Source organism: Aerococcaceae bacterium DSM 111021, assembly GCA_020112395.1.
Classification (GTDB): Bacteria; Bacillota; Bacilli; order Lactobacillales; family Aerococcaceae; genus Ruoffia.
The window spans coordinates 634,388-692,058 of the sequence record JACCEK010000002.1 but is presented as its reverse complement, the minus strand read 5'-3'; the positions used below and the strand labels follow the sequence as shown (position 1 = coordinate 692,058).

Sequence of the window (57,671 nt, the reverse complement as noted above, 5' to 3'; positions counted from 1 at the left end):
TACGTTCATCGATTAAAGCTTGAATTGTTTGGTCAACTAATTCATCTTTTTCAAGAACTAAACCAAAAATACTTAATAATCCATTTAATTTATCTTTCATCTCAATTAGAACTGCTTTTTCAACGGTTTCTTCTTCAAGATAGTGATTTATCACTTTAACCAGTTCAAACACAGCGGTCATACCATTAGCAGCGTTGAAATCATCATCCATTGCTACTTTAAATGCTTCTTCAATCTTGTTTACACGCTCTATCCAGCTAGTGTCTATACTATCCACTGTTTCTTCCAATTGATTAATACGGTAGCTTGTACGTCGTAGTACTTCGCGCAAACGAGCAATGTTGTTCTTCGCATCTTCTAATGCCGCATCATCATACTTTAAAGGTCTACGGTAGTGGACCGTACCTAATAGGTAACGCACTACCATTGGATCAACCGCATTGATTAAATCTCTAAGTAATACGAAGTTACCTAAGGATTTACTCATCTTCTCTTCATCTTGACCAAAAGTTACAAATCCATTATGTAACCAATAATTCGCAAATTTCTGATCATAATGACTTTCTGATTGAGCTATCTCATTCTCGTGATGAGGGAATTCTAAGTCTTGCCCCCCTGCATGAATATCCAATGTCTCACCTAAGTGCTTTGTTGCCATAACTGAACATTCAATATGCCAACCCGGACGTCCTTCTCCCCATGGAGATGACCAGCTAATTTCGCCATCTTTCGCTTTCTTCCATAGAGCAAAGTCGATTGGGTTCTCTTTACGATCTAGCTCTTCTTGATTCGTACGGTCACTTGCACCAACACGCAATTCATCTAAAGACATGTGCGAAAGCTCTCCGTATTTTTCAAAAGAATCAGTACGGAAATATACGTCTCCGTCCGCTTCATAAGCATGCCCTTTTTCAATTAAACGCTTGTTGAAATCAACTATCTCTTGAATATGGTCCATTACACGGGGATATTTATTGGCAGGTTTAATATTAATTGCGCCTGTATCTTCCATAAATGCTTCAATATATTTGTCTGCCACCTCTTTAGGTGTCATGCCTTCTTCTTTTGCTGCTTTAATAATTTTATCATCGACGTCGGTAAAGTTTGATACATAGTTGACCGTATATCCACGGTACTCAAGATAACGACGAATGGTATCGAATGCAACACTACTTCGTGCATTCCCAATATGAATATAATTATATACAGTAGGTCCACAAACATAAAAAGTCACTTCATTCTCTTGTTGTGGTGTAAATATTTCTTTCTGTCTAGTTAATGTATTATATAATTGGATACTCATTGTTATTGACTCCTTTATTTAATGTATTCATATCTTATCATAATTGCCGACGTTTACCTATGGAGAGTATAATGAAGTTTCTTGATGTTTAAACATTTTACTTATGCAAAAACCACCACATAAACAGGTTCGTTTAGTGGTGGTTAAGCAATCATATTTCTATCTTATTTATTAGGTATTAAAGCAAATACACGAACACTAAAACCGGGTGAATCGACCACATTAACGGGCGCAACAATAATCACTCCACCTTGTGTAGGTAATGCATGTAAATTATTCATCACTTCAACTTGATACTTATCTTGGGCTAGCCAATAGTATTCAGCAGCAAGTGCATTCGTTCGAGCATAATCAACGCCACTATCTGTATCTAAGGTTTCATGACCAACCGCTGTCACTTTACATTCTTTATGTAGATACTCCAAAGCTTCAACCGACCAACCCGGTGTATGACTTACCCCTGCATCGTCCTTATTATAGAATGCATCATGGTCATCCCAACGTTTTGACCATCCACTAGAAAAGGCTACGAAGCTTCCTTCTGGAATTGATCCATGAACACGTTCATACTCTTTAATATCCGACGTACTCACTGTAAAATCATGATTCTTTTCTACTTTATCTTCAAAGTGTAAGACATACAAAGGTAGAATTAGTTCATCCATCGTTAATTCATCTAACGTTCTCTTACCAGTAGCAAAGTGAATGGGCGCATCGATATGTGTGCCATATTGAGTGGGGATCGTATATTCTTTTGCATAAAATCCATCAGGGTCAATATTAAATAAGATATTCTCACTTAATATCTCAAATGATGAGAATCTTGGAATCAGATTCGTCACTTGATGGCTTAAATCAACACGTGTTGCGTTCAATAACAAATGAGCTAAATCATTTTGAGTCATATACTTACCCCCATACTTCCTCTGCAACAGATTGGACTAACTTAATCTTCTCCCATTGCTCTTCTTCTGTTAAGATATTCCCTTCTTCAGTTGAAGCAAAACCACACTGTGGACTTAGACATAGTCGATCTAACGGAACATATTCTGCTGCTTCATGAATACGATCAATTAGTGTCTGACGGTCTTCTAACACCCCGTCTTTTGATGTAACTAATCCTAAAACTACCACTTTATCGTCTGAGATATGCGCTAATGGTTCAAACCCTCCAGCACGATCTGTATCATACTCTAAGAAATAAGCTTGATAGTTCCCTCGATCGAATAAAGGAGTTGCTACTTCATTATATGCTCCTTCAGTTGCCCAATCTGAATGATAGTTTCCTCTACATACATGAGTATTAATAACTAAGTCTTCGGGTGCTCCCTCGAGAGCCAAATTGTTTACTGTAATATATAATTCTTTTAATTTTTCACGTGTTTGAGCTTTTTCAGCTTCTTCTTTATTTTCACTGTTTAACTGATCTTTTGTTGCGATTCCTTCAGGATTCTCTGACACTATCGTTCCCCAAGTACAATCATCTAATTGAATTGTCCGAGCTCCCGCTTCATATAATTCTTGGATTACTTGTTGGTATGCTTTAGCAATAGCCTCAACTAAAGCATCATTCGTTGGGTAAAATTCACGGGTTGAAGCTAAGTTTTCTGGTCGGTGCAATTCTGCAATAAATTGTGCGGGTGCTGGGAATGTTTGTTTAACTTCAATTCCTTCAGATACATGATCACGAACAAACTTAAATTCTTCAACAAAGGGATGATTCTCTCCTGAGATAGGCCCCGATAAACGTGCTGTCTCTGCTCGAGTATACTCTCCATGGAATTGGTAACCACCATCTTCAACTTTCTCAACACCATTTAATCCCCAAAAGAAATCTAGATGCCACCAACTGCGACGAAACTCCCCATCTGTAACGGCTTTAAGTCCGACTGCTTCTTGTTTTTGAATCAGTTCTAAAATTACTTTATCCTCAACTGCCTTTAAATCTTCTTTCGTAATTTCTCCATCTGAAAACTGTGCTCTTGCATCCTTTAGTTCTGCTGGTCTCAAGTAACTTCCTACCACATCATAGCGAAATGGTGAACGTGTGCGTTTTGTTAATGTTGTCATGTTAATTCCTCCTAGTATTTTAAAGTATTTAATCAAAGAACTTAGGGTAACAAAAAAAATCCGCCCCTCTGCTTTTAAAAGCAAAGGGACGGATTATCCGTGTTACCACCCTAATTCACAATTGCTTTACAACAATTGCCTCAACAATGCCAGATTCTGATTTAGAATCTGAGATTCGGCAATATAACGGTTGCACCCGTCTAGATAGCGTTAACCATCTAACCACTTAGAGCTCATCTTCTTTATCTTTAACTAGACCCTTTCTCACCTACCGGGCTCTCTTTACTAGTCATTAACAAGTACTCTTCTCTTCATTGTGTTTAATTCGTGATGTCTTGATTAATATTTGATTATAATTTACACCTTAAATAAGAATGTGTCAAGTTAATTCTTTTTATTATCTCATAATTGCGTTAGAAAGAGTGTTCTTAATATTTCCGTGACGGCAGTAAATTTATTGTTGTCACTGGAACACCTTCAGCTACTTATAAAAATAATACTGCATTTATGTAAGGGAGATTACATATTGAATCTGTAACTCGCTACCGCTTGTGCAAATTCTAATGCGGTAAATCGTCCTTCTTAATGGCACATGAAATCACCTTAGAAGCGAATAGTGACGTACGGAATAAGCAGATAAACTACTTTCATTATTCAAAATTTCTATATTAAAAAAGACCCGAAAAATCGGGCCTCCCATTTAAAAATCTTATTAATTCATTTGAGCTTTAACTTGTTTGATATGGTTTAATGCTTTTTCTTTACCTAAAACTTCAATAACACTTGGTAAATCTGGTCCATGCATTTGTCCACTTACCGCAATACGGATAGGCATAAATAATTTACGGCCTTTAATACCCGTTTCTTTTTGAATTTCTTTCGTTAATGGTTTAATGTTTTCTGACACAAACTCAGTGTCTGATAAACCTTCTAATTTCTCAGCCATCGCATCAATCACAACAGTCGCTGTATCTTGGCTTAACTCTTCTTTAGACGCATCATCAATATGTAAGTCTTCATTGAAGAATAAGTTAGATAAGTCAACGATTTGTGCTCCATATGACATTTCATCGTGGTATAGGCTTACTAATTTACGAGCCCATTCAATTTCTTTCTTGTCAGGCTCACCATCAATTAATCCTGCTTCTTGCAAGTGAGGTAATGATAAATCAACAATTTCGTCTAAGCTTGCAGCTTTAACATATGTGTTGTTGATCCACTCTAATTTCTTAGCATCAAAAGCAGCAGGTGACGTTGATAAACGATCAACATCAAAAATATTAATAAATTCTTCTTTAGAGAAGATTTCATCTTCGCCTTTTGGTGACCAACCTAACAATGTAATAAAGTTAAACATTGCTTCTGGTAAGTAACCTAAACGACGATATTGTTCGATGAATTGTAAGATTCCACCGTCACGTTTACTTAATTTTTTGTTTGTTTCACTATTAACAATTAAAGTCATGTGACCAAACTCTGGGTAGTTCCAACCAAATGCATCATAAATCATCATTTGTTTTGGTGTATTAGCAATATGATCATCTCCACGTAAAACGTGTGAAATTTCCATAAAATGATCATCGACGGCTACAGCAAAGTTATACGTTGGCATACCATCTTTCTTTTGAATAACCCAGTCACCTGAGATGTTCTTCGACTCAAAGCTTACTTTCCCTTTAACCATATCTTCAAATTCATAGACTTGATTTGCTGGGACACGGAAGCGTATTGCTGGAACGCGTCCTTCTGCTTCAAACGCTTCGCGTTCTTCTTGAGTTAAGTGAGCATGTTGTCCACCATAATGTGGCATCTCTCCTCGTGCTCGTTGTGCTTCACGTTCAACTTCCAATTCTTCTTCTGACATATAGCATTTATAGGCTTTGTCTTCTTCAAGTAATTGGTCAATGAGTGGTTGGTAAATATCTAGTCGTTCAGACTGACGGTACGGTCCATATTCTCCAGGATTCATCGGTGACTCATCCCAATCAATACCTAACCAACTTAAGTTATCTAATTGGCTAGCTTCTCCATATTCTAAGTTACGGCGAGTATCCGTATCTTCCGTTCTAATTATAAACTCTCCCCCATTGTGGCGAGCAAATAAATAATTGAATAACGCAGTACGCGCATTCCCAATATGTAATTCCCCTGTAGGGCTTGGTGCATATCTTACACGAATTTTAGAACTCATTCGATTCTATCTCCTTTTATATTTAAATTTAGTTGTTTTCAATTCTTCCACTTGAATGTGTTGGTTTTGCAAAAATCATACGACCAGCTGCTGTTTGAATCGTACTTGTTACAACAACAGGTATACGGTCATTCATAAAGTGTTGTCCTTCTTCAACGACAATCATTGTACCATCTTCTAAGTAGGCTACCCCTTGTTTCCGTTCAGTACCAGCTTTAATAACTAATACCTCAAGCTCTTCTCCTGGGATCAATACAGGCTTCACTGCATTCGCTAATTCATTGATATTAAATATCGGAATGGCTTGGAATTCAGCAACTTTATTCAAGTTAAAATCATTCGTCACAATCGCCGCATCAATTAATTTAGCTAAACGAACTAGTTTACTATCTACTTCATCAATATCTTCAAAGTCACCTTCGTAATATTCAATCGGTACAACATCGTTTTTCTGCAATTCATTCAATATATCAAGTCCACGACGACCTTTAGCTCGTTTTAGTGAATCAGCAGAATCCGCAATATATTGTAATTCTTGAAGAACAAAGTTAGGTATCACTAACGTTCCTTCTAAGAAATTCGTATGAACGATATCTGCAATTCGCCCATCAATAATTACACTAGTATCAAGTAACTTATACTTTCTAAACGTCTCATCTGCCTTACGATCTAACACTTGATTATCAGAGTCTTCTTCTTGTTCGACTGTTGGCTTCCCAAATTGTCCAATAAAATTACGCCATTCTTCTTTTCGACTTGTTGCCGTATTGTAACCTACCAACGCTAGTGTCACTGATAATACTACCGGTAAAACTTGCGAAACAAATGGTATGTTTAAAGATGCAAATGGTAATGCGATTAAATACCCTAGAATTAAACCGATTAAAATACCAATTAAACCTAAAACTAGATTTGAAATCGACAATTGATTAATTTTTTCCATAAGTCGTTTAACAGCTTTTTCTATTAGAGGGGCTATCAATGTACCTAGTAAAATGAATAATAGTCCGAAAATAATAGCGTTAATATAAGGATTACTTAAGTAGCTTAATCGTATGTTTAAATTAGCCCAAAGATGCGGGCCAATGGATACCCCAAAACTTAATCCAATAATAATGGATAAGAATATAATGATTCTTTTATACATTATTTCACCTCCTATTTATTTTTAACATAACGTTTAAATGAAGCTGAATCCACGCTAATTAGCGTGGAAAAACTTTCCTAACAGCTTCTTGAATAGTTTTAACAGGAATAATTTCAATATCAAAGACATCCTTTAAATCTTGATAATTATTCATCGGAATAAATACACGTTTGAAGCCAAGTTTAGCTGTTTCTTTCAAGCGTTCTTTAATTTGACTAACACGACGGATTTCTCCTGTTAGGCCAATCTCACCAATATAACAGTCATCAACTTGGGTTGGTTTATTCCAGTAGCTTGAAGCAATACTCATCGCAATCGCTAAATCAATTGCCGGCTCATCAAGCTTAATACCACCCGTTATCTTAAAGAAAGCATCTTGGTTTTGAACAAGTAAACCGCAGTGCTTTTCCATCACAGCAAGTAAAAGCGAGATACGTTGATAATCAATACCACTTGCTGTTCGCTTGGCTGTTCCATATACAGTAGGTGTCATCAGTGACTGGACCTCAGCTAAAATCGTTCGCGTTCCTTCTAGTGCCGCTACAACTGTAGAGCCAGTTGCACCAGGTATACGTTCTTCCAAGAATAACTGAGATGGATTACCAACTTCTTTCAGTCCCACATCCAACATCTCAAAAACACCCAGTTCATTAGTAGATCCAAAACGATTTTTTACAGCTCGAAGTATTCTAAAACGATTATGCTTCTCGCCTTCAAAGTATAATACCGTATCCACCATATGCTCTAACATACGCGGACCAGCAATATTACCTTCTTTGGTTACATGACCAACTATAAAAATAGCAATTTGGTTCGATTTTGCGATACGCATTAGTATTGATGTTGCTTCACGTACTTGAGATACAGAACCTGCCACACCTGTATGATCAGGAATAGACATCGTTTGTATCGAGTCAATCACAACCATGTCTGGTTCTAATCGCTCAATCTCACGTGCAATTAACGCTAAGTTAGTATCAGCTAACAGATAGAAATCATCATTGTCTAACTCTAATCGTTCTGCTCGCATCTTAATTTGTGAGAAGCTTTCCTCTCCTGTAACATACAAGATTTTTTGCTTTTGAGCGAGTTGCATCGCAACTTGTAGAAGTAAGGTAGATTTTCCAATACCAGGATCTCCACCGATTAAAACAAGTGAGCCTTCAACAACACCTCCACCAAGTACGCGGTCAAACTCTTGAAAATCCGTACTCATACGGTCTTCTTGAGTATATTCAATCTGGTGCAACTTTAGCGCTCCACCTTCTTGACGTTGCTTTGATGTATGAACTTTAATTTGATCCTTACCTTCTGTAGCAACAATCTCAGCTGGTTTTTCTTCCATCTGATTCCATGCCCCACAACTGGGACATTTACCTAGCCATTTAGGAGTTTCGTAGCCGCAGGCTAAACATTCAAACATTATTTTCTTTTTAGCCACTATTGACCTCCTTTAATCTATTCAGTATCTGAAGATCCAAACCCACCAGTACGTTGAACTAATCCGCCTTCATCGCCATCAGTTTTTAGAAACTTTGTGAAGATTCCTTGAGCAATTCGATCGCCCTTTTGAATTGTGAAGTCTGTTAAACCATAATTGATTAATTGAACATAAATATGTCCTTCATTCTTCTCGTTATCATAATAATCTTGATCAATAATACCAATACTATTAGGTAAGCTTAAGAATCGTTTTAAAGGATTGCTTGAACGGTTTACAATTTGTAAGTACTCATCTTCTTGCATGTATGATTTAAGTCCCGTTGGAACTAATGTTGATTTAAGTAATGAAGACTCTTCCTCTAATTCAGTTTGGTTAGCAAAAGCAATGTTAAACATTGTACGGAATTTGCCAGCAAAATAACCGAGTAATTGCTTCACCATACTTGGAATAACAATTGTCTCGGCTGATTCAATATCATAACCCGCTGCGTGAGTTGTCGAACGTTGTGGTATTTGAATATCTTTATCATGGTAAGCTTCGACTACTTCAAAGCCTCGTAATTTCATATCTGTCATTGTCATCCTCTTTCTATCAGTTTCCTATATTCTATTCTATCAAATTTCAAGCACTAAATGGAGACTAACCGTTTGATTTTCTATGATTATTTTATGAAAATTCTTTCAATAATCTATCACAGTATACTGAACAATATATGAACTTACTAAAATAAAAACCAAAACCTTGTCATCTGTTAGGAATAACTGAAACACATTATACTCTAATTTCTCTAACAAACCTACAAGGTTCTAGTTTTTGATTGTTTTTATTTTTCTGAATTTAATTATTTAAATGTTCTTCAATATCACGCGGAGCCCAAACAGAAATTGATCCACCATTCACCGGGAAAGTTCCCCAGCCATCCTCTTCAATCGTTACTTCACCCTCATGATGACCTAAATAATCAACAAATATCTCACCAGGTTGAGCGGTTGATACTTGCATACGTTTCTCCCCACCACTATTGTTACTAATAACAGTAGCTAAACCATCTGGGAATGATTCATTACCTTGACGAGTCCAACCAACAACATGCTGGTCATCAAAATAACTATATTGCTCACCATATGCAAATGTACGACGGATATAGAGTAGCTTATCAATAGTTTCTTGGAAGCTCGTTTGCCCAAAGTCACCTTCTACCCCATAGTAATCACCATAGAAGACCGTCGGTAAACCTTGCTCACTAAGGAGTATAATTCCATAAGCAAGGGGCTTGAACCAATCTTCGACAAAGGATTCTAATGATTGTCCACGCTGAGTATCATGATTTTCAACGAAAGTTACAGCACTCCATGGATTTTCCTTCATTAGTGTTCCATCAAATATTGTACTTAAATCATAAGATTCACCTTTTTGACTCGCATCAAAGAAATTCATATGTAATTTAACATCTACTAAGTCAAACTCATAATCTATATCTTCTAAGTAATCCGCTTTTGACTCATAATCAGCTACCCAATACTCGCCGAACACATAGAAATTCTCTGCTCCTAGGGTATCCGTTAAGATAGATACTAAATTCGCAACGACTTCTCGGTCGATATGCTTAATTGCATCAAGTCTGAATCCGGATATACCTGTTGTTTCAATAAACCATGCTGCCCAGTCTTTCACGTTTTGAATGACTTCGGGATGGTCAAAATCGATATCAGAAAACATTAAGTAGTCAAAATTCCCTTTTTCGCCATCAACATCTTCATTATCTGCCCAGCCTTTATTCTCCCCCTGGATTTGGAAAATTCCTGTCTCATCATTACGCGCATCATAATCAATTCCTGAGAAATGATACCAATGCCATTCAAAATCATTGTATTTTTTATTTCTTCCTGGGAACTTAAAGTGAGTATAACCTTCAATCTCATAAGGTTCTGAGATAGGTTTTTGACGATTTTCTGGATCCATCTTCATTACTGTGAATGTTTCTTTTTTATCCCCATTTGCTTTATGATTCAAGACAATATCTGCAATCGGCTTAATCCCGTTCTCTTTCAACGCATTAATTGCATCCAAGTATTCATCCTTTGTTCCATACTTTGTACGAACACTACCATGTTGATCGAATTCACCTAAGTCAAAAATATCATAAACACCATAACCAGCGTCCCCCGTTCCAGTCGCTTTAAATGCCGGAGGCATCCACACTGATGTAATACCAATCGAAGCTAAATGTTTTGCATCTTCTTTTAAGCGTTGCCAATGCTTACCATCATCAGGTAAGTACCATTCGAAATATTGCATTAATACACCATTTACGTTATCCATTCCATTACCCCACTTCTCATTATATTCAAACTGTATATATTATATTTATTTTAACACATTAATCACAAAGCAAAAACGAATAGGCATTGTGATAAGTTTCTAATGGATTCATTTCAGACGAATTCTAGTGGCGTACCTGTTATACTCAGTTTAAAGAAGGAGTGATTAATTATGCTATCAATAAAAGATAAAGAGTTTCTGAAAATTTGCGTCGAGCTAGCTGAAACTGCTTTGAATAAGGGAGATGAACCATTCGGTTCAATTCTAGTTTCAGAAGCCGGTGATATCCTATTCGAAGATCATAATCATGTCTCTGGAGGAGATCACACACAACATCCAGAGTTTGAAATCGCACGTTGGGCTGCTGATAATATGACACCTGAAGAAAGAGCGAAAGCCATAGTATATACTTCTGGTGAGCATTGCCCAATGTGTGCTGCTGCCCATGCTTGGGTTGGATTAGGACGGATTGTTTATGCAAGTTCTTCAAAACAATTATCAAGCTGGTTAAAAGAATTAAACGTTAAACCGTCTCCCGTACATAACCTATCTATCCAAGAGGTGATTCGAGATGCCAATGTTGCTGGTCCTGATCCTGACTTATCTGAAGTTGTTCATCAATTACACATTCAACTCCATACAAAATAACTTAAACTACAGCCTTTCAATTGTGATTAACAATTTATTTGGTTATCTTAATGATAAGAGGAGTGATAAATATGGATTACCGTCGTTTTGACCAGACAATCGTATTACGTTTAGATCGTGGCGACAAAGTCAAAGAGTCTATTCAATTAGCCTGTGAAAAAGAACAAGTTACTTTAGCGACAGTCAGTGGCATCGGCGCTACGGAAAGTGCTAAAATTGGAATCTTCGATATCGATTCAGGTGATTACAAAATCAATGAATTCAATGAGTTTTTAGAATTGACTGCATTGTTAGGTAATGTCACCCAAATGGATGGGGCTTACTATGGTCATTTTCATGCAACTTTTGGCGATAATAAAGGGATTGCTTTTGGTGGAGACCTAGATGAGGCTATTATTGGTGGAGCTGGTGAAGTATTTATTCATATTATTAACGGGAGCGTTGAACGTTCAGTTGAAGAGTCTACTGGCTTAAACGTCTTAAATTTTGATAAGTAAAATAAAGAGTAGCCAGGCGACTAAACTTAATCACCTGGCTACTTTTTTATTCATTTAATTCTTGCAATAATTGGCGTTTCGCTTCAATAAAATCTGGCTCAAAAATCACTTTCTCTACATCATAAAGATTAAAATCAACGGGTAGTTCAAAGGTCATTTCCCCTGGTTGTCCTTTTATAATATAGACGCGATTAGACAGAATTAAGGCCTCATCCACATCATGCGTAATAATCAATGACGACCAATCCATTTTTTCACGGTAATCAATAAACCACTGATGAAGTTGACGTCTTGTAATTGCATCTAATGCACTGAAGGCTTCGTCTAAAAGCAACCATTGTCTTCCAAAGGCTGCTGTTCTCATAAAAGCGACACGTTGTCTCATCCCTCCACTCAAAGCATGAGGATAATAGTTAGCCCATTCTTTTAACTGAAAGATATCTAATAACTTCAAAGCATGCTCACGTGCGTGACGCTTATCTTCACCTTGAATGATTCGTGGTAACATAATGTTTTCAATCACTGTGTAATGAGGATACAACATGTCTTTTTGAAGCATATAACTGATTTGACCTTTGATTTCTTTTGATCCATCAAGTTGTATCTGCCCTTTCTGAACGTCATTAATTCCTGCGATAAGGTTAAAAAGTGTCGTCTTTCCAACTCCGCTCGGGCCCAGTATTGCAACAGTCTCGCCCTTTTGTAGCTGTATATTGATATTGTTTAACACTTGATGGTTTCCGTAATGAAAACCAACGTCTTGAATAGATAACATATTATTCTCCTAAAAATTCATTCGTGAAGTAACTCTCTTGAGTTAAATCAACTTCAGTTAACTCACTCTCATATAACCACTTATAGAAAGCATTCCAACGTTCTTCTTCAATTTGACCCCAATTTGTTGGATCACTCGTATATCGTTCATTAATCCATTCTTGAGAAGCTAAGACGAATTCACGTTGTCCTTCTAATTCGGGTGCATGTTGCAGTAAAATATCCGTCGCTTCTTCTGGATTCTCAATGGCATATTGGTAACCATGTTTGATGGCTTGAACCACTTTAGAAGCTTCTTCAGGGCTATTCGCTAAGTAATCATTGTTAGCTATAATAATTGGAGAGTAGAAATCCAGCTCTTCTGCATAATCTCTAAAATAAAAGAAATTCGTAGAAACACCTTGATTCTCTGCCATCATACCGTCCCAAGCGTAGTACACCCATGCTGATTCAAACATTGAATTCGCTAAACCAACAATAGAATTATCGGCTTGATTAGGTACTAACTCAACTTGTGAGTAATCTCCGCCTTCACTTGTAATAATATGCTCTAACATCCCAAGTTCAATGGGATCATTCCACGTACCATAAGTATGTCCTTCCATCTCAACAGGCATTGTGATTTGACTGTCTTCTCGAGCAATAATCCCACTCGTATTGTGTTCCACAATTGTTGCAACAGCAGTAACAGGAAGCCCGCCGGCTAAACGGGTTGCTAAACTATCTTGAAAACTAATACCAAACTGAGCCTGACCTAAACCAACCAATTCTGTCGTACTTCCCTCTGGCGGTCTGCGAATAGTCACATCCACTCCCGCTTCCTCAAAGTATCCTTTTTCTAAAGCAACATACAAACCAGTATGATTCGTATTAGGTACCCAATCTAAAATAAATTCAATTTGTCCATCTTGAGCCGATGCATTCGTAGGCATCAGTAATGAGATACTAATTATTAAAGCACCCATTAATTTCTTAAAAAAATTCGTCATATTACTCTTCTCCTCTAATTCTCTTCATTTGATTAAAGCGCCACGGTGTTAAGTATTTTTCAACGAAGGACACAACTCCCATAAAGAACAAGCTTAATAGTGAAATTAACACAATCACTGCAAACATCTTGTCGTAAGCAAAAGCACGCTTGGTTTGAATCATATACACCCCGAGTCCTTCAAAACCACCCAACCACTCTGCCACAACTGAACTCACAAAAGCGTAAGAAACACTTACCCTTAGACCACTCAAAAAATACGTCATACTTGAAGGTAATTTAACGTGACGTAAGATTTGCCAACGATTTGCCCCCATTAACTGAAGCAATTGAATCGCATCATTATCCGCTTGAGCAAAGCCGTTCAAAATACTAATAATAATTGGAAACAGAGTAGTAAGAACTACGAGCACAATCTTTGGGGTCATATCGTATCCTAGCCAAAGAACTAGAATTGGCGCAATAGCTACCGTAGGTATTGTCTGAGTAATCACAAGCATTGGATACAATGCCCGGTGCAACCATGGTATAACATCCATAATAATCGCAAGAAAGAAGGCTAATACAATCCCAATCGCTAACCCAATAAAAGCTTGGATAAGTGTCACTTGACTGTTTATCCATAAATTCTCTCTATCTTCTACTAAAGCAATAATCACTTCACTTGGAGCAGGAATAATAAATTCTGGCAACCAACCTAATATTGCCGCAACTTCCCAGAAGATTACAATGCTTATGCCAAGAATCCACGGGGCGTAATTAGTGACGATGTTTTGTAGTTTTATCTTCAATGGTTAACACTGGCCCTTTCGTATCATAACTAATCTTTACATTAGTAAAAATTTTGTGATGTGATTTTGAAGCAATTTGAATTGCTTCCTTCAAGATAGGCATCAATTCATCATAGTCACCTTGAATCGTTGTCTCGAACGCTGCTACTTCATATTGATCTGTCTTAGATGCTATAAAAGCAATCACTGAATCAACAACCTTCAACGTTGTTTCTTGATCCGTACCCATTGGTAGGATTTGTAAAGCGATACTACAATTTGACATAATAAAAAACCTCCCTCATATTCACGACACAAAGTGCATGAATCAAGGCAGGTTGAATGAAATCTATAAAGGTATAGGCGCACAAACGAAAAACAGCGCCAATATACATTGACTTTACTAATTCACATCCCTACGCGAGTCTTAACTCATTCAGGTTCATAGAGTTCAGGTAAATCCCATCTCAGCCGAAGCACCCCTTGTGTTGTACAGAAATCATAGCATATTCAAATTCGATGTGCAACCGGCTTCAACAAACAAAAAGGGAACGAGCTATTCAATCAAGAAGAATAACTCGCTCCAGTAATTTAATTTTTTAATACATCATTAAGTACTTATCTAGTTCCCATTGGGTAACTTGTTTCTTATATGACTCGAATTCCATCGTTTTCTCTGCAATAAAGTTTTCAGAAATATGAGGGCCTAAAGCATCTTTCATCATTGGATTTGCTTCAAATTCAGCAATCGCTTCGCGTAATGATGAAGGAAGATCCAACACGCCTTCAGCAATACGTTCCTCTGGTGTCATCATATAAATATTACGATCAATTGGATGTGGTGGTTCAATCTTATTCTCAATACCATCCAAACCAGCTTGTAAGATAACAGCTAAAGCTAAATAAGGATTAGCAGAAGGGTCGACACTTCTTAATTCAACACGTGTTGAATTCCCACGAGATGAAGGGATTCGTATTAACGGCGAGCGGTTTCTTTCACTCCATGCAATATATACCGGTGCTTCATACCCTTCAACTAAACGCTTATATGAATTCACTAGTGGATTACAAATAGCAGTATAAGCACTCGCATGTTTAATCAATCCACCAATGAAGTAATATGCATTCATTGATAATTGGTCATAAGTTGACTCATCATAGAATGCATTCTTACCCTCTTTGTCGAATAACGATACATTAAAGTGCATACCTGATCCACTTTCACCGTAAATCGGTTTAGGCATAAAAGTCGCATGTAAATTATGACGACGTGCGACTGTTTTAACAATCAATTTAAATAATTGAATTTTATCACATGCTCGAATAGCATCATTATACTTCCAATCAATCTCATGTTGCCCTGGCGCTACTTCATGATGACTCGCTTCAATTTCAAAGTCTAAACGCTCTAACTCAAGTACAATATCACGTCTACAATTTTCTCCTAAATCAGTTGGTGCAAAATCAAAATAACCACCATCATCGTTTAAGTCCATTGTTGGCTTACCATCTTCATCTAATTTCAGTAAAAAGAACTCAGGTTCTGGTCCTAAATTGAATGATGAAAAGCCTAACTCTTCCATTCTACTCAGTATTCTTCTTAAATTCCCACGAGGATCACCTAAGAACGGTTCACGTTTCGTCGTATCTACATCACAGATTAAACAAGCAATACGTCCTCCATCTGATGGTACATCCCAGTTAAAAATCATCCAAGAATCATAATCTGGAATTAAGTACATATCACTCTCTTCAATACGTACAAATCCTTCGATTGATGAGCCATCAAATGTCATATTATTATCTAATGCTTTTTCTAATTGAGTTCGAGGGATTTCAACATTCTTAATTGTCCCTCTAATATCGGTAAACATTAAACGTATAAAGTGTACGTTGTTTTCGTGTGCATCAGCAATAATACTGTCTTTAGTCCATTTTGTCATTGCTTCAAAATCCTCTCTTTTAATAGGTTACTCAAACCTGGATTGAAAATCTAGTTCATCCCTTAAGATACGTCGCACATCTTGGTCAGTTAAAGGTACAGTACTTTTAGAAATCTTCTCATTAAATCCATAACGATTCTTAATACCCTTAATTGTCATGCCTTCATCCATCAGGTCGATGATGTCTAATAAACGATCAACATCATTCAAAGAGTATAGTCTACGGTTGGTTTCACTACGTTGGGGCTCAATTAAACCTTGCTGTTCGTAGTAACGAATTTGACGTGCTGTCAATTCGGTCAACTCCATTACCGTCCCTATCGGAAAAACAGCCAGTGACTTACGAAATTCCTTTCTTGCCATCACCATTCTCCTCTCTTAGAAAATTATTATACGATGATGAGAACTCTCTCGCAAACATATTATAACAGCAATTGTTACAAAATGTCACACACATTTTTTGACCCACTTATGGCAGTCATTGAATCACATTTTATGAATAAAATATTAAACTTTCATTACTATATCCAAATACATGCTATTTACTATGGAATTATCTACCAACTTAGCGTATCCTCTTATAGAATACTTAAAATGAGTTTTTTTATATAAAGGAGTTAGCAACATGCCGAAATCGCGTAACTATACGCCTATAGCAACAATTGGCTCACTTATTTTTATTGCCATTTGTTTAAGTTTAATTATACTTTTAAATAAATTAACAGCGAATAACAATCTAATTATTGCTGATTACCAACAACAGGCCACTCAAGAAGAGTTGTTACCTCTACACGCAGAACCTATTGTTGCCGAAAAACCTGAATCGATTAAAGAAGAACCCGTTGTCACAGCACCACCGACTTTAACCGAAACATTAAGTACCTACTCGCCTAAAGATAAAGCAATGGAAGACACCATTGCAGAACTAACGCAATCTGAATTTGGCGATGACCTAGTTAATGCACAAGATGAGATATTAGCTGCCATCTATGCAAATGACCTTGATGTTGAAGAGCTTGGTTATCTTTTCTTACCTGATTACCCTGCAGCAAATACACCAGCAGCAGCTGGCAATCAAATTGATGTCCCGTTATATCTTCAAAAAGATGCCAACTGGCGTACAGAAAAATACGGTAGCAATACCACTCAACAATTAGGTGAAAATGGCTGTGCGATATTATCACTTGCCATGGTACATGCTGCTTACGAAGAACGTGATGTGAACCCAAAAGAAATCCTCGAATGGAGTGAAGAAACATATTGGGTAGATAATGCTGGAACATCATGGCAAATTTTCCATGATTTTGCGGTGGATTATAACTATGACTTCTTTAATTACGGTAATAATTTTTACAGTGCCATGGAAGCAGTTAATAATGGTGAACTCGTTATCGCATCTGTTGTACCTGGTTTCTTTACAGAAGTTGGTCACATTATTGTCATTCGTGGTTACAAGGATGGTAAAGTATACGTCAATGATCCCAATGATGATCCCAAAAAAATGTATAGTGTTCAAGGCATTGATGAAGAAGTACTACTATCAGAAGGTGTCAACTACTGGTCTTTTTCAAAATAATTCCACAAACTAATAACAGCCCTTTACAGAATATTCTTTCGTAAAGGGCTGTATTTACTTTGATAAATAAAATAATTTATTGTAATTCAAATTACTTGCTTACTACTTTGTGAATAGTTATATTTTTATCATGTTTAATACAAGGTATACCAATGTTTATTGATTGCTCAGTATTTAACGAGTCGAAATCATCCTGCTGTCTCTATAAAATTTGATCATCTTGTTAGTTTTATTGTCTTCGCGGATATGATATTATTAGCCTTTGAGATAATAACGTCATCAATTTCATTATTGAAGACTGAATATTATTCAATCATCGTTACCCAAGCTTTATAGGTATCATTAATCTCAGTTGCTTTTTCATCTTTTGCTTATCATTACAAATATCTAAAGAAGTTGAGCAGATAATGAGGTATAATTAGCGGGTACGATATGTTAGTAGTCGCGTAGAGCCATATTATACCAATGATTGAAATATTATTATATAAAAAGGAGATCTAACAATGACATCAGTAGTAGTTGTAGGAACACAATGGGGAGACGAAGGTAAGGGTAAAATTACCGACTTTCTAAGTAATAATGCTGAGGTAATTGCACGTTATCAAGGTGGAGACAATGCAGGTCATACGATTCAATTTGATGAAAAAACGTATAAGTTACATTTAATTCCTTCTGGTATCTTTGATAGTAGCAAGATTAGTGTTATCGGAAACGGTGTTGTCGTAAATCCAAAATCACTTGTTAAAGAATTAAAATATTTAGCAGATGAAGGTGTCGATACAAGTAGTTTACGTATTTCTTCTCGTGCTCACGTTATCTTACCTTATCATATCTTAATGGATCAACTTCAAGAAGATTCCAAAGGTGATAACAAAATCGGAACAACGATCAAAGGTATCGGACCAGCATATATGGATAAAGCTGCTCGTGTAGGTATCCGTATCGCTGATCTATTAGACAAAGAAATCTTTAAAGAGCGTTTAGAAGTTAACTTAGCTGAAAAGAATGTATTATTTGAGCGTGTTTATGATAATGCACCCTTATCGTTTGATGATATTTTTGAAGAATACTATGCTTATGGTCAAGAAATTGCTAAGTTTGTAACTGATACGTCAGTTATTTTAAACGATGCGATTGATCAAGGGAAACGTGTTTTATTCGAAGGTGCTCAAGGTGTTATGTTAGATATCGATCAAGGTACTTATCCATTCGTTACCTCTTCAAATCCAGTTGCTGGTGGAGTAACGATTGGTAGTGGAGTTGGACCTTCTAAGATTGATACTGTTGTTGGTGTGTGTAAAGCCTATACATCACGTGTAGGTGATGGCCCATTCCCAACAGAATTATTCGATGAAGTTGGACAACAAATCCGTGAAGTAGGTAGAGAATACGGAACAACAACTGGACGTCCACGTCGTGTTGGTTGGTTCGATACAGTAGTAATGCGTCATTCTCGTCGTGTATCTGGTATTACAAATCTATCACTAAACTCAATTGATGTATTAACTGGTTTAGATACAATTAAGATTTGTACTGCTTACGAAACATCAGCTGGCGAACGTATTGAATACTATCCAGCTAGTTTAAAGATTCTTGCTGACTGTACACCAGTTTATGAAGAATTACCTGGTTGGACAGAAGATATTACTGGTGCAAAAACTTTAGAAGACTTACCGCAAAATGCACGTAATTATGTACGTCGTATTAGCGAATTAGTTGGAGTTAAAATTGCAACATTATCAGTTGGACCTGACCGTGAACAAACAATGATTTTAGATAGCGTTTGGGGTTAATACCAAATTTAAAGAATCAGTGGATTTAACCCCGCTGATTCTTTTTTTATACACTCAAATACATATTATATTAATACATTATTCACACAATAAATGGTGAATTCTATACTTTTCCTTCGTTAAAAATTCACATTTAAAGCGTATGATGGTATCAACAGATGAGGAGGACGCAACATGAGATTGAAAAAATTATTATTAGTATCTACATGTGCTTTAGCAATAGGTGCAGGAACAACAATTGGAAGTGATTCGTTACTATCAGAAAGTAATATCGTTCATGCCCAAGAAGAAACAACGTCAACAGAGGTAAACACACAATTACTCGCAGAGATTAAAAACAATCTGGCGGGCGTTCAACCTGTTAACTTAGAACAATTATTAGAAGTAGATGATCAATATCTAATTGACCTATATGATACTGCGACGACTCAAGCAGAGACGGACACAGTCAATGATGTATGGAAAACTATGTATGATCAGTTAGCAATTGACTATGCTCAATTAAACTTACTCACAGGCGAGAATCTTCAAGCGTATAATGACGCAGCAGAAAATATTATTGCCAATTCTCAATATAGTTATTCAGATTTAAACACGGCATTACCAAGTGATATTTTAGGTTGGTATAATAGTGCTTTGTTAGAAAATAACGATGATATTCAAGCGACCGTAGAGACAATCTTGCCACAAATCACGCAAGCACGTGAGGCTTATATCCTAAGACGTGATGAGAGAGAAGATGGCGGAGATGATGGTAACGGTCAGACACCCGCTCCTGAAGATGAATTTACAGCCGCAATTTCTGAATATACTGACATTACAGAAGAGCAACTAAGTCAGTTCACTGAAGAAGAAATAGAGCCAATCAAAATAGGTGCTCAAAACGGTGAATATTCACAAGATACGATGGATATCATTCGTGACCAAATTATCCAATTAAATCCAGATGTCTTTACAGCTGAACAAGTAAGTTCGGTAGCAAGTGATATCCGTAATGCTTTTATAGAATCAACTCCAGCAACTCAAGAACAATTAGACCAGCTTGATGATACTTACCTAGTACGTATGGTTGGTGAAGGAAATCATCTTGGTGCTGATATTGGTTGGGCGTATAATACAGCAGTATATGATAACCCAGAAGTATTCGGCCCAGAAGCAACTCGCTTTAGAGATACTTTAGTAGCAGACTTTAATTTAAATGAAGATCAATTATTATCTGTACCCGATGCTGAATTGTTATGGCAAGAGTTCTCTGTCTTCCAAGAAAACAATATGGAGGAAGATATAGAAGCTTTAGCTGTCGCAATGCAAGAAAATTTTGATATTACAGTTGATGGAGATACCCCATCTGACAGTTCTTCAAGCGAAGAGTCGTCAGATGAAGAGTCTTCGGAGTCTGATGAATCAGAACCAATCAGTGAATTAGACACCTATCGTGAAGAATTAGTTAGTCAAACTGATTTAACAATCGAACAATTAAATCAATTTAGTGATGAGCATTTAACTAACTTAATGGATAGATTAGGTCTTTCAACAGAAAGTACTTCTTCAGAAGAATTAAATGCTTTACGCGATGAACTTGTTATTGCAGGTTATGATAATTTCAGTGGCGAACAATTAACAAGTGCTATTGCTCCAGTTCGTGAAGCAGTAATTAATCAAACACCTGCTACAGAAGGTATCTTAAATGAATTTGAAGACCGTACTTATGCTGAATGGTATAACGCAGCTAAGAATGCTGGTGAAGAAGTACCTAACTACATTTTCGAACAATTAGTTACGATGTATCCAAACATGTTTAATGATTTAGTTACTGAGGCTAAACAAAATATCGTTCAAAATACATCAATCACTCAAGAACAAATTGATCAAATGCAATTTGAAGATATTCTATGGGCTGTTCAACCCAATGAAACAGGTGAAGTAAACTATGTTGATGTAACAAATTACTTAGCTGAAAGATACCCTGAAGTAATCAGCGGTGGTGATTCAGAAACTCCCGGTGAATCTAGTGAAGATACTGAACAATCAGCATCAAGTGTTGATGTCTCAATCAGTTCATCAGTGGAAGAGAACGAAGAAAACTTACCAAATACTGGTGAAAGTAGTACACTTTGGATTATTATTTTAGCAGCTGTAGCCTTAGTAGGTGGAGGTATATACTTACTAGTATCAGGACGTCGTAGTAAACATTAATACTTTCCAATCAAAAAAGCCTCGAAATTTAGTATTCGGGGCTTTTTCTTATATCTAAATATTAGTAATTCAATGTTTCGAATAACTCTTCAAAGTAAGCGACTGTCTCTGGTCGATTCTCAAGCGAACTATCTGGGTAAGCTGTTAAATCAGGATCTTCATCTAAGAAATACTTGAGTGAATATACTCCAAATCCTTCAGCAAATGATTCGATTGTAGAGTTATAATAAGACTCTTCATCTGCCCATTCACTTTCATAAATTGCCTGCCATTCATCTTGTGTCGACCAAGAATCCTCAGTTTCTTCATCCCAATTTAATAATGCATAACTCGCAAAATCTAATGTATGACCAAATTCATGGTAAATTAGATTTTTATAGATAGGCTGGTCACCGACAAAATACACAGTTCCATCATCTTTAGCAAAACCATGTAAAGTAAAACCTGGTGTCTCAGAAGGAGGCATCTCGTATTCAGATAACAAATAAATATTTGATAAACGTCTTTTTAATTCACTCGGCAACGTTTCAACTACTTCTTCTATAGCAGTTATGTTATCCTGTAATACTTCGTCATCCTCTAATTCTTCAGATATGTAGTAATGAATAATCGGCTTCTCCATATGACCATTATTATACTTATTTGTTAATATACTAAATTCTTCACGAGCCATTTCAATCGTGTCAGTTGCCAATTCGTAATCTTCACTAGAAGAATCTACTTGGCTATATAATTCTTCAGCACGTAATATTGAGGCTTTAGCATCCGCATAAACTGATGTAGGAATAATTTGCTTTAACTCATATCGTTCAACTAAATCCTCTGAATATTCATTATAATAAATCTGTCTAAGCTTGTGATTAATATCGAGTCTTTGCATCGCGATTAAATCACTATACTGATATAAATCCACTACTTCATCAATAATATTCATTGGTGCCACTAAATAATGATCTTCGATTGCACTTGAGTAATAAATATAATATGACACGTAAGTCGCTATATCTCGGAATGAATCTTTATATGCATTAAAATGAGCAAAATTATAAATTTCATCTGTTTGAGCAAATGGTAATAATTCCTCAGAGCTAAATAGAGTATCTTTATTTATAGAAACTTGGTCACTTGGCAATTCACCATCAATCAAAGTATATTCACTATGAGGGTAGATTGTCGATTCTGTATCGATTGTGTCTAGTATAGGTGCATCAAGAATCTCAGCTTCAACCTCTTGGGTGCGGTCAGCTTGAGTATAGTCTATTGTTTCGATAAATTCCGTCGAAGCGAATACATTTGTAGACAAAACCAATGTAATAGCTATAAAAGAAATGACAGTAAATAATTTGAGCAATGTATTACTTATCAATTTTTGATGATTTTTTTTATTGGTCCTCATATTGTTACCTCCTCTTGTAATGTAATATAAGTTTAATACAAAATAACTTAAAGAGAAAGTAATATCCACAGAACATACGTTCCGTTAATGTTTCACGTGGAACATCCCGGGGTGGTTAAACAGTTTAACCGGTGATTTACATAGATTTTAGATAGTTTAAATACTTATATAAATATATATATACATGAAAAAGAACTCTTTTCATTAACGGAAAGAGTTCTACTATTCAAGATTACATCATTGGAGGTTCAGGTACGAATGATAAACTTGAAAATTTATTATATTCTTTTTTGAATAACAATCGCACGGTATCCCTCGCACCTGCACGGTTTTTAGCTAAGATTACTTCAACTGTATTGTCCGGTAAATCATCATCCTGAACTACTTCTTCATCGCCTTCTTGTTGGTGATAATCTTCACGGTATAAGAATGCAACGATGTCCGCATCTTGCTCAATCGATCCAGACTCACGAATATCACTTAGCATTGGTCGTTTATTTTGACGGTGTTCAACACCACGTGATAATTGTGACAAGGCAATAACAGGAACGCCTAATTCTTTTGCTAACTTCTTCAATTGACGAGAAATTTCCGATACTTCTTGCTGACGGCTTTCCCCACCACCGGACCCTTCAATTAACTGTAAATAGTCTATTACAATTAATCCCAAATCTGGATTCTCTTGTTTCAACCGCCTGCTTTTTGCACGGATTTCAGATACTTTAATACCTGCTGTATCATCAATAAAAATTGGAGCATCTTTTAATGTATTTGTCGCAACAGTAAAACTATTCCATTCATCATCAGTTAATTGACCCGTACGTAAGTTTGATGCATGGATATTTCCTTCAGCACAGATAATACGGTTTACCAAGTCAAGTGCACCCATCTCTAGAGAGTAGATGACAACAGGTATTTTAGATTTAGTTGCTACATTTTGAGCTATATTTAAAGCGAATGCTGTCTTCCCTACGGATGGACGCGCAGCTAAAATAATTAATTGATCGGGTTGGAAACCACTTGTTAATTTATCTAAATCTATATAACCAGTTGGCAATCCAACAACATCTCTTTTTTCCTCCGATAATCTTACAATATTCTCAAATGCGTCAGATATTAATGATCGAATTGATACCGGTCCATTGTTACTCTTACCTTCACCGATTGATAGAATAAGTTTTTCGCTTTTCTCAATAATATTCGCAATCTCATCACCTTCTTCATAAGCAGTTTGGCTTATTTGACTACTTGCTGAGATTAAACTACGTAATATTGCTTTATCTTTCACTATCTTCGCGTAGTGGTCAACGTTGGCCGCCGTTGGCGCAGTCTGAGTTAATTCGATAATATAATCGTGTCCACCTACATTTTCAATTTCTCCGTAACTAGTTAATCTATCTATTAAAGTTACTGGATCAAGTTCATATTCAGGGGAATCAAATATATTTGCCATCGCATTAAATATGATGCGATGCTTTCGTAAATAAAAATCCTCTTCCTCAATTATAGATTGAACCGTTCCTACTTTTACAGGACTAATTAATAATGCCCCAAGTACAGATTGTTCAGCTTCTATATTATATGGTAATTGTTTGTCTATTGGTTTATTTTCCAACGGTTCACCTTCTTTCTACATCCTTTACATTTTACTAGATTCACTCTTAATTACAAGTATATAAATCATAACAAATTATTCCTCTTTTTCATAGTTATCAACATGTGCAAAACTTTTTTTTGCGAACACCTATTACCATAAAGTTATAACTTAGTTATCAACATGTTCATTATTAGACAAAAAAAAGTGTATTCATTTGAATTGATAGCAAATGAATACACTTTTATATTATTTAAATAGTTTCATATGAAACTATTGGCCGACCACATGTACTTTAATGTCAGCAGAAACTTTTGTATGTAATTTTACTGTGACGTTATAGCTACCCAATGAACTTAAGTTTTCACTTAATTGGATTTTACGGCGATCTACTTTAATTCCATATTGTTTTTCAAGTTCTTCTGCAATTTGTTTTGATGGAATCGTTCCGAATAAACGCCCATCTTCACCGGTCTTAGCTGAAATAGTTACAACTGTATCTTCTTTCTCAATTGCTTCTTTGACTAGCTTTGATTCAGTTAATTCTTCTTTAGCTACTCTTGCTTCAGCTTCTTTTTTAGACTGTAATTGATTTAAAGCAGCACCATCTGCCATTTTGGCTAAGTTGTTTTTAATTAAATAATTACGTCCATAACCATCCGATACTTCAACAACCTCGCCTTTTTTACCTTGTTTCTTCACATCTTTTAATAAAATTACTTTCATGTAAAGTCCTCCTTATTCCTTATTTATTTCTTCTGATAATTGAACGTAGACTTCTTCTGTCGTTTTATCATTAATCTGCGTAGCAGCATTAGATAAATGACCTCCACCATCTAATCGTTCCATTATAGTTTGTACATTAATATTACCCAGACTCCGTGCGCTTATACCTACAACAGAATCACTTCTACGGTAAATTACAAAGGATGCTTCTACGCCTTTAACATCCAACAAGACATCAGCCGTTTGTGAGGCTGTAATATTATCAAATATTTCTTCGTCTGGCCCGATAATTACAGCGTAGCCTTCTTTAACAAATTTCGTATGTTCTATAAGTTTATTACGTTCGATTAAGTTTGATAGATCCTCTTTAAGAAGTCGTTGGATTTGAACACGGTCAGCTCCACGTGACTTCAAATAACTAGCAACATCAAAGGTTCTAGAACCAGTTCGTGATGAGAAGTTATTCGTATCAACGATAACCCCTGCGAGTAAGGCTGTTGCCTCGAACTTGTTCAATGCTTCATTAGTATTACGCATATTAATAAAGAATTCCGTAATCAATTCTGAAGTTGACGATGCGTAAGGTTCTATATAGGTTAATACAGTTTGATTTGGGAACTCTTCACCACGACGATGATGGTCAATAATAACAACATCATGTCCATTCATCAAACCTTCTGCCTCACTTAATGATGGGCGATGATGGTCGACTAATATGACTAATGTTTCATCAGTCATATACTTTTCAACTTCTTCTTTATTAATGAAGATATCTTCATCCCACAAGAATCGTGCTTGATCTAAAGCTAATAATTGCCGTATATCTTGATTAAACTCATCTTCATTAATAATGATACGCGCAGGTATTCCAAATGATTTTACAATCTTATATATACCAATTGCCGAGCCCATAGAGTCCATATCCGGGGTCTTATGGCCTGATATAAGTATCTGTTCTGCTTGTTGGATTGACGTACGTAAAGCTTGGAATACAAGCCTAGATTTTATGTTTGTACGCTTCTCTGTTGGGTTTGTCTTACCACCATAAAATCTTGCTTTGCCAGCTTGTGATCTCACAACTATTTGGTCTCCACCGCGTCCAAGTGCTAAATCTAAGTTAAGCTGTGCTTGATCCGATAGCTCATCAATTCGGTAACTAGGAGAATCCGGGTAAGACACCCCAATACTAATTGATAATGGCATATTTCTTAATGAATTACGTTCACGCATCTCATCAAAAAACTTAAATTTATCATTCTCAAGTTTATCGAGAACATATTGATTTAAAAGTAGTATAAACTTTTCTTAATTAATTCTTTTAGTATAAATCCCATAAGAATCCGCCCATTCATTGATATCATTCAAAATAATAGAGTCAAAATTGGTAGCTTGTTGATCATCGAGTGTTTCTACTATCTCGTTATAGTCATCTAGAAACAGATAACCAAAAACTACTTGATCAAATTTTTTCTGTTCTCGAATTAACACTTCATCTGTTACATCAATCATATACAATGCTTTCACATCTACTTGATGCAATACTCGATAATATCGGTCTATAAAAGGGACAGTATGCCAGTGTTTATCTGATTCAATAGATACCATTTTTTTAAACTCATTATTTATAGATATTAGTGGTTCGCCAAGTAACTCCTGAGCACCAAAGATATGTTGCATAGATGGATTAACCCACTTAATGCGATGATTAGCATCATCACCATAAAGTAGAATCCCTATAGGAGATCGATACATGGCATCTTCTTGTGCGCCTCGTACTGATTGAGAAAGGCGACTTGCCATTGTACTTAGATTGCGTATAAAGTTTTCATAGTTAAACACAAAAAATATGACTACTGCAATTAATAATAGGAAGAGCATTAAACCAATTTCCCAACGCAATATTAACGCAGCAAGCATAATAATCGTATATAAAATTACTAAACTATAAATTTGCCAACTAATATCTAATGAATGAAATTGTTCAAAGAATGCTTTAATTCTTTCTTTATCAAACATATTTCACCTCATTCAATTAATTATATACTAAGCATTTTAACATAATTAGACCTTGAATGCTATTTTTCAAAGTCCCAACCCATATTTAGACATACTTTCTTTAATGTTTCATGTGAAACATTATGTATATCTTATAATAACTCAAATCCTGGGGATAAAAGTCAAATTTCGTCTCAAACACATAGATTTGCTTAAATACATTGATTCCATTAAGACTAATTACCTCATCAAAATAAAAAAAAAGAGTAGAACACAAGGTTCTACTCTTTTCAACTAATATAAATTAGTCTTTAATTGTAAATGGAATTAGTGCCATAATACGAGTACGTTTAACAGTTGCTGTTAAAGTACGTTGATGTTTAGCACAAGTACCTGTTACTCGACGAGGTAAAATTTTACCTTTTTCAGATACGAAACGGCTAACTAAATCCACGTCTTTATAATCAGGGTGATCAATATGATTTGCACAGAAGAAACATACTTTTTTTCTGCGTCTTCCACCACGACGTTGTCCCATAGGTGTTATCCTCCTTTATATTTAAACGAATATTGAATGATTAGAATGGTAAATCATCTTCAGAGATGTCAACTGGCGTGCCATCTTCCATGTTAAATGGTGAATTACCAAATCCTCCACTATTGTTATTTGAATTGTTATTTTGATAAGACGGTTGATTATTACTGTAGTTGTTATTTTGGCCTTGAGAGTTATTACTATTGTTATAACTTTGTCCTCCACCATAACTACTACTATTGTTGCTATCAGTATTTGTATCAGCAGGTCTTTGTTCAGTAACTGAACGTGGCTCCAATAAATGGAACTGCTCTACAACTACTTCAGTAACATATACACGTTGACCTTGTTGATTCTCGTAATTACGTGTTTGAAGACGACCTTCGACTCCAACTTGAGATCCTTTACGTGTAAAGTTAGCAAAGTTTTCAGCTGATTTACGCCAGATTACGCAACTAATAAAATCAGCTTCACGTTCACCTTGTTGATTAGTAAAATTGCGATTAACGGCAATTGTAAAAGTACCTACTGCAATACCTGACGAAGTAAACTTCAAGTCAACTTCTCGTGTCAAACGTCCCACTAATTGAACTGTGTTCACAATTACATCCTCCTTCAAAGTGTTTCACGTGAAACAAATTAAGCATCTACTTTAGTAATCATATGACGTAAGATTCCACGGTTGATTAAAGCTAGACGGTCGAATTCGTTGATTCCTGTAGCATCTGAAGCTTCAGCTGTGATTAAATGATAAATTCCTTCTTTATAATCATTAATCTCATATGCTAAGCGACGTTTTGCCCAGTCTTTTGACTCAACAATTTCAGTTCCGTTAGTTGTTAAGATACCATCGAAACGCTCTACTAATTCTTTTTTCTCGTCTTCGTTTAAGTCAGGACGGATAATATATAAAATTTCGTATTTTGTTGTTTGGCTCATTTGGCTTGCACCTCCTTTTGGTCTGATGGCTCTAAAAATAAATTAGAGCAAGGAGAGTATCGTTAAATACTCACATCTATGAATTATACAATTAACATTGTTAGAACACAAGGTTTTTTCGAAAGTTTTTTTAATGAGATATAATCTTCATTTTTCATCTTATTTTAATAATTCTGTAAGTTTCATTGTTTTTCTGATATAATGACCATATCATTTATTAAAAAGGAGCGTTTGAAATGAATCGCATTTATAATTTCTCTGCAGGACCATCGACACTTCCAGTTTCAGTTTTAGAAGATGTGGGTAGAAACATTACAAATTACCAGGGGCAAGGCTTATCCGTGATGGAGATGAGTCATAGATCTCCATCCTACATGGAAATTCATGCTAATGCTAAACATTCATTACGCACATTAATGAATATTCCTGACAATTATGAAATTTTATTCTTACAAGGAGGAGCTTCGACTCAATTTTCGAGTGTTCCACTGAATTTGTTAAATAAATCTGGCAAAGCTGATTATATCTTAACAGGTAGTTTCGCTAAAAAAGCATATAAAGAAGCCTTGAATTACGGTGATATTAACATCGCAGTCAGTACTGAGGAAGATGACTTTACTTATATTCCTAATAATGATGATATACATGTTCGCCCAGATGCTGACTATGTTCATCTATGTTTAAATAATACAATTTTTGGAACACGTTTTAAACCCGATTCTTTACCAGATTTTGGTGACATTCCCTTAGTCGCAGATATGTCTTCAAATATTCTATCTGAAGAATATGATATAAGTAAATTTGGATTAATTTATGCCGGAGCTCAAAAAAACATGGGGCCTGCTGGGTTAACCGTCGTTATTATTCGTAAAGATCTTATGGGTAATGCACAAGCTGCTACACCTACGATGCTCAATTATGCTACTCAATCTGATAAAGATTCTATGTACAATACACCTCCAACCTTTGCTATCTATGTTGCTGGCCTTGTATATGAATGGTTATTAGATCAAGGTGGAGTGAAAGCAATAGAAGCAATCAATAAAGAAAAAGCGACTAAATTATATGACTACATTGATCAAAGTGAGTTTTACACTGGAACAGCTAGAAAAGAAGATCGTTCAATCATGAATGTCACTTTCAGAACACATTCAGAAGAGTTAGATAAAGTATTCGCAAAGGAATCTCAAGAACGTGATTTAATTAATTTAAAAGGACACCGTTCAGTCGGTGGAATGCGTGCAAGTATTTATAATGCAATGCCAATTGAAGGTGTTGACGCGTTAATTAAATTTATGAAAGACTTCGAAAATAAATATAAGTGAGGTGCACAATGAGCTACACTGAAAAAAGATTTAAAATCAAAACATTAAACAATATCGATGCCAATGCACTAAGAAAATTAACGCACGAATTTACTTTGAATCACAGTGATTCAGAGGCAGATGCTGTTATCGTAAGAAGTGCAGATATGCATGATATGGAATTACCAGAAGACTTAAAATTTGTTGGTAGAGCTGGTTCTGGTGTAAATAATATACCTATCGATGCGCTAACAGAGCGAGGCATCGTCGTAGCAAATTCACCTGGAGCAAATGCAAATGGTGTAAAAGAGTTGGTTTTATCGGCTTTAATTATGTCTTCTCGTAATATTGAAGCAGCATTAGACTGGACACAAACGCTTGTTGGAGAAACAAATATTAACTCCAAAGTAGAAGCGGGTAAAAAACAATTTGTTGGTCCCGAATTAGCTGGTAAGAAAATTGGTATTATTGGTTTAGGTGCAATTGGCGTCCTTGTTGCCAATATGTGCCTAGATTTAGGAATGGAAGTATTTGGTTACGATCCATACTTATCTGTCCAGCACGCACTTGGCTTGAACCCATCAACAAAGACGCAATACGATATACATTATATAATGCAAAATAGTGATTATATCACATTACATATCCCATATAATGAAAGTACAAAAAATTATCTTAATGCCGAATTATTAGCTGAATCAAAAAAAGGTCAAATTATTATTAACTGTGCACGTGGCGGATTAGTAGACCTTAATGCTTTAGAAGATGCGATTAACAACGGGAGTATTGGTAAATATGTGGTCGATTTCCCAGATGAAAAAACATTAAGTATGAAAAATACAATCAATATCCCTCACCTTGGTGCATCAACACCTGAAAGTGAGGCTAATGCCGCAAATATGGTCGTTGATCAAGTCATGGATTATTTAAAAAATGGTAATATTCATCACTCTGTGAATTTCCCCACAATCAATTTTGGACCAATCCAGACTGTCTGTCGTATTACGATTTTACATCGTAATATCCCTAATATGATCGGTCAAATTACAAATGTTCTATCTCAACATAATTTGAATATTAATCGTTTAACGAATAAGCCTCGCGATGGTTGGGCTTGTACTATGATTGATTTAGATGATGATATAGAAGCTGAAGATAAAGTTGCACTTGAAAATATCGAAGGCGTTGTACGTGTTCGACACTTAAAACCTTCAAATAATTAATTACATGAATCACCATTATCAACACTTATTACATGAGTTGATGAGGGTGATTTTTCTTTCAAATGTATCATGTTAATAGTTTTTTATTCGTTAAGAAATTAATAATATGCTTAAACCACTACTTAAACCGTACGTCGTTGTTCTTTCCTATGGTTTAAAGCGTGCCCTGTCGTCCTGATACAAGGCCTTACAGGTCTTCACTTGCCTTTCTCCATCCATTAATTCTATTTTTTATAAATACGCAAAAAAAAAAGCGACTAGAGTCATTTTAAATGAACTCTGGTCGCTTTTTAGTAATTTATTACTCGTTATCTTCGTCAGCTTCGAAAGTTTCATCTTCCTCAACTGCTTCTGAAATACGTTCTGATAATTCTTCATTTAATTCAACATCTTCAGACGTCACTGATTCTCTATCAACTTTGACATCATCAATATGTTCTAGGATTTCTTCTGTTTCTGTTTCTGACTCATCGGCGGCCGGAATCGTTGCAATTGAACTAACAACTGCATTCTCATCCAATCGAATCATACGAACACCCAGCGTTGCACGAGATGTTTTCGAGATACTAGCCACGTGTGATCGAATAATGACACCTTGGTCGGTCATAATCATTAAGTCTTCGTCACCTGTTACAGTAACGATACCTGATAATTTACCACTCTTTTCAGAGATATTCGATGTCTTCACTCCAAGGCCCCCACGGTTTTTAGGTGTATATTCTGAAGCCGGTGTACGTTTACCGTATCCTTTTTCAGTTACAACTAATACTTCATGTTCATCTGTTAACACATCAGAACCAACAACAAAGTCACCTTCACGTAGTTTAATACCACGCACACCTGTTGCTGTACGGCCCATTACACGAACGTCATCCTCGTTGAATGTCATCGCATTACCATTGTGTGTACCGATAATAATGTTGTGTTCACCAGTCGTTTCCATAACATTTACTAATTCATCGCCTTCTTTTAGGTTAATCGCAATTAAACCATTTTGACGAATATTATAGTAATCAGACGCTTCAGTACGTTTCGCTGTTCCACTTCGTGTAACAAAGAATAAGAAATTATCAGACTTACCTGATTCTTCTGTACTCTTATTCACTGATATAATTTGCTTCACAACTTCACCTGTACCTAAACTAATTAAGTTAACGATAGGTAACCCTTTAGCTTGGCGACCGTATTCTGGTATATCATAGCCTTTCTGGCTGAATACACGTCCAAGGTTAGTGAAGAATAATAATGTATCGTGTGTTGAAGCTGAGACAAGTGTTTGAATTTCATCATCATCACCTAAGCCCATTCCCTTCACTCCACGTCCTCCACGATTTTGAACTTGGAATTCATCTTGAGTCATACGCTTAACGTAACCATTTGCTGTTAAAGCGATTAAAACATCTTCTTCATCGATTAAATCTTCGTCGTCGATACTCGTTAATTCCCCAATTTGTAATTCCGTACGGCGTTCATCACCAAAACGTGTTTTAACATCAGTTAATTCATCTTCAATAATTTCAAACATACGCTCTTTACTATTTAAGATTTCTGTTAGTCGAGCAATCAATGCAAGTAAATCATTATGTTCTTTCTCAATTTTTTCACGTTCTAAGCCAGTTAAACGTACTAAACGCATATCTAGTATCGCCTGAGATTGAACGTCTGTAAGGCCGTAATTTTCGATTAATTGCTTTTTAGCCGTTTCCCCATCACGTGAAGAGCGAATGATAGCAATAATTTCATCGATATGATCTAATGCGATAAGTAATCCTTGTAGGATATGATCACGATTTTCAGCTTTACGTTTCTCAAATTCAGTTCTTCGACGAATTACTTCAACTTGATGCACTAAGTATTTTTCTAGAATATCTTTAATACCTAGTACTTTTGGAACACCACCATCAATTGCTAGCATGTTAAATCCGAATGAAACTTGCATTGGTGTGAATTTAAATAAATTATTTAATACAACACTTGCAGATACATCACGTCTCACTTCAATAACAACACGTGTACCCTCACGGGCAGACTCATCGTTAGCGTAAGTAATTCCTTCAATTCGTTTATCACGAGCTAGTTCTGCGATTCGCTTTACTAAATTAGCTTTATTTACACCATATGGTAATTCTGAAACGATAATACGTTCACGGTCTTTACCAATCGGTTCAATATCCACTTTTGAGCGGATGATGATTTTACCTTTTCCGGTTTTATAAGCTTTACGTATACCTGATTTCCCCATTACAATACCGCCGGTTGGAAAATCTGGACCAGGAATATGATCCATAATTTCCTCAACGGTAATATCCGGATTATGCATTAGGGCAATAACAGCATCAATCACTTCACCTAGATTATGTGGCGGAATATTCGTTGCCATCCCAACAGCAATACCAGAAGCTCCATTAACCAATAGGTTAGGGAAGCGAGCTGGTAAAACAACTGGTTCTTTCTCTTCTTGAGAATAGTTATCTTGGTAATCAACCGTATCTTTATTAATATCTCGAAGCATTTCTAAAGCAATCTTAGACATACGTGCTTCTGTATAACGCATGGCAGCTGCCCCGTCACCATCGACAGAACCGAAGTTACCGTGCCCATCAACAAGTAATTGGCGGTAACTGAAAGGTTGCGCCATACGAACCATCGCTTCATAAATCGCTGAATCTCCATGGGGGTGATATTTCCCCATTACATCTCCTACAATACGTGCAGATTTCTTATGTGCTTTATCAGGTGTGACACCTAATTCATTCATCCCATATAAAATACGACGTTGTACAGGCTTTAACCCATCACGAACATCTGGTAAGGCACGTGAGACAATAACACTCATGGCATAGTCAAGGAATGACGTTCGCATTTCATCTGGAAGGTTAATCGATTCAATTTCTCGGTGATTATCTCCGAAAATTTCACTCATATTTTTATTCCTTTCTGTTTATGAGACTTAGATACATACTAGATACTAAGTATCTAAGTTTTGGACATAAACGGCATTTTCTTCAATAAATTCACGACGTGGAGGGACATCGTCTCCCATAAGCATTTCCATAACATCGTTTGCAATCTGGGCGTCGTCAATCGTTACACGTAGTAGGTGACGATTTTCTGGATTCATTGTTGTATCCCATAGTTGCTCGTAATCCATTTCTCCAAGACCTTTATAACGTTGTAGAGAGTAACGGGCATCTTGATTTTCAGCTTGCCATTTACGTAATTGTTCGTCCGTATCAAGGTATAATTCTTTTTTACCTTGTTTAATTTGATATAGAGGGGGTTGAGCAATGTATATATAGCCCGCATCTAATAATGGACGCATATAACGGTAAATTAAAGTTAATAATAGCGTACGAATATGTGCCCCATCGACATCCGCATCGGTCATCAGAATTAATTTATGATAACGGGCTTTGGACACATCAAATTCGGCACCAAAGCCTGTTCCCATTGCAGTGAATAGTGAACGGATTTCTTCGTTACCCAAGATACGATCCATTGACGCTTTTTCAACGTTAAGAATTTTACCACGAATTGGTAAAATCGCTTGGTACATTCTTGAACGCCCTTGCTTCGCTGATCCACCAGCAGAGTCACCCTCCACGATAAATAATTCACATTTTTCTGGATCGCGACTTGAACAGTCAGCTAATTTACCAGGTAAGTTCGCAATTTCTAATCCTGATTTTTTACGTGTCATTTCACGTGCACGTTTCGCAGCATTTCTTGCTCGAGAAGCTAAAATCCCTTTTTCAATAATAATTTTCGCAACTTTAGGATTTTCTAATAAGAAAGACTCATAGTTAGATGAGAATAAACGGTCTGTGATAGTACGTACTTCAGAGTTACCTAATTTTGTTTTAGTTTGTCCCTCAAATTGTGGATCCGGATGTTTAACTGATAAAACAATCGTTAATCCTTCTCGTGTATCATCACCAGATAAATTGTCATCTGAGTCTTTTAATAAGTTATTTGAACGAGCATAGTCGTTAATAACACGCGTTAATCCGGATTTCAGGCCAGACTCATGCGTTCCACCTTCATGTGTATGAATATTATTCGCAAAAGATAAGATTTTAGTTGTGTAATCATTCGTGTATTGTAAAGCAATTTCTACTTGGATATTATCTGATTCACCTTCTAAATAAATAGGTTTTTCATGTAGTACTTGCTTGTCCTCATTAATATACTCAACAAAACTTTGAATACCACCTTCAAAGAAGAAGCTATCTTCATCTTCTCTTTCATCACGCTTATCTTCTAAACTAATACGTAATCCTTTATTTAAGAAAGCCAATTCACGTATACGTTCTTTTAAGGTGTTATATTTAAAGTCTGTCGTCTCGGTAAAGATAGTTGGATCTGGTTTAAAATTAACTTTTGTACCAGTATGATCTGATGTACCAACTATTTCTAATTCCTTTTTAATATCTCCACGTCCAAATTCCTCGCGGTAGACATTACCGTTACGAGATACTTCCACATATAAGTGAGATGATAGTGCGTTTACTACTGCTGCACCAACACCGTGAAGTCCTCCAGATACTTTATACCCGCCTCCACCGAATTTACCTCCCGAGTGAAGCATAGTAAAGACTGTCTCAACAGCAGGACGGCCAGTTTTTTCTTGAGTATCCACCGGAATACCACGACCATTATCAACAACAGTAATACTGTTATCTGATTCAATATACACTTCGATATGATCACTATAACCTGCAAGTGCCTCATCAATTGAATTATCAACGATTTCCCACACAAGGTGGTGTAAACCATCAATACTCGTCGTTCCTATATACATACCTGGACGCTTACGTACCGCTTCAAGTCCTTCTAAGACTTGGATCTGATTCGCATCGTAGTTTTGTTCATTAATATTATCTGGCATGTTCTACTCTCCTTCTTCGGTAATCTGCCCATCTTCAACGTACAAAATTTGAGCATGTTCCAATTGTTCAATATTTAATCCTTTAATTGTAGCTGTTGTTAGGAATGTTTGTACTTTCCCTTCAATTTGGCTCATTAATATGTGCTGCCGGTTATCATCTAACTCAGATAAGACATCATCCAACAAAAGTATTGGATATTCTCCAATTCGGTCATTTAACCATTCAATTTCAGCTAGCTTTAAAGAAAGGACAATCGTTCTTTGTTGGCCTTGTGATGCAAAATTTTGTGCATCCTTATCATTCAATGTAAAATACAAATCATCACGATGAGGTCCATAAGCTGTTACCCCACGTTCTTTCTCACGTTCTAAAGCATGTTTAAATAGACTATGGAATTGTTGGTCAAGTGTGTCTAATTGCCCATAATCTAACTTTGAGGAGCTACTCTTATAGCTCAAACTCAAAACATCACGTTGATTAGAAAGTGATTTGTGAATAGGACGGGCAATTTTATCAAGTGACTCAACAAACTCATTCCGATATTTAATAATTTCAACTGCCTTAGTAATCAATTGATCTGTAATCACATCAAAATAAACAGTATCAAACTGTTTTTTATATCCATTTTCTTTTAAATATCGATTGCGTTGTTTTAATATACGATTGTAATCAAGTAACGCTTGCAAATAAACTGGATGTGATTGCCCCAGCTCAGAATCTAAAAATTTGCGCCTTAAACTAGGAGAGCCTTTAATTAACTGAAGATCCTCCGGTGCAAATAATACGACATTTAATTTCCCAATAAAGTGACTTAACTTAGCTTGTTCAATATGGTTCACTTTCGCAATCTTACCTTTAGGTCCAAAAGACAAAGATAAAGGAAAGTCATAATTCTTCGTTTCAATCATCGATTCAACTTGAGCGTATGTTTCGCCCCAACGAATTAACTCGTTATCGTGGTTTGTCCGATGGCTTTTTGCCATGGATAATAAAAAAATCGCCTCAAGGAGATTGGTTTTTCCTTGGGCATTTTCACCAGTTAAAATCGTTAATCCGTCATTAAATGTTAAGTCAAGCAAATCGTAATTACGATAATTCTTTAATTGTAGATGCTTTACTTTCATTAATCTCTGTTTTTAATCGTTACTTTTATTTCCTCATGTGGGAACTCAATTACATCACCTTCACGTAATTTACGTCCACGGCGTTGTTCTTCTTCCTCATTAACGAAGACAAAATACTCACTCAAGTACCATTTCGCCATCCCGCCACTTTGGATAATATCTGTAATCTTCAGTAATTGACCTAATGTGACATACTCAGTTGTAATTTCAATAATGCGTTCATTCATTTTTATCACCCAATCAGCATATTTATTCTCTTATATTATACCCTTAAATCAGCTAAACATCAAACTTAATAGCTAATTTTACCTCTTTTTAGCTTTTTAACTCTTTATTAGATAGAAAACCTTATTTTCTTTATTCAATCCAAAATCGGCTATTTTTTCTATTTATAGCGATTTCATATATTTTTTGTTCTTAGGAATAGATTATTAGCTGAAGATTGCATTGTATTTTAGTAAAGAGAAAGTAAAGGAGATACACCCATAAAAAATGATAGCGTTCTCCATGTAAAAGAGTGTCATAAGAAAAGTTATGAACATGTGGATAACTTTTCTCACTAGACTTTTTAAGGACTTTAGTAGTCTTTCATTATACCTTAAATGTACTATTCCAACAACTTAACATCAAAAAAAACTCCTGTTCCTACAAATCTTTTCAAGATTGTAAGGCAGGAGTTTTAATTTAAATATTAATGCGTACGTATAGGTGTTAATAATTGCAGTAATTCATTGTTAGCTGTTTCGCTTTTTTCAACTGCTGAAATCAATAATGGACGAACACTTGAAGTGAAGCCAATATTAACATCAACGCCATTGAATGAGCGTAATGCATCCTTCATGTAATCAGGGTTGAACGAAATTTTAATTGGTTCGCCTGATGTTGATTTTGCACTAATTGATTCATTTGCAGAACCAAGGCTGCTACCTTGTACTGATAGATCAATATTGTCATCTGTAATATCTAATTGAACCACATTATTTTTACCTTGATGTGACATTAAACTTGCACGATCAATTGCATGTAAGAACTGATCTGCATTTAAAACAATCTCAGTTGTATGTGAACTTGGTAATAAACGATCTGTATCAGGATAATTACCTTCTAATAATCGAGAATAAATGGTTAAATTATCAATTAAGAATATAACTTGTTGTTCCGTTACAATCATTTCAATTGATTGATCATCTTGAACAATACGTTCTAATTCATTCAATGTTTTCTTAGGTATTGTAATAGCTTCAAAGTTAGCTTGGTCAGATGTAAATTCTACTGGCATTTGACGTCGACTTAATCGATGACTATCCGTTGCCACTCCAGTAATGTGACCTTCATTCATCATCAAGTGAACTCCTGTTAGAACAGGGCGGCTCTCTTGGTTTGATGCTGAGAAGATTGTTTGGCTAATTAACTCTTTAAATAATACAGTTGGTAAGTTTATCTTACGGTCTGATTCAATCTCAGGTAATCGTGGATATGATTGTCCATCTGTTCCATTCAGTGAAAAGACTGCATCTCCTGAAGTAGCTGTAAGTATGAATTGTTCATTTGTTTCTATCGTTACTTCAGTTGTAGGTAATTTACGTACAATATCATTAAATATTCTTGCTGTTACAACAACACTACCTGTTTCTTCAATGACTAAGTTCAATGAATCATCTTGAACAGATAAGAAACTCTCAATAGAGATCTCAGCATCTGATCCAATTAAAGTAATTCCTTCTTTAGTCGCTGTAATTTTTAATCCGGTTAAAATAGGGATTGTTGCTTTCGAGGGTATCGCTCGAGATACATCAATCAATTGTGCAGTAAATGCTGCTCTTCCAATAGTAAATTTCATATCGTCACTCCTTATATATATTATATATTAATAAATAAGTAATAGTAGTAGTAGGGCCTGTTAATTATGTGCATAAGCGTCTATGAGGTATATATACCAGACGAAATGCTTGTTCGTCGACATGTGCACAAGTCCACTATTTAATAACAAGTTATGCACATGTTAATAAGTTATCTATGAAGACGTTGCTTGAGTTGATTGATTTCATTCTTTAATTGAATGTCAGTTTCAATCTCATCAGTTATCTTATCATAGGCGTGAATGACTGTTGTATGGTTTTTATTCCCAAAGTCTTCTCCGATTTTAGGGAAAGACATTTCAGTCAACTCACGTGTTAAATACATTGCTACTTGTCGTGGAAATACAATGTTTTTTGTACGTTTTTTACCTCTAATATCTTCAGGTGTGATCTGATAATAGCGACTTACATACTCGATGACTTCATCTGGTGTTAAAGGCTTAGCTTCGCCTTCATTAATAATATTGTGCAATGCTGATGCTGCAAGTTCGGTATCAATTTCTTTACCTTGAATAGCTGCATAGGCAATAACACGTACTAAAGCACCTTCTAGCTCACGAATGTTAGTATCAACATTATTAGCGATATAAGTTAACGTATCTGGACTTACATCTAGTTGCTCACTAGATGCTTTTTTACGAAGAATCGCAATACGCGTCTCTAAATCTGGCGGTGTAATATCCGTAGATAATCCCCATTTGAAGCGACTTATTAGACGTTCTTCCAGGTTCGTTATATTGTTTGGTAGACGATCACTCGTCAAAACAATTTGTTTATTATTATTATAAAGCTCGTTAAACGTATGGAAAAACTCTTCTTGCGTTTTATCTTTCTTCGATAAAAATTGAATATCATCTATTAGTAGTACATCGATTTCGCGGTACATACTTCTAAACTCTGCTTGTGATCCATCACGAATTGCTGTAATAAAGTCGTTCATGAAGGATTCACTGGTAGAATATTTAATTCTTGCCGTTGGTTGCTTACGTTTGATTTCATTACCTATTGCTTGCATTAAGTGAGTCTTCCCTAATCCAACGCCTCCGTATATTAATAGAGGGTTATAGGTTTTACCTGGGGAATCGACGACAGCAAGGGCAGCTCCATTCGCCATCTTATTGCCTTCTCCGATAACAAAAGTCTCGAACACATAATTAGGATTCAATTGTGATTCCGAGAAATCTCCAGTATCTTCTAGTTCTGGCATGATCTTTTTAACTTGAGCAGATTCACGTTGATCTTCAGGTACGATAACAAAGGTAGGTGTATACTCCATACCATATACTTCAAGACTAAACTGAATAACATATCCCGATAAATGTCTTTCCCAATAGTTTTTGGTTAAGGCATTTGGAACAGCTAAAGTAATTGTTTGATCTCCAATTCTAGTTGGATAGACTGGTGCAACCCAATTATCGAATGATTGATCGGATAGGCGCTCACTTATATAATGCTGGCAATCTTTCCAAAATTTTTCTTTTTCTTCCATTTGATTCAATTCCTCTCAATTGCCCAAAAACAAATTCCATCATTATTTATAAGTAAAATAATTTTAGCATATTATGAGTTTTCCACAAGCTATAAAAATGTTTTTGAGTTATACACTAGTCCACATGTGACTTATCAACAGGTGGAAATAAACTGTGCATAACTGTGTTTATAAATAGTTATTAACATGAACCTGTGGAAAACTTTTACTCGATACTTGCCTATCTTATCATAATCTTAAAAGTTATGCACTAAATCGGGGTATTATTTGAACTCTGATTGACACCTTGTCGATATGTTCATAACTCAGCAAAAAAGCTGTGAATATTTTTTGAAAAAAAACAACTTATGCACAAGATTAAATGTGCTGTGCATAAGTTTGTGCATAACTAAATAAGAAATTCGCTGTGGATAAAATAATATTCATAAAATGTTTATAAAAAGATACATTAATACCTTGACATTCATCCGTAACTTCTATAAAATATTTGAGTATTGTACACAAATTGCAATTAGGAGGTGAATACCATGCCAAAAAGAACTTATCAACCAAAGAAACGTAAACGTAGTAGAGTACATGGATTCCGTAAGAGAATGAGTACTAAAAACGGACGTAATGTTTTAAAACGTCGTCGTCTAAAAGGACGCAAGAAAATATCAGCTTAATGATATGATTTTTAAATGCAAGCATTCATCTAATTTAGCGAATAGATCGTTGAATTTGATGAATGCTTGCTTTTTTTTATATTAATATAGATGAAGCGACAGAAACCGTTTTTCTTTTAGTTGAATATTCGCTATAATGAAAGGCAGTGAATGTCAAGAATTTAGATAAATGAGGGGAAGTTTGTGAGAAAAGATTATCGTGTAAAAAAAGAATATGAATTTCAACGAGTATTTCACGAAGGGAAATCTGTAGCTAATCGGCAGTTAGTGCTTTATGTTTATCCGAAACCAGAACAAGCACATTTTCGTGTCGGATTATCGGTTGGTAAAAAGATTGGTAATGCTGTTGAAAGAAATCAAGTTAAACGCTACATTCGACAGGCTTTGTTAGAATTGAAACCTGCGATTCAACAAGATATTGATTTTCTTTTAATCGCACGAAAAGATATTCAACCAAAGACTTTCCACGAAGTAAAAAGCTCGATTATTCACGTAATGAACATTGCGGGGATTCTTGACAAGAAGAATCCAATAATAAATAAAAAGTAGGAGGCGTCAATGAAAAAGTATAATAAATGGCTTAAAGTCCTATTATTGGTAGGATTTGTAGTTATACTGACAGCGTGTGGTTCAACCCAAGATGCAGTGAATGCAGAGAGTACTGGATTATGGGATCGATATGTAATCTATAACTTGTCGCAATTTATTGTTTGGTTATCTAATCTATTTGGTGGTAGTTATCCATTAGGTATTGCAGTCTTTACGATTATTATTCGTGCATTATTGTTACCACTATTCCAAATGCAAATTAAATCACAACGTAAAACACAAGAACTACAGCCAGAATTAGATGAAATTAAGGCTAAGTACCCTAACAAAGACCGCGCTTCAATGGAAGCGATGCAAGAAGAACAACAAGCTTTAATGCAAGATCGTGGTGTGAATCAGTTTGCTGGTTGTTTACCAATGTTAATTCAATTACCAGTAATGATGGGTCTTTACCAAGCTATCTTGAGAACTGAAGAATTACGTCAAGGTAACTTCTTATGGATGAACTTAGGTCAACCCGATCCATACTTTGTCTTACCTGTAATTGCAGCGTTATTAACATTTGCAACGACATACTTCTCAATGAAGAGTAATCCAGTTCAAAATACAATGACGAAAAGTATGACATTTGTTTCTCCATTAATGATCTTAATGATAGGACTTACTTTACCAAGTGCGATTGCTTTATACTGGGTAATCTCAAATGCCTTCACATTAGGACAAACATTCGTCTTCAATAATCCATATAAAATTATTGCTGAGCGTGAAGCAAAAGTTGAAGCAGAAAAAGAAAAACAACGTGAATTAAAACGTCAATTAAGACGCGCCACTGGTAAGAAGAAATAGAAGCCTCGAAAGGAAGATACGATGTTAGAACACAGTACAACTGTTAGAGCTGAGACGGTTGATAAAGCAATCGAAAAAGCATTAGCCGAACTGAACATCTCACGTTCTGAAGCAGAAATTCATGTCATAAGTGAAGGTAAAAAAGGTCTTTTTGGTTTTGGTAAGCAAGACGCTATTGTTGAAGTAACAGCTAAAAATAACTTATCATTATCAGAAATTACTGAACAATTAGAAGAAGAGCAAAAAGCAAAAGCAGAAATTCAAGATGCTCCAGTAGAACTTGATGAGATGATTGTAGAAGTTGATGAAGACATTGTTACAACTGAAGTGGTAGAAGAACCAGTAGACGATGTTGTACCAGTGACTGAAATAGTTCAAGAACCAATCATCGAACAACCGATTGTTGAAAAAGTAGTTGAACCAAAACCTAAACGTAAAAAAGAGCCAGTTGTTGAAGCAAAAGAGCCAATAACTCCAACTGTAGCAAAAGAAGTCACTGATTTAAATGAAGATAATCAACCAGAGAAGATGACGATTGAAGAAGCTAGTCAGCAAGTCGCTAACTATATTCAAGACGTTATTAAGTCATATGGTGCCGAAGCGGAAATTACGTTTGAAATATCTCGTTCACAAGTGATGTTTAATATTGATACAGATAAATCAGGTTTAGTTATTGGAAAGCACGGTAAAATTATTAATTCTCTTCAAATTTTATCGCAAACTTACTTCCAAAGCTTATACCGTCGCCGTACATCAATCTTATTGAATGTTGGGGATTATCGTGATCGCCGTGCAAGTGTATTAAGACAAATTGCACAACGTACCGCAGATGAAGTCTTAGAGACAAGACAATCAGTTATTTTAGATCCTTTACCTTCATATGAACGTAAACAAATTCATGCTCATTTGGCAAGAATTGCTCACGTCAAAACGCATTCAGAAGGCAAAGAACCAAATCGCTACTTAGTAGTAGAATATAAATAAGTTAAATAGACAGGCCCTGTAAGCGAAAAGCTTACAGGGCTTTTTTCTTTTAAAGGCTTAAATGTGGGTTCGATCAATCTATATATAAACATAATTATAGCAATAATATTACTTCACATAAAATTTACACAATCTTTACATAGAAATGACAAAATTTACGTAATCTTTACAAGAAATTAATAAGAGATAGGTATGATTCTATTTGGAAATGAATTGATTGTTAATCAGTTTCTAAAAAAAATATTAGGAGGATTGTATTTTGAATACAATTAAGAAGATTGTTGCTTTGATAGCTATTGCATTATTATTTGTTGGTAATTTTGGTTTGACTACTATGGGTGTTAGCGCTCAAGAGCCCGTTGAATTAGTTTTTTGGCACGCTATGGGTGGTAGTGCTGGTGAAGCTTTACAATCACTTGTTGATGAATTTAATGAGTCACAAGATGGAATTACTGTTAACGCACAATACCAAGGTACTTATGATGAAGCATTAACAAAATTACGTTCATCAGCTTCAGGTTCTGAAGTAGGAGCGGATATCGTTCAAGTATTTGAATTAGGTACAACATTTATGATTGACTCAGGTTTATCAGTTCCTGTTCAAGAGTATATTGATGCAAGTGGTTATGATATCTCTCAAATCGAACCAAATTTAGCTGCCTACTATACAATTGATGATCAGTTAAACTCAATGCCTTTCAACTCTTCTACACCTCTAATGTATTATAATGCTGATCTTTTTGAAGCAGCAGGTATCGAAGAAGCACCATCTTCATTAGAAGAAATTATGGAAATTGCACCTCAACTTCAAGAAGCTGGTGCTGCAATGCCAATGTCATTACAAATCTATGGTTGGTATATGGAACAGTGGTTCTCTAAACAAGAAGCAGACATATACAACAACGGAAATGGCCGTGAAGGAGCTCCGACTGAAACTGTATTTGTTGATAATGGAGTAATGGAAAACATTGTATCAACTTGGTTAGAAGGAATGGAATCGGGTGCTTTACCTAACGTAGGTCGTACAGGTGGTCAAGCAGAATTTGTTGCTGGACAATCGGCAATTACTTTAGGATCAACTGCAAGTTTACGTCAAATTTTAACAGAAGTAGACGGACGTTTTGAAGTTGGTACAGCATACTTCCCAGGAGTAACTGAAGAGGACCAAGGTGGCGTTTCAATTGGTGGAGCTTCATTATGGATGATTGACTCTGAAGATGATACTAAAAAAGATGCTACTTGGGAATTTATAGAATTCTTAATTTCACCAGAATCACAAGCCAAATGGAACCGTGATACAGGATACTTCCCAATCACAACAGCAACTCATGAAGAGCAAGTATTCCAAGATAACTTAGCTGAATTCCCACAATTTCAAACTGCTATTGATCAATTACATGAATCAACTCCAGAATCACAAGGTGCACTATCTGGTGTAAACCAAGAAGCACGTCAAATTTATGAAACTGAATTAGAAAATGTTTTAAATGGTGCATCAGATCCAGCTGCTGCAGCGCAATCAATGGCTGATCAAGTAAATGCAGCTTTAGAAAACTACAACGCTGCTAATCAATAATTGTTGAAAGGTTCAAAAAGCTGGGTACATACCAATTTGGTGTGTCCAGCTTTTATTTTATTTCTGAAAGACAAGGAGAAATATATGGAACAAGTAAAAATCATTAAAGAAGAGCGTTCTTTAATTGATCGGATAAAAGGCTTTGGCTATTTATTACCAGCTATTGTTATTTTATGTTTATTTATGTTTTGGCCATTTATTCAAACAATTTATAGAAGTCTATTTTTAACGAATAATTTAGGTGCGAATGCAGAATTTCTAGGAATAGGAAACTATCAAGAATTACTGACAAGTTCAAGTTTTTGGAATAGTGTGTTAGTCACATTGCATTTTGTTTTGATTGTTGTAATTGTTGGAGTCATTATTGGATTTCTAACCGCTTTATTATGTCAAAAGACTTTCCCAGGTATTAAATTCTTTAGTGCCAGTTATGCAATGCCGATGGCGATTGCTTCAGCAGGGATGGCAATGATTTTCCAAGTGATGTTGAATCCAACAGTTGGAATTGTAAACCGTGTATTAGGCACATTTACTAACTATTTAGCAAATCCAGATACAGCACTCTTAGCAGTGGGTATATTAACTGGATGGTTGAATAGTGGGATGAACTTTTTATATTTTAGTTCTGGCTTAGCAAGTATTGATGAATCGTTATATGAAAGTGGATCAATTGATGGGGCGAACGGCTTACAAAAATTTCTATTTATTACCTTACCATCATTGAAACCAACGTTATTTTTCGTCATCGTAACAAATGTCATTAATGCATTCCAAGGATTCGGCCAAATCAACATCCTTACTAAAGGTGGACCAGGCCAATCAACCAACGTGATTGTGTATGATATTTATCGAAATGCTTTTATGAATTATCGATATGGTTTTGCTTCAGCAGAATCTGTTGTATTATTCCTAATCGTGATGGTTTTAACAATTATTATGTTTAGATTTAGAAAGGGGGCAAATAATTAATGCAAGCATCAGCAAATTCTATCGAGAAGAAATATATACGTCGTCGTCGTTTAGGACGATTTGCTTTAGTTAGTTTGAATATTATTGCTTGGTTATTTATCATGTTTCCTTTAATTTACGCACTACTTATGGCGATTAAGCCATCCAGTGAACTTTATGACCCGAACAGTATCTTATTTCCACAAAATCCAACACTGATGAATTTTATTGAAGTGTTCGAACTTGCACCGATTGGTCGCTATATATTTAATTCATTAATTGTGGCTTCCTCTATTACTTTGCTACAAATTACGACATCTGTTTTAGCTGCTTTTGCGTTTAGATTTTTAAACTTTAAAGGAAAAGGGGTTATTTATGGTTTAATCTTATCGACAATGATGATTCCTGGGGAAGCAGTTATTATTTCACAATTTTTAATGGTGTCTGGTTGGGGCTTAACGGACTCAATTATGGTTTTAATTATTCCATTTATTGTTTCTGCTTTTAATATATTTCTTTGCGTACAGGCGTTAGAAAATTTCCCTTACGAGATCTATGAATCTGCTAAGATTGATGGATGTAGCGATTTTAGATTTGCTTTTATGATGGTTCTACCGCTTATTAAACCAACAATTGGAGCGATGGCTGTACAATCCTTCCTAGCTGGATGGAATATGTACATGTGGCCACTATTAGTCACAAATGATGATTCAAATCGTACAGTACAAATAGGGATAAGTATGCTCAACAGCGTTGATTCTCAATCATTAGTTTTAATGGTTGCTGGTGTAGTTATTTGTATGCTACCAAGTTTAGCAATTTTCATTGTGGGACAACGTAATATGATTAAAGGTTTAACATCAGGAGCAGTTAAAGGATAGGCTTATTGAAGGAGAAAAAAACATAATGGCAAATTTACAACTAAAAAAAGTAGCAAAGGTCTATGAAGATGGATACAGAGCAGTTAAAAATATTGATTTAAATATTGAAGATAAAGAATTTATTGTATTAGTAGGTCCTTCTGGGTGTGGTAAATCAACAACTTTACGAATGATTGCTGGGCTTGAAGGGATTTCTGAAGGTGAGATGTATATAGGTGATACTTTAGTGAATAATATTCCACCGAAAGAACGTGATATTGCGATGGTATTCCAATCATATGCATTATACCCACATATGACTGTTCGTGATAATATAGGATTCGCTCTGCGTATGACAGGAGTTAATAAGAAGACCCGTTACAAACGTGTAGACGAAGTAGCAGAGGTATTACAATTATCTGACTTACTCGATAAAAAACCAGGATCATTATCTGGTGGACAACGTCAACGTGTCGCATTGGGACGTGCAATGGTGCGTAATCCAAAGGTATTCTTATTGGATGAACCTTTATCTAATTTAGATGCAAAACTACGTGTTACAATGCGTTCAGAAATCGTTAATTTACACCGTAAGTTAGAGACTACCTTTGTTTATGTAACGCATGATCAAACCGAGGCTATGACAATGGGAACACGGATTGCTGTCATGAGTGTAGGAAATGTAGAACAATTTGATACACCAGCGAACTTATATTATAACCCTGCGAATGTTTTTGTTGCAGAGTTTATTGGTAGCCCACAAATGAATATGTTACAAGGTAAGTTACTGAAAGAAAGTAGCATCGTATATTTCCAAACCCTTGATAAAAAGATTCAACTTCCACAAGAGTTAGTCGATCGACTTACAGTGGATGCGGCAGGTCAAGATGTTCTTTTAGGTATTAGACCGGAGGATATTCACTACGCAGACAATCAAGATGATTCAGAGGTTGTGACGGTTAAGGCGAAAAATGTGGAACAAGTTGGTTCAGATACATTCTTATACTTTGATTTAAAATCATCTGGACGTGATTGTGCCGCTCGTTTCAACCCACCGCGTATGATTCAGTTTGATAGTAACGTACACATAAAACTTGATTTATCAAAGGCATTATTGTTTGATAAAAGTACTGAAAAAACAATTTTAACAAAACGACCTACGGAAGGGGTTCTATAATCTAATGAGTAAAATTATTGCACACCGAGGTTTTAGTGGGAAATATCCAGAGAATACCATGTTAGCCTTTACGAAGTCACTTGAGTACGGTGCAGATGGCGTTGAACTAGATATTCAGTTAACTAAAGACGGAGAAGTAGTTATTTGTCACGATGAAATTATCAATCGAACATCGAATGGTGAAGGTTTTATTAAAGACCATACGTTGGCAGAGTTAAAGGAATTTATTTTTGATAATCAAATGGAAAATCTTGATGATGCGACTGAAGATAATCTAAAAATACCAACTTTGAGCGAATTTCTAGATTGGTTTAAATCGACAGAGATGATGGTTAATATTGAATTTAAAACATCTATCATACCTTATCCAGGTATTGTTGAAAAAACCGTTATGCTAGTTAAGGAAAGAGGACTTCAAGAGCGTGTAATATTTTCATCTTTTAATCATGACACAATTAAGAAAGTAAAAGCTTTGGATGATACATTAAAATGTGGCTTTTTAGCTGTGGCTAACTTACTAGAACCAGGAAGATACTGCAGTAAATATAATGTAGAATATTATCATCCAGTCTATGTATCGCTTCAGCTTACACCAGAAATTATTGAAAATTGTAAACAATACGGAATCGGTATCAATACGTATACTGTGAACGAAAAAGCAGATATTCAGAAGTTTCTAGAGTTAAATATTGATGGAATTATTACAAATGAAGTAGAGTTAGCTTTGGAGCTTGCTAAGTAATAAACTTACTCGTTAAAAAATCAAAAGAGCCTGTAATCAATGACAATTCAAACAATTAATTTTACTCCACGAATTTAGGTTTATATATTAATCATAAAACTACGGACGAAACCTATTAAATCGTTCGTAGTTTTTGTTTTGATTGATTTTATATAATTAATTATTTCATTATTATTACGTTATATTAAAATTAATTCATATTCATTTCATATATGGAGGCTTTTGTATTGATTATCAACCGCTTTCATTATATAATGAAATATGTAAACAATATGTATAGACAAGTCAAAGGAGGATGAACATGGCAAATTTCGAACAAGATGCAAAATCCCTATTAGAGCATATTGGTGGATCTGATAATATTAATGCTGCAACGCACTGTGCAACACGTATGCGTTTCGCTTTAAAAGATCCCAGTGAAGCTGATATTCAGGCAATAGAGGCAATTCCATCTGTAAAAGGTAGCTTTACGCAGGCAGGTCAATTTCAAGTAATTATTGGTAATAACGTATCAGAATTTTATAAAGACTTTGCGGCGATTTCTGGAGTATCAGAAGCTTCAAAAGCGGATGTGAAACAAGCATCAGAAACAAACCAATCATGGTGGCAAAGAGCGATGACGTTCTTAGCTGAAATTTTCGCACCGATTATTCCAGCTATTATCGTAGGGGGACTTATCTTAGGTTTCCGTAATATTTTAGAAGGTGTTGCATGGGACGGTTTAGGTGGACAAACGATTGCTGAATCATCTGTATTCTGGAATGGAATCAACCATTTCTTATGGTTACCAGGTGAGGCAATATTCCACTTCTTACCAGTAGGTATTACATGGGCAGTAACGCGTAAGATGGGTACGACACAGATTCTAGGTATTGTGCTAGGTCTTACATTAGTATCACCACAATTACTTAATGCTTACGGTGCAGCAGATGCACTAGCAACAGGAGAAGTACCTCAATGGGACTTCGGCTTTGTACAATTAGATATGATTGGATATCAAGCACAAGTTGTTCCAGCAATGTTAGCTGGACTGGCATTAGGTTATTTAGAGAAATTCTGGCGTCGAGTTATTCCAGAAATGATTTCGATGATTTTTGTTCCGTTCTTAGCATTACTACCAGCAGTTATACTAGCGCATACAGTGTTAGGTCCAATTGGTTGGTGGATTGGTGACGGAATTTCAACCGTTGTATTAGCAGGTCTATCTGGTCCATTAAAATCACTCTTTGGTTTCTTATTTGGAGCACTATATTCTCCACTAGTAATTACAGGGTTACACCATATGTCTAACGCAATCGATTCACAATTAATTGCTGATACAGGGACAACTGGATTATGGCCAATGATTGCTTTATCTAATATCGCTCAAGGTTCAGCTGTATTAGGTGTATGGTGGTTGACACGTAAAGATGCAGATGAGTCTCAAATTACGATACCATCAGCTGTGTCATCATTCTTAGGCGTAACAGAGCCTGCAATGTTCGGGGTAACGTTGAAGTATATCTACCCATTTATTGCAGCAATGTTAGGATCAGGAATTGCAGGATTTATTTCAACAACCTTTAACGTTCAATCGAATGCGATTGGTGTCGGAGGATTACCTGGATTCTTAGTTATCCATATCGATTCTCAAATGTGGTTCTGGATTGCAATGGCAGTCGCTTTAGTAGTACCATTTGTACTGACATTGATCTTCCATAAAGTTGGCTTCTTAACGGATGCTGGATTAGACTTTGATATCCCATTCTTTAACAACAAATCAGACAAAAAAGCATAAATAAGACTATAATTGCAATAGAAGCAGCAAGTTGATTTTATAACTTGCTGCTCTTTTATTACAGGAGGAATAATTTAATGAAATTATCAAAACGTGTTATGTACCAAATTTATCCAAAATCATTCCAAGATACGACTGGAAATGGGTATGGGGATCTTCAAGGAATTATTAAACGATTGGACTACTTAAAAGAATTAGGAATTGACATGATATGGTCAAGTCCATTCTACCCGTCGCCTCAATATGACAACGGTTATGACGTGAGTGATTATATAGCTATTAATCCTGATTACGGAACGATGGCTGACTTTGATGAGTTAATGGAAGAACTCCAAAAACGGGGTATTGATTTGATGATGGATATGGTATTCAATCATGTGTCAACAGAACACGAGTGGTTTCAAAAAGCATTAGCAGGGGATAAGTATTATCAAGACTTCTTTTACTTAGAGCCAGCTAAAGAAGACGGGTCTCTTCCAACCAATTGGGATTCAAAATTTGGAGGACCGGCTTGGGAACCGTTTGGTGATACTGATTTATATTACTTGCATTTATATGATGTTCATCAAGCAGACTTAAATTGGTACAACCCGAATGTTCGAGAAGAATTACAAAAAGTATTGAATTTCTGGTTAGATAAAGGGGTAAAAGGTTTTCGCTTCGATGTATTGAATGTGATCGGTAAAGATACTCAATTTGTAGACAGTGAAGCACCAAATTCAGCTCAAGAGAAATCACTTTATACTGATACACCACAAGTTCATGAATGGGTAAAAGAAATGAACCGTGCATCGTTTGGAGCGCGAGAAGATATTGTTACAGTTGGTGAGATGTCTTCTACCGATGTGCCAAATGGTGTCCGTTATACAAATCCTGAAGAGGAAGAATTAAGTATGATTTTCAACTTCCACCATCTTAAAGTGGATTATGAAAACGGAGAAAAATGGAGTAATCCCGACTTTGACTTTATTGAGTTGAAACGAATTTTAGATGAATGGCAAACTGGGATGTCTGATGGTAATGGCTGGAATGCATTGTTTTTAAGTAACCATGACCAACCGCGAGCTAATAGTCGTTTTGGGGATGTAGAAAACTATCCTTATGAGACTGCAACGATGTTAGCTCAAACAATCCAATTTCTACGTGGGACGCCGTATATCTTTCAAGGTGAAGAATTTGGGATGACGAATCCAAATTACGAATCGATTGAGGAATATGTTGATATTGAGACATTAAATAATTACCAAATTCTTCTCGACAAAGGAATATCCGAAGAAGAAGCATTAGACATTGTCCAATCGAAATCACGTGATAATGCGCGTACGCCAGTTCAATGGGACGATAGTGAGCATGCTGGTTTTACAACTGGAAAACCTTGGTTAAATGTTGCACCAAACTATAAAGAAGTGAATGCAAAGAATGAATTAGCTAACGGTAAGATATTTAAATATTATCAAGAACTTATCAAGTTACGCCGCGAACATGATGTTATTAGTGATGGGACTTACAAAGGCTTACTACTAGATCATCCTGATGTTATGGCTTACGTGCGTGAATTAGATGATGAAAAGTTATTAGTCATCAGCCACTTCTATCCTGGTGAAGTTGAGATTCAATTACCAGAAGAATTCAAAGGCTTGTCTGCTAAGAAATTAATCGGTAACGGACAATTAAAAGAAATGACTGATACAGTCACATTAAAAGCTTATGAAACAGTCGCATTTTTAATAAAATAAGTGACTGATTTGAGGAGGACTGTAATGACAGAACGTGAAAAAATGTTAAATGGCGAATGGTATGATGCTAATTACGATCAAGAAATTGTTGAGGAACGTAGAATCGCTCAAGATTTATGCTTCCAATTAAACCAAACGTCGCCATTGGATGTAGCAAAGCGTCTAGAAATACAAGAAAAGCTATTTAATCAAAAGTTAGAAGGCGTTGAAATCATCAGCCCAATGATTTGTGATTATGGTTCTCTCACAAATATTGGACGTGATGTCTTTATTAATAGTAACGCCTACTTCATGGATGGTGGGAGCATTACTATTGGAAACAATGTCTTCATTGGTCCCAATAGTGGGTTTTACACTGCTGATCATGCACTTGATTATGCGAGTCGAAATATCGGTCTTGAGAAAGCATCTCCAATTATTGTTGGGGACAATGTTTGGATAGGGGCTCATGTTGCTGTGATGCCAGGCGTTGAGATTGGTGATGGTTGCGTCATAGGAGCCGGTAGTGTTGTAACACGAGATATCCCACCTAATTCATTAGTAATGGGTACTCCAGCTCGTATTATCCGAGAAATTGACCAAACTGATCAAATTAAAGAAAAATTATAAATTTTAAAAGCGCTTGTCACCTTATAAATGTGATGAGCGCTTTTAAAAATGTATTAATAAAAATAATAACCTGTTTCAATTTTACTTATAACTGTTATATTAATCTGTATGTAAACGCTGTGAAAACATATTTTAATAAGTAAAACAGAGAGTAAAACTGTTGCAAATAATTATAAGTGATGTTATTATATTTGTAATGAGACATGACCAACGTGTCTCAGACAAAAATAGCATATTCTTTTCCTTAAGGAATATTTTCTTTATAATATATATAAATTGATGACGATTTTGTTCGAATATGAGAAGCCCCCCAAAACCTCTCGTATTTTTATGTATACATCGGCATCCATCTACCACAGAACTGTTAGTAGTTCTGTTTTTTTATTTTAAAAACACACAATTATGCCGATACTTAAGGCATAATTGTGTGTTTATTTTTTTAGGCTAGCATTGATAGCTGCCCTGATTCCTAATAAATAACTATCCATTCCAAAGCCAGACAATTGACCAGTAACTATATCAGAAAAAACTGATTCTTTACGAAAGTCTTCTCGAGCGTAGACATTGGACATATGTATCTCGACAACTGGAACTGTTAGTATCTCCAAAGCGTCTCGAATAGCATAGCTATAATGCGTCCAAGCGCCTGCATTAATAACAACCGCATCAATCTCTTGTAAGAAAGCCTCGTGTATTTTCTCGACCATTTCTCCTTCATGATTCGTTTGATATGTTTCTACCTCAATATTTAAATTGTCAGCGAGTATATTTATCTCACGGTTAATTTCTTCGAGTGTGATGGTGCCATATTGTTTTGGATCTCGTTTTCCAAAGAGGTTATGATTCACACCATGTAACATTAAAAGTTTCATTCTATGCATTCACTCCTTTTATTGTAGTTTACCTTAATCATACGTATTTTAATATAAAAAAGAAGCTGTCATCAACTTTTGTGATAACAGCTCCTTCTTATAAATTATTTATTACGTACAGTTTGTAAAGCCTCTGCCCAACTTACAACGTCGTTTAACATATTGTTAACTGAGTCCTTATGGTAGTCAGCTGGTTTGAACGTACTCATTTGTTCAAAGTCAGTATTCATACTGAATGTAACTTGTGGGCCAACAACAGCCACTTTTAAGTTACCTAACATTGGACGCATCATAACACTTGCGCTAATACCTAATTGTCCACCGTAAGATACGATACCTGCTGATTTGTGAAAGAACTCGCTAGCTAAATAGTCAATAGCGTCTTTTAATCCACCTGTAACAGCTTTATTGTATTCTGGTGTAACAAAGATGAATCCATCTAAGCCTTTAACTTTATCAGACCATTTTTTAACATTCGGATTTGGACGATCATCTGTTGCAACTGGTGGAATTACTTCGTCAAAGCGTGGAAGATCAAACTCTTTAATATCTAATAATTCGAATTCTGCGTTTGCGTTATTCTCTTTAGCAAATTCTAAAATCCATTCTGCAACTTGTAAATTCACACGTGAGTTACGTGTACTACCTGTAATAACTCCAATTTTAACCATATATAAGCCTCCTAGTAATTATGTTTCAATGACCATTCTAGCCCAAGAGAGTACTTTTTACAATTAAGTATTTAATAAAGCTAATGTAAGATACTTGCTACTATAAAATTATCCGTTAAATTCCTTACATTCCCTACTCAATGAAGCAGACTATGCTATAATGAAATTACTATTTTGAGGAGACGAATGTGAATATATATGAAATTAAAACAACTTATTTTAAGCTCAATCGCTTTCTTACTCGTCGGATGTGCGAGTGAACCTATGATCAACTTAAGCGAAGAAAACCAAAGTATTATTGAAGAGAAACGACAAAACCAAGATGGCGATCAGACTGAAGGCGCTACAGAATCAACTGAAGGAGAAGTAGGGGAATCTGTTGCTAATGAAGAGGATACTGCGACTGAAGACACCAATATATTAACAACTTTTGATACGAGTGAATGGGTACCACTAGAAGAAACTGTTCAATTGAATCTAACGGATTACTTACCTAATGTAATGTATCAAATCAAACAATATAGTAATGGAGCAACTTCTCGCGTTGATTACCCGAACTACCTTGATGACGCATTAAGTATGATGCAAGTTGAAGCGCGTGTTGATAACGAAACACCTCTTGTTAGTATTTATAGCTGGGATGATTCACAAATAACGCGATTGTTAAAAAGTACAGAAATCAATCCATATGCAAGTCATTTGACAGAAATTAATAGTCAATCCATGCAAGATACGGAACTATTATTACAGTCTCCACTTCAAATAGGGACAAGCTGGCAACGTGATGATGAGACAACCAGTGCGATTACGGCTATCTTTAGCCAAGCGATTTTCCCAGCTGGTGAATTAGAGAACGTCATCGAAGTGACATCAACACATCAAGCAGGCGAACTTAAAGAGTATTATGCTCAAGGTGAAGGGCTTGTCGCGACGGTTGAAATTGACGAGACAGGTGCCATAACGCAAGTGTGGCAGATTCAAGCTATCTATCATGAGAACCGAATAATCAATACGATTGAAGTCATGGTGCCGACTACTGACGAAGCGTTGGTTGAAGCGAGTGAAGCTTCATTCGCATGGCAAACTAATGGAGATTTTGCGAGCGCATTTGATAGTGTGTTCAAAGAGATGGGTATTTTAGATGATACAATCACAGTTCAATCTGTGAGTATTGATCAAGGAGTTGTCATCATTGACTTCTCACCAGGCGTTGTGGCGGTTCTTAACAGTCATGAAACTTCGGAGCAAGCAGTGATTGCTTCAATTATAACGACACTTGGGAATTTCTTTAATACTGATCAAGTACGTTTAACGGTAAACAATAGTGGTATGTTACCAGATACACTTGAATATCCTACCAATGGAATTTATCAAGTTAGTACAATAACAGAGCCTTTAGAAGAGGTTGTTGAATCAACCGAATCTATTGAGACAAGTGAATCAGGTGCAAATGCATCTTCAATAGATGAATCAGCTACAACAGGTGAGACACAAAGTGCAGGAACTACAGCAAACTCAATTCAATAATTGAATTAAGTATTTAAAAAAAAAGCGGAAATGAGACAACGTTGTCTCATTTCCGCTTTTTTTTTATAGATATTGTGATCTAAACCATTGGTTTACACGTAAGTTCATCACTTCTAAAAATTGATCCGCATTACTGACATCATCAGTAAGTATGACTAATGCATATTGTGGCTGGTTATTTTCATAATATATACCACTATCATTCACTGAACGCTCATAGCGACCAAACTTATTGGCCATCATGTCGTTATTAACATAAGCCGTGAATAATTGCGTAGGACTTGTCTCAAGCATCAAATTAATCAGCCCATTATATGTATCATCTTGGGCTATCTTAATTAATACTTGTTCCATGATATAAGCTGAACTGACATTGCTGGATAAGTAAGCCTCAGGCTTATCATCAATATTAGCAAAGTCTAGAATGTCTTCTCGGAAATTACCAAATTCTTTGTCATATTCTGTTTTTAATATATTCATTGCTGTATTATCTGAATTCGTGATCGCTTCAGTAATTAGTTCTTCGATGGTGTAACGACTCTCTAAGGGCCCATTGGTAATATTTCCAGCACCTCGCTCAAATAGCGCTTCACGGTACTCAAGTTCCGTATTTAAATTATGGATATCTGCTTCAATTAAATCTATATACAAAGCAGCAAGAGGCACTTTTGTAATACTGGCAGCAGTAATCAATTCATTTTGATTAAGGTAATAATGTTCTTCATTATGGAAGTCATAATACGCTAAGCTAATCTCAGATGAATTAACATTAAATTCAGCGAGTGTCTGATCAATCACATCTGCCATATTGTTGTAATCATCAAGTTCTAAGGGTTCGATACCGTTTTCTGCCATCAAATCAACTTGATAAATATCATCAAAGGCAAGGGCAATATCTAAATAGTTATCTTGAGTTTCATCATCCTGGCTTGGATCATCGGAACTACTTACCGATGATTCACTAGAAACTTGCTCAGATTCGCTAGTTTCTTCCACCTCACTTGAAGCCTGTTCAGAATCACTGGTTTCTTCAGTCTCACTACTTTGATTTGGTACAACAGCTATCCGTTCGTTTTGATTGGTCGTATCTACATCTGCACTCGATTCGAGATCAATCATCGAAATCGATACTTCTTCCGAACTTGATTCCACGCTTTCTTCAGAGCTAACGTCATCGTCTTCATCCGAACTTATATTTGATGTCAATGTTTCTGTTGTGGGAATTTCATTCGTTTCCCCGTCACTTACGTAATTAAGGTACATAACGAAAGTAACTCCCAGTACAATGATCACAAGTAAGCCCCATCGTAAGTTTTGATTTTTAAACATTAATTAACTCCTTTTAAGCAATATGATAATAATTAATCATTGATTTATGAAACGATTATGACGTGGTG

50 protein-coding genes, 1 pseudogene, 1 riboswitch and 1 other annotated feature (2 of these 53 running past the window's edge) are annotated in these 57,671 nt (G+C 35.8%); of the genes and pseudogenes, 20 read left to right on the top strand and 31 right to left on the bottom strand.

All coding sequences use genetic code 11. The features are described from left to right. The 8 genes from HYQ40_09505 to HYQ40_09470 form a co-directional block, all read right to left on the bottom strand. Positions 1–1,303, bottom strand: partial view of a cysteine--tRNA ligase gene (locus HYQ40_09505; protein ID MBZ6528013.1) — the 5' portion only. The gene continues 119 nt to the left of window position 1, outside the view; only the first 1,303 of its 1,422 coding nucleotides appear in the window; the start codon lies at positions 1,301–1,303; the stop codon falls past the left edge of the window. Positions 1,304–1,467: 164 nt separating this feature from the next. Next, on the bottom strand, positions 1,468–2,208 hold the full coding sequence (locus HYQ40_09500; GenBank protein ID MBZ6528012.1) for a cyclase family protein: 741 nt from the start codon (positions 2,206–2,208) through the stop codon (positions 1,468–1,470). Between the two features lie 4 nt (positions 2,209–2,212). After that, complete coding sequence (locus HYQ40_09495; protein MBZ6528011.1) at positions 2,213–3,373, bottom strand: 5-methyltetrahydropteroyltriglutamate--homocysteine S-methyltransferase; 1,161 nt, start codon at positions 3,371–3,373, stop codon at positions 2,213–2,215. 81 nt (positions 3,374–3,454) lie between these two features. Then, positions 3,455–3,697 (bottom strand) — a binding site (T-box leader). 388 nt (positions 3,698–4,085) lie between these two features. After that, entirely contained in the window at positions 4,086–5,564 is a 1,479-nt protein-coding gene (locus tag HYQ40_09490; protein MBZ6528010.1) for a glutamate--tRNA ligase, read from the bottom strand. Positions 5,565–5,592: 28 nt separating this feature from the next. Then, positions 5,593–6,711: a PIN domain nuclease gene (locus HYQ40_09485; protein ID MBZ6528009.1), complete on the bottom strand. Its 1,119-nt coding sequence runs from the start codon at positions 6,709–6,711 to the stop codon at positions 5,593–5,595. 58 nt (positions 6,712–6,769) lie between these two features. Next, positions 6,770–8,152: a DNA repair protein RadA gene (radA, locus tag HYQ40_09480; GenBank protein MBZ6528008.1), complete on the bottom strand. Its 1,383-nt coding sequence runs from the start codon at positions 8,150–8,152 to the stop codon at positions 6,770–6,772. Positions 8,153–8,169: 17 nt separating this feature from the next. Beyond that, positions 8,170–8,721: a dUTP diphosphatase gene (locus HYQ40_09475; protein MBZ6528007.1), complete on the bottom strand. Its 552-nt coding sequence runs from the start codon at positions 8,719–8,721 to the stop codon at positions 8,170–8,172. 271 nt (positions 8,722–8,992) lie between these two features. Then, a complete protein-coding gene (locus HYQ40_09470) occupies positions 8,993–10,477 on the bottom strand; it encodes an alpha-amylase (protein MBZ6528006.1) in 1,485 nt (494 codons plus the stop codon). A gap of 171 nt (positions 10,478–10,648) precedes the next feature. Between HYQ40_09470 and HYQ40_09465 the strand changes: the two genes are divergently transcribed. Together HYQ40_09465 and HYQ40_09460 are read left to right on the top strand one after the other, a co-directional pair. Next, the gene (locus HYQ40_09465) at positions 10,649–11,125 is read left to right on the top strand and encodes a nucleoside deaminase (protein ID MBZ6528005.1); all 477 of its coding nucleotides are present in this window, start codon (positions 10,649–10,651) and stop codon (positions 11,123–11,125) included. 71 nt (positions 11,126–11,196) lie between these two features. Further along, entirely contained in the window at positions 11,197–11,622 is a 426-nt protein-coding gene (locus HYQ40_09460; protein ID MBZ6528004.1) for a DUF296 domain-containing protein, read from the top strand. A gap of 46 nt (positions 11,623–11,668) precedes the next feature. On the opposite strand, the gene HYQ40_09455 is transcribed toward HYQ40_09460, so the two are convergent. From HYQ40_09455 to HYQ40_09430, 6 genes are all read right to left on the bottom strand, one after another. Continuing rightward, on the bottom strand, positions 11,669–12,397 hold the full coding sequence (locus HYQ40_09455) for an ABC transporter ATP-binding protein (protein MBZ6528003.1): 729 nt from the start codon (positions 12,395–12,397) through the stop codon (positions 11,669–11,671). A gap of 1 nt (position 12,398) precedes the next feature. Continuing rightward, positions 12,399–13,385, bottom strand: a complete 987-nt coding sequence (locus tag HYQ40_09450) for an ABC transporter substrate-binding protein (GenBank protein ID MBZ6528002.1) — start codon at positions 13,383–13,385, stop codon at positions 12,399–12,401. Position 13,386: 1 nt separating this feature from the next. Continuing rightward, the gene (locus tag HYQ40_09445) at positions 13,387–14,115 is read right to left on the bottom strand and encodes an ABC transporter permease (GenBank protein ID MBZ6528001.1); all 729 of its coding nucleotides are present in this window, start codon (positions 14,113–14,115) and stop codon (positions 13,387–13,389) included. 28 nt (positions 14,116–14,143) lie between these two features. After that, positions 14,144–14,440: a thiamine-binding protein gene (locus HYQ40_09440; protein ID MBZ6528000.1), complete on the bottom strand. Its 297-nt coding sequence runs from the start codon at positions 14,438–14,440 to the stop codon at positions 14,144–14,146. Between the two features lie 110 nt (positions 14,441–14,550). After that, a riboswitch (TPP riboswitch) is annotated at positions 14,551–14,648 on the bottom strand. A 105-nt stretch (positions 14,649–14,753) separates the two neighbouring features. After that, positions 14,754–16,097, bottom strand: coding sequence for a type I glutamate--ammonia ligase (gene glnA / locus HYQ40_09435; GenBank protein MBZ6527999.1), 1,344 nt, complete (start codon positions 16,095–16,097; stop codon positions 14,754–14,756). A gap of 27 nt (positions 16,098–16,124) precedes the next feature. Further along, entirely contained in the window at positions 16,125–16,460 is a 336-nt protein-coding gene (locus tag HYQ40_09430) for a MerR family transcriptional regulator (protein MBZ6527998.1), read from the bottom strand. Positions 16,461–16,722: 262 nt separating this feature from the next. Here HYQ40_09430 and HYQ40_09425 point away from each other — a divergent pair, with 262 nt between their 5' ends. From HYQ40_09425 to HYQ40_09415, 3 genes are all read left to right on the top strand, one after another. Then, on the top strand, positions 16,723–17,673 hold the full coding sequence (locus tag HYQ40_09425; protein ID MBZ6527997.1) for a C39 family peptidase: 951 nt from the start codon (positions 16,723–16,725) through the stop codon (positions 17,671–17,673). Positions 17,674–18,176: 503 nt separating this feature from the next. Continuing rightward, on the top strand, positions 18,177–19,466 hold the full coding sequence (locus HYQ40_09420) for an adenylosuccinate synthase (protein ID MBZ6527996.1): 1,290 nt from the start codon (positions 18,177–18,179) through the stop codon (positions 19,464–19,466). A 174-nt stretch (positions 19,467–19,640) separates the two neighbouring features. After that, positions 19,641–21,662 (top strand): LPXTG cell wall anchor domain-containing protein, encoded by a 2,022-nt coding sequence (locus HYQ40_09415; protein MBZ6527995.1) that lies wholly within the window; start codon positions 19,641–19,643, stop codon positions 21,660–21,662. A gap of 61 nt (positions 21,663–21,723) precedes the next feature. Here the strand turns inward: HYQ40_09415 and HYQ40_09410 are convergent, their stop codons facing one another. The 7 genes and pseudogenes from HYQ40_09410 to HYQ40_09380 form a co-directional block, all read right to left on the bottom strand. After that, positions 21,724–23,058, bottom strand: a complete 1,335-nt coding sequence (locus HYQ40_09410; GenBank protein ID MBZ6527994.1) for a hypothetical protein — start codon at positions 23,056–23,058, stop codon at positions 21,724–21,726. A 232-nt stretch (positions 23,059–23,290) separates the two neighbouring features. After that, a complete protein-coding gene (dnaB, locus tag HYQ40_09405) occupies positions 23,291–24,673 on the bottom strand; it encodes a replicative DNA helicase (GenBank protein MBZ6527993.1) in 1,383 nt (460 codons plus the stop codon). 252 nt (positions 24,674–24,925) lie between these two features. Next, positions 24,926–25,378 (bottom strand): 50S ribosomal protein L9, encoded by a 453-nt coding sequence (rplI, locus tag HYQ40_09400; GenBank protein ID MBZ6527992.1) that lies wholly within the window; start codon positions 25,376–25,378, stop codon positions 24,926–24,928. 12 nt (positions 25,379–25,390) lie between these two features. After that, positions 25,391–27,394, bottom strand: a pseudogene (locus tag HYQ40_09395) (DHH family phosphoesterase). A gap of 283 nt (positions 27,395–27,677) precedes the next feature. Next, complete coding sequence (locus HYQ40_09390) at positions 27,678–27,911, bottom strand: 30S ribosomal protein S18 (GenBank protein ID MBZ6527991.1); 234 nt, start codon at positions 27,909–27,911, stop codon at positions 27,678–27,680. Positions 27,912–27,951: 40 nt separating this feature from the next. Continuing rightward, positions 27,952–28,512: a single-stranded DNA-binding protein gene (gene ssb, locus HYQ40_09385; protein ID MBZ6527990.1), complete on the bottom strand. Its 561-nt coding sequence runs from the start codon at positions 28,510–28,512 to the stop codon at positions 27,952–27,954. 35 nt (positions 28,513–28,547) lie between these two features. Continuing rightward, complete coding sequence (locus HYQ40_09380; protein ID MBZ6527989.1) at positions 28,548–28,847, bottom strand: 30S ribosomal protein S6; 300 nt, start codon at positions 28,845–28,847, stop codon at positions 28,548–28,550. A 236-nt stretch (positions 28,848–29,083) separates the two neighbouring features. Here HYQ40_09380 and serC point away from each other — a divergent pair, with 236 nt between their 5' ends. Together serC and HYQ40_09370 are read left to right on the top strand one after the other, a co-directional pair. After that, positions 29,084–30,172, top strand: a complete 1,089-nt coding sequence (serC, locus tag HYQ40_09375) for a 3-phosphoserine/phosphohydroxythreonine transaminase (protein MBZ6527988.1) — start codon at positions 29,084–29,086, stop codon at positions 30,170–30,172. An 8-nt stretch (positions 30,173–30,180) separates the two neighbouring features. Continuing rightward, positions 30,181–31,374 carry a 3-phosphoglycerate dehydrogenase gene (locus HYQ40_09370; protein ID MBZ6527987.1) on the top strand — a complete coding sequence of 398 codons (1,194 nt, stop codon included), beginning with the start codon at positions 30,181–30,183 and terminating at the stop codon, positions 31,372–31,374. A 301-nt stretch (positions 31,375–31,675) separates the two neighbouring features. Here the strand turns inward: HYQ40_09370 and gyrA are convergent, their stop codons facing one another. The 6 genes from gyrA to dnaA form a co-directional block, all read right to left on the bottom strand. After that, positions 31,676–34,297 carry a DNA gyrase subunit A gene (gene gyrA / locus HYQ40_09365; GenBank protein ID MBZ6527986.1) on the bottom strand — a complete coding sequence of 874 codons (2,622 nt, stop codon included), beginning with the start codon at positions 34,295–34,297 and terminating at the stop codon, positions 31,676–31,678. A gap of 45 nt (positions 34,298–34,342) precedes the next feature. After that, positions 34,343–36,262, bottom strand: coding sequence for a DNA topoisomerase (ATP-hydrolyzing) subunit B (gyrB, locus tag HYQ40_09360; GenBank protein ID MBZ6527985.1), 1,920 nt, complete (start codon positions 36,260–36,262; stop codon positions 34,343–34,345). A gap of 3 nt (positions 36,263–36,265) precedes the next feature. Beyond that, positions 36,266–37,387 (bottom strand): DNA replication/repair protein RecF, encoded by a 1,122-nt coding sequence (gene recF / locus HYQ40_09355; protein MBZ6527984.1) that lies wholly within the window; start codon positions 37,385–37,387, stop codon positions 36,266–36,268. Further along, positions 37,387–37,614, bottom strand: coding sequence for a S4 domain-containing protein YaaA (yaaA, locus tag HYQ40_09350; protein MBZ6527983.1), 228 nt, complete (start codon positions 37,612–37,614; stop codon positions 37,387–37,389). Before yaaA ends, recF begins: the two co-directional genes overlap by 1 nt. A gap of 464 nt (positions 37,615–38,078) precedes the next feature. Next, on the bottom strand, positions 38,079–39,227 hold the full coding sequence (gene dnaN / locus HYQ40_09345; GenBank protein ID MBZ6527982.1) for a DNA polymerase III subunit beta: 1,149 nt from the start codon (positions 39,225–39,227) through the stop codon (positions 38,079–38,081). 170 nt (positions 39,228–39,397) lie between these two features. After that, entirely contained in the window at positions 39,398–40,735 is a 1,338-nt protein-coding gene (dnaA, locus tag HYQ40_09340; protein MBZ6527981.1) for a chromosomal replication initiator protein DnaA, read from the bottom strand. A gap of 527 nt (positions 40,736–41,262) precedes the next feature. Between dnaA and rpmH the strand changes: the two genes are divergently transcribed. The 12 genes from rpmH to HYQ40_09280 all read left to right on the top strand — a co-directional run bounded on the left by rpmH (position 41,263) and on the right by HYQ40_09280 (position 53,204). Continuing rightward, positions 41,263–41,400 carry a 50S ribosomal protein L34 gene (gene rpmH / locus HYQ40_09335; protein MBZ6527980.1) on the top strand — a complete coding sequence of 46 codons (138 nt, stop codon included), beginning with the start codon at positions 41,263–41,265 and terminating at the stop codon, positions 41,398–41,400. Between the two features lie 183 nt (positions 41,401–41,583). Further along, positions 41,584–41,949 carry a ribonuclease P protein component gene (gene rnpA / locus HYQ40_09330; GenBank protein MBZ6527979.1) on the top strand — a complete coding sequence of 122 codons (366 nt, stop codon included), beginning with the start codon at positions 41,584–41,586 and terminating at the stop codon, positions 41,947–41,949. 9 nt (positions 41,950–41,958) lie between these two features. Next, complete coding sequence (gene yidC, locus HYQ40_09325) at positions 41,959–42,795, top strand: membrane protein insertase YidC (GenBank protein ID MBZ6527978.1); 837 nt, start codon at positions 41,959–41,961, stop codon at positions 42,793–42,795. A gap of 21 nt (positions 42,796–42,816) precedes the next feature. Further along, on the top strand, positions 42,817–43,779 hold the full coding sequence (locus tag HYQ40_09320) for a Jag N-terminal domain-containing protein (GenBank protein MBZ6527977.1): 963 nt from the start codon (positions 42,817–42,819) through the stop codon (positions 43,777–43,779). A gap of 334 nt (positions 43,780–44,113) precedes the next feature. Next, a complete protein-coding gene (locus HYQ40_09315) occupies positions 44,114–45,355 on the top strand; it encodes an ABC transporter substrate-binding protein (GenBank protein MBZ6527976.1) in 1,242 nt (413 codons plus the stop codon). 84 nt (positions 45,356–45,439) lie between these two features. Beyond that, positions 45,440–46,324: a sugar ABC transporter permease gene (locus tag HYQ40_09310; GenBank protein MBZ6527975.1), complete on the top strand. Its 885-nt coding sequence runs from the start codon at positions 45,440–45,442 to the stop codon at positions 46,322–46,324. Beyond that, complete coding sequence (locus tag HYQ40_09305; GenBank protein MBZ6527974.1) at positions 46,324–47,184, top strand: carbohydrate ABC transporter permease; 861 nt, start codon at positions 46,324–46,326, stop codon at positions 47,182–47,184. The genes HYQ40_09310 and HYQ40_09305 overlap by 1 nt, the downstream gene beginning before the upstream one ends. Before the next feature lie 25 nt (positions 47,185–47,209). Continuing rightward, positions 47,210–48,340: an ABC transporter ATP-binding protein gene (locus tag HYQ40_09300; GenBank protein ID MBZ6527973.1), complete on the top strand. Its 1,131-nt coding sequence runs from the start codon at positions 47,210–47,212 to the stop codon at positions 48,338–48,340. Positions 48,341–48,344: 4 nt separating this feature from the next. Continuing rightward, positions 48,345–49,082 (top strand): glycerophosphodiester phosphodiesterase, encoded by a 738-nt coding sequence (locus tag HYQ40_09295; GenBank protein ID MBZ6527972.1) that lies wholly within the window; start codon positions 48,345–48,347, stop codon positions 49,080–49,082. 301 nt (positions 49,083–49,383) lie between these two features. Then, positions 49,384–50,859 (top strand): PTS system trehalose-specific EIIBC component, encoded by a 1,476-nt coding sequence (gene treP, locus HYQ40_09290; GenBank protein MBZ6527971.1) that lies wholly within the window; start codon positions 49,384–49,386, stop codon positions 50,857–50,859. 77 nt (positions 50,860–50,936) lie between these two features. After that, a complete protein-coding gene (gene treC, locus HYQ40_09285; GenBank protein MBZ6527970.1) occupies positions 50,937–52,595 on the top strand; it encodes an alpha,alpha-phosphotrehalase in 1,659 nt (552 codons plus the stop codon). A gap of 24 nt (positions 52,596–52,619) precedes the next feature. Next, entirely contained in the window at positions 52,620–53,204 is a 585-nt protein-coding gene (locus tag HYQ40_09280) for a sugar O-acetyltransferase (protein ID MBZ6527969.1), read from the top strand. Between the two features lie 431 nt (positions 53,205–53,635). Here HYQ40_09280 and aroQ read toward each other — a convergent pair whose 3' ends face one another. Both aroQ and HYQ40_09270 read right to left on the bottom strand, forming a co-directional pair. Further along, positions 53,636–54,076 (bottom strand): type II 3-dehydroquinate dehydratase, encoded by a 441-nt coding sequence (gene aroQ, locus HYQ40_09275; GenBank protein MBZ6527968.1) that lies wholly within the window; start codon positions 54,074–54,076, stop codon positions 53,636–53,638. Positions 54,077–54,180: 104 nt separating this feature from the next. Further along, the gene (locus tag HYQ40_09270; protein ID MBZ6527967.1) at positions 54,181–54,747 is read right to left on the bottom strand and encodes an NAD(P)H-dependent oxidoreductase; all 567 of its coding nucleotides are present in this window, start codon (positions 54,745–54,747) and stop codon (positions 54,181–54,183) included. A gap of 198 nt (positions 54,748–54,945) precedes the next feature. Here HYQ40_09270 and HYQ40_09265 point away from each other — a divergent pair, with 198 nt between their 5' ends. Beyond that, positions 54,946–56,274 (top strand): GerMN domain-containing protein, encoded by a 1,329-nt coding sequence (locus HYQ40_09265; protein MBZ6527966.1) that lies wholly within the window; start codon positions 54,946–54,948, stop codon positions 56,272–56,274. Positions 56,275–56,337: 63 nt separating this feature from the next. On the opposite strand, the gene HYQ40_09260 is transcribed toward HYQ40_09265, so the two are convergent. Both HYQ40_09260 and treR read right to left on the bottom strand, forming a co-directional pair. Further along, entirely contained in the window at positions 56,338–57,603 is a 1,266-nt protein-coding gene (locus tag HYQ40_09260) for a serine hydrolase (protein MBZ6527965.1), read from the bottom strand. 36 nt (positions 57,604–57,639) lie between these two features. Beyond that, a protein-coding gene (gene treR, locus HYQ40_09255; GenBank protein MBZ6527964.1) for a trehalose operon repressor crosses the window boundary here: on the bottom strand, positions 57,640–57,671 show its 3' portion. It continues 694 nt past the right edge of the window; only the last 32 of its 726 coding nucleotides appear in the window; its start codon lies off the right edge, out of view; the stop codon is at positions 57,640–57,642.

What these genes read in the sequence shown, in the direction of transcription:
- HYQ40_09475 (MBZ6528007.1), bottom strand. Translation starts at nt 8,721, where the DNA reads ATGAAATTACGAGGCTTTGAAGTAGTCGAAGCTTACCATGATAAAGAT.
- HYQ40_09450 (MBZ6528002.1), bottom strand. Translation starts at nt 13,385, where the DNA reads ATGACGAATTTTTTTAAGAAATTAATGGGTGCTTTAATAATTAGTATC.
- HYQ40_09490 (MBZ6528010.1), bottom strand. Translation starts at nt 5,564, where the DNA reads ATGAGTTCTAAAATTCGTGTAAGATATGCACCAAGCCCTACAGGGGAA.
- HYQ40_09495 (MBZ6528011.1), bottom strand. Translation starts at nt 3,373, where the DNA reads ATGACAACATTAACAAAACGCACACGTTCACCATTTCGCTATGATGTG.
- rpmH (MBZ6527980.1), top strand. Translation starts at nt 41,263, where the DNA reads ATGCCAAAAAGAACTTATCAACCAAAGAAACGTAAACGTAGTAGAGTA.
- HYQ40_09270 (MBZ6527967.1), bottom strand. Translation starts at nt 54,747, where the DNA reads ATGGTTAAAATTGGAGTTATTACAGGTAGTACACGTAACTCACGTGTG.
- HYQ40_09460 (MBZ6528004.1), top strand. Translation starts at nt 11,197, where the DNA reads ATGGATTACCGTCGTTTTGACCAGACAATCGTATTACGTTTAGATCGT.
- gyrA (MBZ6527986.1), bottom strand. Translation starts at nt 34,297, where the DNA reads ATGAGTGAAATTTTCGGAGATAATCACCGAGAAATTGAATCGATTAAC.
- aroQ (MBZ6527968.1), bottom strand. Translation starts at nt 54,076, where the DNA reads ATGAAACTTTTAATGTTACATGGTGTGAATCATAACCTCTTTGGAAAA.
- HYQ40_09380 (MBZ6527989.1), bottom strand. Translation starts at nt 28,847, where the DNA reads ATGAGCCAAACAACAAAATACGAAATTTTATATATTATCCGTCCTGAC.
- HYQ40_09415 (MBZ6527995.1), top strand. Translation starts at nt 19,641, where the DNA reads ATGAGATTGAAAAAATTATTATTAGTATCTACATGTGCTTTAGCAATA.
- rplI (MBZ6527992.1), bottom strand. Translation starts at nt 25,378, where the DNA reads ATGAAAGTAATTTTATTAAAAGATGTGAAGAAACAAGGTAAAAAAGGC.
- HYQ40_09485 (MBZ6528009.1), bottom strand. Translation starts at nt 6,711, where the DNA reads ATGTATAAAAGAATCATTATATTCTTATCCATTATTATTGGATTAAGT.
- gyrB (MBZ6527985.1), bottom strand. Translation starts at nt 36,262, where the DNA reads ATGCCAGATAATATTAATGAACAAAACTACGATGCGAATCAGATCCAA.
- HYQ40_09410 (MBZ6527994.1), bottom strand. Translation starts at nt 23,058, where the DNA reads ATGAGGACCAATAAAAAAAATCATCAAAAATTGATAAGTAATACATTG.
- HYQ40_09420 (MBZ6527996.1), top strand. Translation starts at nt 18,177, where the DNA reads ATGACATCAGTAGTAGTTGTAGGAACACAATGGGGAGACGAAGGTAAG.
- HYQ40_09280 (MBZ6527969.1), top strand. Translation starts at nt 52,620, where the DNA reads ATGACAGAACGTGAAAAAATGTTAAATGGCGAATGGTATGATGCTAAT.
- serC (MBZ6527988.1), top strand. Translation starts at nt 29,084, where the DNA reads ATGAATCGCATTTATAATTTCTCTGCAGGACCATCGACACTTCCAGTT.
- HYQ40_09440 (MBZ6528000.1), bottom strand. Translation starts at nt 14,440, where the DNA reads ATGTCAAATTGTAGTATCGCTTTACAAATCCTACCAATGGGTACGGAT.
- treC (MBZ6527970.1), top strand. Translation starts at nt 50,937, where the DNA reads ATGAAATTATCAAAACGTGTTATGTACCAAATTTATCCAAAATCATTC.
- HYQ40_09465 (MBZ6528005.1), top strand. Translation starts at nt 10,649, where the DNA reads ATGCTATCAATAAAAGATAAAGAGTTTCTGAAAATTTGCGTCGAGCTA.
- treP (MBZ6527971.1), top strand. Translation starts at nt 49,384, where the DNA reads ATGGCAAATTTCGAACAAGATGCAAAATCCCTATTAGAGCATATTGGT.
- yaaA (MBZ6527983.1), bottom strand. Translation starts at nt 37,614, where the DNA reads ATGAATGAACGCATTATTGAAATTACAACTGAGTATGTCACATTAGGT.
- HYQ40_09265 (MBZ6527966.1), top strand. Translation starts at nt 54,946, where the DNA reads ATGAAATTAAAACAACTTATTTTAAGCTCAATCGCTTTCTTACTCGTC.
- dnaA (MBZ6527981.1), bottom strand. Translation starts at nt 40,735, where the DNA reads ATGGAAGAAAAAGAAAAATTTTGGAAAGATTGCCAGCATTATATAAGT.
- HYQ40_09370 (MBZ6527987.1), top strand. Translation starts at nt 30,181, where the DNA reads ATGAGCTACACTGAAAAAAGATTTAAAATCAAAACATTAAACAATATC.
- HYQ40_09300 (MBZ6527973.1), top strand. Translation starts at nt 47,210, where the DNA reads ATGGCAAATTTACAACTAAAAAAAGTAGCAAAGGTCTATGAAGATGGA.
- HYQ40_09305 (MBZ6527974.1), top strand. Translation starts at nt 46,324, where the DNA reads ATGCAAGCATCAGCAAATTCTATCGAGAAGAAATATATACGTCGTCGT.
- dnaN (MBZ6527982.1), bottom strand. Translation starts at nt 39,227, where the DNA reads ATGAAATTTACTATTGGAAGAGCAGCATTTACTGCACAATTGATTGAT.
- HYQ40_09430 (MBZ6527998.1), bottom strand. Translation starts at nt 16,460, where the DNA reads ATGGCAAGAAAGGAATTTCGTAAGTCACTGGCTGTTTTTCCGATAGGG.
- glnA (MBZ6527999.1), bottom strand. Translation starts at nt 16,097, where the DNA reads ATGACAAAATGGACTAAAGACAGTATTATTGCTGATGCACACGAAAAC.
- HYQ40_09260 (MBZ6527965.1), bottom strand. Translation starts at nt 57,603, where the DNA reads ATGTTTAAAAATCAAAACTTACGATGGGGCTTACTTGTGATCATTGTA.
- HYQ40_09470 (MBZ6528006.1), bottom strand. Translation starts at nt 10,477, where the DNA reads ATGGATAACGTAAATGGTGTATTAATGCAATATTTCGAATGGTACTTA.
- HYQ40_09500 (MBZ6528012.1), bottom strand. Translation starts at nt 2,208, where the DNA reads ATGACTCAAAATGATTTAGCTCATTTGTTATTGAACGCAACACGTGTT.
- HYQ40_09295 (MBZ6527972.1), top strand. Translation starts at nt 48,345, where the DNA reads ATGAGTAAAATTATTGCACACCGAGGTTTTAGTGGGAAATATCCAGAG.
- yidC (MBZ6527978.1), top strand. Translation starts at nt 41,959, where the DNA reads ATGAAAAAGTATAATAAATGGCTTAAAGTCCTATTATTGGTAGGATTT.
- HYQ40_09310 (MBZ6527975.1), top strand. Translation starts at nt 45,440, where the DNA reads ATGGAACAAGTAAAAATCATTAAAGAAGAGCGTTCTTTAATTGATCGG.
- recF (MBZ6527984.1), bottom strand. Translation starts at nt 37,387, where the DNA reads ATGAAAGTAAAGCATCTACAATTAAAGAATTATCGTAATTACGATTTG.
- HYQ40_09425 (MBZ6527997.1), top strand. Translation starts at nt 16,723, where the DNA reads ATGCCGAAATCGCGTAACTATACGCCTATAGCAACAATTGGCTCACTT.
- HYQ40_09320 (MBZ6527977.1), top strand. Translation starts at nt 42,817, where the DNA reads ATGTTAGAACACAGTACAACTGTTAGAGCTGAGACGGTTGATAAAGCA.
- HYQ40_09390 (MBZ6527991.1), bottom strand. Translation starts at nt 27,911, where the DNA reads ATGGGACAACGTCGTGGTGGAAGACGCAGAAAAAAAGTATGTTTCTTC.
- HYQ40_09315 (MBZ6527976.1), top strand. Translation starts at nt 44,114, where the DNA reads ATGGGTGTTAGCGCTCAAGAGCCCGTTGAATTAGTTTTTTGGCACGCT.
- HYQ40_09455 (MBZ6528003.1), bottom strand. Translation starts at nt 12,397, where the DNA reads ATGTTATCTATTCAAGACGTTGGTTTTCATTACGGAAACCATCAAGTG.